This is a genomic window from Micromonospora sp. NPDC048894 (assembly GCF_040649765.1).
Classification (GTDB): Bacteria; Actinomycetota; Actinomycetes; order Mycobacteriales; family Micromonosporaceae; genus Micromonospora; species Micromonospora antibiotica.
Genome location: NZ_JBEZFY010000022.1, coordinates 1 through 57671, shown reverse-complemented (window position 1 = coordinate 57671; position 57671 = coordinate 1). Strand labels below are relative to the sequence as shown.

Here is a 57671-nt window from a genome sequence, read left to right as displayed (position 1 = left end):
CGGCCTGACGCAACTGCCGACGGGCCTCACGCAGATCCGTGGTGGCCCGCTTCAGGTACCCGAGAAGCTTCTCCTCGTTCTCCATCTACGTCTCCCGCCACTAGCCCCAGCCGGGCAGACCCGGGTCAATATCGACTCACGGGTCAGCGCGGCGGCAATTGTCGAAACAGAGAGCTTCTTCGGGGATTGTTGGTTGTTCGCGATGACCCTACGGCGGCCCGGCGCACCACTAACCCCCTACCGCCCCCAGAGCGCCCCCTAGCCCGCGACGCTCCGACCTCGACCGTGGGTCACCGTCGGCCGGGCCACCCGCGCGGCGGCTGGGGTTGCGGGCCGGGCGACTCCGACCGCGGGCATCGTGGCGGAACGACGGATGGCCCCCCAGCACACGCTGAGGGGCCATCCGTCGCGGGGCTACCGCCGGGGTGCGGTCAGAAGCGGGACCATTTCTGGCTACTCACGCCGAGGCAGTCCCACAGGTGCAGTTTGCCGCCGTTGTTGGGGTTCTGGTCGCGGACGTCGACGCACCGGTTGGCGCTGAGGTTGACCAGGTCCCCGGCGCCGTTGAGGGTGAACCGTTGGGCCGGGTTGCCGTTGCAGGTGACCAGGTTGACCTCAGTGCCGTTGGCGGTGCCGGCCCAGGCGGGGTCCATGCACTTGCCCATCGCGCGTACGGTGCCGTCGGTGGCGAAGGTCCAGGCCTGCGCGGCGGTGGTGTTGCAGTCCCAGATCTGGAGTTTCGCGCCGTCGACCGGGTTGGCGCTCGGGATGTCGACGCATCGGCCGCTCTGCGCGCCCCGCAGCCGGGTGGTGCCGGGCTGCGGGTTGCCGCCGCCGGGGACGTAGCTGGAGACCCGCACGTAGTCCACGAGCATCTGCTGGGGGAACTGGGTGGAGCCGTCGGGGTAGCCGGGCCAGTTGCCGCCCACCGCCACGTTGAGGATCATGAAGAACGGGTGGTCGTAGACCCAGCGGTTGCCGCCGAGCCGGGACGGGTCGACGCGGTGGTACTCGACGCCGTCGAGGTACCAGACGATGAGGTTCGGCTCCCAGTCCACCCGGTAGGTGTGGAAGGTGTCGGCGAGGGGCTGGCCGATGGTACGGCTGCCGGTGATGCCGCCTCCGCCGGAGTAGCCGGGGCCGTGCACGGTGCCGTAGACGGTGTTCGGCTCCCGGCCGATGTTCTCCATGATGTCGATCTCACCGGCGGCGGGCCAGCCGGCGCTGCCCATGTCGTTGCCGAGCATCCAGAACGCCGGCCAGATGCCCTGCCCGCGCGGGATCTTGATGCGGGCCTCGAACCGGCCGTACGCCTGGTTGAAGGTGGCGGCGGTGAGCAGCCGGGCCGAGGTGTACTCGCACCGGCCATAGTGGCACTGGTAGTTGGCCGGGTTCTCCTTGCGGGCGGTGATCACCAGGTTGCCCTGTCCGTCGTGGACGGCGTTGCTGGTGCTGTTGGTGTAGTACTGCCGCTCGTTGTTGCCCCAGCCACCGCCGCCGATGTCGAAGCGCCACCTGTTCTGGTCGACGGGGGTGCCGGCGGCGGCGTTGAACTCGTCCTGCCAGCTGATGCCGCCGATGGCGGCCGAGGCGGGCTCGGCCTGGGCCGGCAGGACGAGGGCGGCGGCAAGGGTGACCAGGGCGACCGCCGCGCGGGTGAGGGGTCGGGTTGCGAGCACGGAGGCTCCTCGGGGACGACATCGGGGGCGGGTGGGTTGCGCGCACCGGGGGAGAGCGCTCTCCACGAAGGATGTCGATATGCCGCGCTTCTGTCAAGAATGTTGCCAATTAACTCGGGTGACCACGGGCAGCTCAGGACACCTTCGTAACGAGAATTTCACTCTCAGTAATCAGCGTTTCCGCGCGGTGGGAACGTCGGGGGGCCGACCCGAAGGGGCCCTCAGCCGGGCGCGGATGACTTTCGACCGGGCCCGGGAAACTCCACCGGGGGCCGGATGCGGGCGGGACGCGGTGCGGACCGCCCGCCGACCGGCCCGGCCGATCAGTGATGCAGCCCGCGCCAGGAGGGGTTGCTGCCGCGCCAGGCGTCGGCGAGGATTACCGCCGCCGCCCGGCTCGGGCACTGCTGCACGCGGGAGCGACCCGACGCCCCGCCGATCTGCGCCTGGACCTCCCAGGCCTCCCCGTCGGTACGGATGTACACGTCCCGCCGCCCGCGCGGGCTCGGGTCACCGTTCCACCAGTGCTCCTCGACCATCATTTGCCGACCGTATAGCAAATCGGCCTCAGGACGTGAGTCACGAATTCGTCGAGATCCCTCACGGACCCGGCCCCGGTCACCCCTGCCGGGGAGTGAGCAGGTAGTCGTCGGCCTCCGCGCTCCAGGCCAACGCGACCTCGCCGGCGGTGGCGGCGGCCTTGCAGAACTGGAGGAAACTGCGGTAGCCGAGCTTCTTCTCACTGAACTCGGGGCGGGCCCGGCGGAGCTGGTTCTTGAGGCCGGAGAGCGCCACCGGGCCGCCGGACCCGGCCAGCTCCGCCACCACGCTGCGGAGCAACGCGAAGGCCACCTCCTGGTCGCCGTGCTCGGGCAGGGACACCTCGGGGTCGCCCTTGGCCGGCCCCTCCGCCAACTCGACGACGTTGTGCCCGGCGAGGTGACGCAGCAGCTCGCCGAAGGTGCGGAACCCGTAGTCGGACTCGCTGAAGGTCGGGTCCTTGCGCAGCAGGGTGCGCTTGAGCCGGGAGGCGGTCACCTCGCCGTCGGAACTGCCCTGGAGGCCGGCCACGGTCTGCGCGACCAGCACGGCGAGCGCGTCCGCGTCGCGGACCGGCTCCTCGGCGGCCGGCGGGCGTTCCGGCTCGGCCTGCTCCTGCTCCACCGTCTCGACCTGCTGCGGCTCCGCCGCACGGGCCGGCCGGCCCCGCCGGGCCCGGACGGGCAGGACGTCGACGCCCTCCAGCCGGTCGTAGTAGAGGAACTCGTCGCAGGCGGGCGGGAGCAGCGCCGAGGTGGACTTCTCCACCCCGACCCCGATGACCCGTTTGTTGAGTTCGCGAAGTTTGTGCACCAGCGGGGTGAAATCACTGTCCCCCGTGCAGATCACGAAGGTGGAGATGTAGCCGCGCTCGAAGGCCAGCTCCACCGCGTCGACCGCCATCTTGATGTCGGCGGCGTTCTTGCGGGACGCACCCATCCGCTGGGGGATCTCGATCAGCTCGACGTGCGAGCGGGTGAGCATCCGACGGTCCTCGTCGAAGTACGACCAGTCGGCGTACGCCCGCCGCACCACCACCCGACCCCGCTCCGCCAGGGCGTCGGCGATCGGGCGGAAGTCGAAGGCCCGCCCGCCATGGTGGTCCCGCGCGCCCAGCGCGAGGTTCTCGTAGTCGAGAAACAGCGCGATCCGATCCTCTTGATCCACGCCACCACCCTAATCCCGCCCCCTCCCCCCACCACGCCCGCCACGTCGCAGCACCCCGCCAACTCCCGGTGATCAAGAGGAAAACGTCACCCGACGAGCGGTTCCTGACGCATTCCTCTTGATCACCGGGACGCTCCGGGCGGGGCGGGGGGCTCCGGGCGGGGCGGAGGCCCCCCGGGGGGAGGGGGAGGGAGGGGGTTAGGGGGTTCGGTTTTCGGCTAGGGCCTTGATGCCGTCGAGGACGGACTCGATGTGGGAGCGGAGTTGGCCGAGGCGGGACTCGACGATCTGCTCCTCGTGCTCGGGGGCCTGGTCGATCACCAGGCTGAGGCCGGACCGGCCCGGACCGACCTGGGCGGTCTGCCGCAGCCGGGTGCCGGCGCCCTCCGGTTCCAGCTCGAAACGCCAAGTGGCCGCCGGGGACGACACGTCGGCCCGGCCGGCGCCGTCCGGGCCGGCGAACGCGCCGTCCACGTCCGTGACGACCCACCCGAAGACCCGCTCCTGGTCCAGCTCGGTGACGTACGACGCGGTCCGCCACTCACCGATGCGTGGATGGCTGTTGTAGCCGAGGAAGCTGGCCCCCTTGGCCAGGCCGTTGGTGTCGTCGAGCCACTCCACCCGCTGCAACTCCGGGCTCAGCCGGGCCGGCAGGTGGATGTCGGTCACCAGTTCCCAGACCCGGGACGGAATCGCCTCGACGTAGACCTCGTAGGTCACGCCCGGTCCATCGGCATAACGCAAAACGGCCACCTTCACGATCGAAGATCCGGCTCGCCGGATCACCCCACAGTCCGATCGACGATAATGCATGTGAGCAAGGGGTGGCAGGGGTGGCCGACGCTCAGGTGGTCACCGGCGGCAGCGGGCGGCCCCGCTCCGGTCGAGCGGGGCCGCCCCGGCGTCACCGGTCGACACCGGCTGCCGGCGGGGTGGCCATCTTGTGGTTCTGCCCCGGGACCCGGAAGTGGTGGAAGCTGACGGTGGCGCTGACCTCCAGCGCCTGCACCCAGTGCCACCAGCCCACCGGCACGAACAACAGCTGCCCCGGTTCCAGCACCACGTCGAGCACCGTCGCCTCGGCGAACCGGGGATGCCGGGTGAGGTCCGGGTCCGCCGCGTCGACCGCGCTGAACGTGCCGCCGCGCGGATAGACCAGGTGCCGCTCGTACGACGGGACCAGCCGGACGTGCTTGCGGCCGAGCACCTGGCCGAGCAGCACCGAACTGTTGTCCACGTGCAGCGGGGTCACCGTGCCGGCCGGCCCGAGCAGCAGGTGCCCGAGCCCGGACGGGTCCACGATCCCCTCCGGCGCCCGGATGTCGGCGGCGAGCGGGCGCAGCGCCCCGGACCAGTTCTCGTTGCGCGGCACCATGTAGTAGTCGTTGGTGCGCCGGCCGGAGCCGAGCAGCGCCAGGTAGTCGCGGAACGGCATGCTGGTGCGGTGCCGGTCGTACTGCCAGGCGTGGTCGGGGTTGGCCTCCCGCCCGGTCATCACCTCGACCACGGCGTCGCCGCAGGCCGCCGCCAGGCCGGAAAGCGTCCAGCCGAGGGCGGGCCAGTCGGCCATCAGGCCATCGAGCACGACCGGCCGGTTGCCGAAGTAGTAGCGGGAGAAGAACTCGGCGGGGTCGAGGTCCGCACGCCGTTCCAGGGTCCGACCGCCGTCGCTGTCGCGCAGCGTCCGGTACGTGTCGAGCACCGACTCCAGCCAGTCGTAGCGCAGCGCGAGCCGGCGGCACACCGCGAGGTACGGGTGGTCGGCCAGGTCCCGCAGCTCGGCGTCGATGGCTTCGGGGTCGGCGGACCCGGCGACGGCGGCGGCCCGCACCTGCGGCACCGACGCGCCCATGGCGAGGTTCTCGACGAGCCACTCCCGCCAGGCGGGGTCGAGTCGGGGCGGGACGAGCGTGGTCATGCCCCGGCCGCCGGGACGAGGGTGAGCCGGGGCGGGCGGACCGCCTCCTGGCAGGTCGGGTACGAGTTCTTCACGTGGGCGGGGATGTGGTCCGGCGGCGGGGTGAGCTGCAGTTCGCGGGCGTACTCCTGGCAGTTGACGTAGGAGTTCTTCACGTGGGCGGGGATGTGGTCCGGTGGCGGGGTGAGCCGCGCCTCGCGGGCGTACTCCTCGCAGTTGACGTAGGAACCCTTGACGTGGGCGGGGAAGTGGTCCGGAACGTTGGTCATGGGCCCAGTCAACGGGCCGCCACGTCCCGGCCACCAGGGACCGCCGTCCCGGTCGCCCGGGACGTTCCCGCAGGTCATGGGTAGACTCCGGCCGGAAACGATCATCGGAAGGGCCCATGACGAAAAGCTACGAGCTGCCGCTGCTGGTGTTGACCGCGGCGACCGGGGCGGTCGACGGCGTGAGCTATCTCGCGCTGGACCGGGTCTTCACCGGCAACATGACCGGCAACGTGCTCTTCATCGGTTTCGGGCTGGCCGGGGTGTCCGGCCTGCCGGTGCTCAACAACCTGGTGGCGCTGCTGGCGTTCATGCTCGGCGCGGTGCTCGCCGCCCGGTTGACCCGGCGCTCGTCGGGGCCGGCGGCGCTGCCCGCCGCCGGGCTGGCCATCCTGGTCGGCGGCAGTGTGCTGACCCTCGCCCTGGCCGGGCTCTGGCTCGCCACCGGCCCACCGACGCACGGGGTGATGCTGACCGTCACCGGGCTGCTCGCCCTGGTGCTCGGCGCGCAGGCCGCAGCGGTCAAGCACATCGGTATCCGGGACCTCTCCACGGTCGTGGTGACCATGACCATGGTGAACCTCTCCACCGACAGCCGGGCCGCCGGCGGTCCGGGTACGGCCTGGCTGCGCCGGTTCGGGGCGATCACCACGATGGGGCTGGGCGCGTTCGTCTCCGCGGTGCTGACGTTGCGGGTGAACGGGGCGGTGGCGCTGGTCGTGGCCGGGGCGTTGTTGACCGTCGGCACGGCGCTGATCGCGGTGATCCGCCGCCGCGAGGTGGCCGCGACGGCGACTGTCGACGCCTGACCCCCGCGACCTGCGGCGGGTGCCGCGCCACCACCGGCGCGGGCGGGGAGGACCAAAAACTTTTGTGGGGTTCCTACAACGGTCACCGCTCAGGGTTCGGTGATTACGACATGGCGCTACCGGCCGGCAGCCGGAAGGGTGATCGCTGTCGGGGGTCGATGCCTTGCGGCGCGTACTCGTGGATCTACCGGAGGAGTCGGTCGGGTGTTCAGCCGTGTCGCCATCGTCAACCGGGGTGAGGCCGCGATGCGCCTCATTCACGCGGTCCGAGAGCTGGCCGCGCAGACCGACACGCGGATCGAAACCGTGGCCCTCTATACCGACGTCGACCGTACCGCGACATTCGTCCGCGAGGCCGACGTCGCCTACGACCTCGGTCCCGCCTCCGCCCGGCCGTACCTCGACCTCAAGAAGCTGGAGCACGCCCTGGTCGAGACCGGGGCCGACGCCGCCTGGGTCGGGTGGGGTTTCGTCGCCGAGGACCCGGCCTTCGCGGAGCTGTGCGAGAAGATCGGGGTGACCTTCGTCGGGCCGAGCCCGGACGCGATGCGCAAGCTCGGCGACAAGATCGGCGCGAAGCTGATCGCCGAGGAGGTCGGCGTGCCGGTCGCGCCGTGGAGCCGGGGCGCGGTGGAGACCCTGGAGGCGGCGATCACCGCCGCCGCCGAGATCGGCTACCCGCTGATGCTCAAGGCGACCGCCGGTGGTGGCGGGCGGGGCATCCGCGTCGTCACCAGCGACGCCGAGCTGGCCGACGCCTACCAGCGCACCAGCCAGGAGGCGGCCCGCGCCTTCGGCAGCGGCATCGTGTTCCTGGAGCGCCTGGTCACCGGCGCCCGGCACGTCGAGGTCCAGGTGATCGCGGACGGTCAGGGCACCGCCTGGGCGCTCGGCGTACGCGACTGCTCGGTGCAGCGGCGCAACCAGAAGGTCATCGAGGAGTCCGCCTCCCCGGTGCTCAGCCCGGAGCAGGCCGTCGAGCTCAAGACGTCAGCCGAACGGCTGGCCGTCGCGGTCGGCTACCGGGGCGCGGCGACCGTCGAGTTCCTCTACCACCCGGGTGACCGGTTGTTCGCCTTCCTGGAGGTCAACACCCGGCTCCAGGTGGAGCACCCGATCACCGAGCTGACCACCGGTTTCGACCTGGTCAAGGCGCAGCTGCACGTCGCGGCGGGCGGCCGGCTCGACGGGGTGCCGCCGCTGGAGCGCGGGCACGCCATCGAGGCCCGGCTCAACGCCGAGGACCCGGACCGCGACTTCGCGCCCGCCCCCGGCCGGATCGCCCGGCTGGACCTGCCCGCCGGGCCCGGCATCCGGGTGGACACCGGGGTCAGCGAGGGCGACACCATCCCGGCCGACTTCGACTCGATGATCGCGAAGATCATCGCCTACGGGCGGGACCGCGACGAGGCGCTCGGCCGGCTGCGGCGGGCGATGGCCAACACCACCGTGATCATCGAGGGCGGCGCGACCAACAAGAGCTTCGTGCTCGACCTGCTCGACCAGCCCGAGGTGATCGACGCCAGCGCCGACACCGGCTGGATCGACCGGGTACGCGCCGAGGGCCGGCTCGTCTCGCACCGGCACTCCGCCGTCGCGCTCGCCGCCGCCGCGATCGAGGCGTACGAGGAGCAGGAACGCGCCGAGCAGCAGCGGCTGCTGTCGACGGCGTTCGGCGGGCGTCCCCAGGTTCAGCACGTCAGCGGCCGGCCGTTGGACCTCAAACTGCGCGGCGTGGGCTACCGGATGCGGGTGGCCCGGGTCGGCGCGCACCGGTTCCGGGTCGGTATCGAGGCCGGTGGCGACGTGCACACCGCCGACGTCGAGCTGGACCGGTTCGACCGGCACACCGGGCAGATCGCCGTCAACGGTGCCCGGTACCGGCTGCTCACCGGCACCCACGGCGCGATCCACCTGGTCGAGGTCGACGGCGTGACCCACCGGGTCGGCCGCGACGAGGGCGGCGTGGTCCGCTCCCCGATGCCGGCGCTGGTCGTCGCGACGCCGGTGGAGGTGGGTGCCGAGGTCGAGGCGGGCGCACCGGTGCTGGTGCTGGAGGCGATGAAGATGGAGACGGTGCTGCGGGCACCGTTCCGGGCCCGGCTCAGGGAGTGCGGCGTCTCCGTCGGCAGCCAGGTGGAGGCCGGCGCGGCGCTGCTGCGGCTGGAGCCCCTCGCCGACGACTCCGACGACACCCCGGACACCCCCACCGCCGCTCCCGTCGCCCTGGACCTTCCCGTCGCGCCCGACCAGGCCCCGGCGGTCGAGCGGTCCCGGCGCGGCCAGGAGGACCTCCGTGGTCTGCTGCTGGGTTTCGACGTGGACCCGCACGACGACGGCCGGGTGCTCGACGAGTACCTCGCCGCACGGCGGGCCGCCATCGAGGACGGCCACCGTCCGCTGGCCGAGGAGATCGACCTCGTCGACGTCTTCGCCGACCTCGCCGAGCTGACCCGCAACCGGCTGACCGGTGAGGACGTCAGCGGGGACAACCACGTCCCCAGCGCCCGCGAGTATTTCCACACCTACCTGCAGAGCCTCGACGTCGAGCGGGCCGGGCTGCCGGCGCCCTTCCAGGCCAAGCTGGCCAAGGCCCTCGGCCACTACGGCGTCACCGAGCTGGACCGCTCCCCCGCTCTCGAAGCCGCCGTGTTCCGCATCTTCCTGGCCCAGCAGCGGGCCTCCGCCGACGCCACGGTCGTCGCGACGCTGCTGCGCTCCTGGCTGCGCGAGCCCCCGCCGGACGCGGTGCTGCGTGAGCCCGCCGGTCTCGCGTTGGAGCGGCTGGTGGCGGCGACGCAGGTGCGTTTCCCGGTCGTCGCCGACCTGGCGCGCGGCGTGGTGTTCGCCTGGTTCGCCCAGCCGCTGCTGCTGCGCAACCGCGCCCGGCTGTACGCCTCGGTCCGCCGCCACCTGCGTCACCTGGACGCGCACCCGGACGCGGCGGACCGCGCCGAGCGGGTCGCGGAGATGGTCCGCAGCACCGAACCCCTGGTCCGGGTGCTCGGCCAGCGGCTCGTCCGGGACCACCTCGACAACGCGGTGATGCTGGAGGTGCTGACCCGGCGGTACTACGGCAACAAGGGTCTCGCCGACGTCCGCACCCGCCAGGTCGCCGACTGCACGTTCGTGGTGGCCGAGCGGGCCGACTCCAGCCTGCTCTCCGCCGCCGTACGCTTCGACGCGTTGGGCGACGCGCTGCGCGGGCTCGCCGAGCTGGCCGGGGACGGCTCCGCCGTCGACGCCGACATCTACCTCGGCTGGGAGAACCAGCCGGAGGACTTCGACGCGATGGCCGCCGCGCTGCTGGAGGTCGTCAACGCGCACCCGCTGCCGGCCCAGGTCCGTCGGCTCACCACCACCGTCGCCGGGCGTGGCGGCGCGGTGATGCACCACCACTTCACGTTCCGCCCGTCGAGCACGGGGATGAGCGAGGAGCGGCTGATCCGGGGCCTGCACCCGTACATCGCGCAGCGGATGCAGTTGGAGCGGCTGCGCAAGTTCGACCTGACCCGGCTGCCGTCGTCGGACGAGGAGGTCTACCTCTTCCAGGCCGTCGCCCGGGAGAACCCGTCCGACGAGCGGCTCGTCGCGTTCGCCCAGGTGCGTGACCTGACGGCGCTGCGCGAGCACGACGGTCGGCTGGTCGCCCTGCCCACGGCCGAGGACATCGTCGCCACCTGCCTGGACTCGATCCGTCGGGCGCAAACCCGCCGCCCGTCCAAGACCCGCTTCAACACCAACCGGATCGTCATCTACGTCTGGCCGCCGAGCGACCTGACCCGTGAGGAGATGGAGATGATCGCCGGGCGGGTCCGCCCGACGACCGTCGGCGCGGGGCTGGAGGAGATCCTGTTCATCGCGCGCCAGCGCGACCGCCGCACCGGTGAGCTGACCAAGATCGCGGTACGGATCTCGTTCGACGCCACCGGTGGGGCCGAGCTGAGCATGGGTGAGCCGCCGGCCGACCCGGTCGAGCCGCTCGACGACTACCGGCTGAAGGTGCTGCGGGCCAGCAGCCGCAACACGGTCTACCCGTACGAGTTGACCGGGATGCTCGGCCAGTTCGTCGAGCACGACCTCGACGACGAGCACGCGCTGGCGCCGGTGGACCGGCCCCGGGGGCGCAACACGGCGGCGATCGTCGCGGGGGTGGTCACCACGCCGACCCCGCGGCACCCGCAGGGCGTCACCCGGGTGGTGCTGCTGGGCGACCCGACCAAGTCGCTCGGCGCGCTCTCCGAGGCCGAGTGCCGGCGGGTGATCGCCGCCCTGGATCTGGCGGAGCGGCTCCAGGTGCCGCTGGAGTGGTACGCCCTGTCGGCCGGTGCCCGGATCTCGATGACGTCGGGCACCGAGAACATGGACTGGGTGGCGGCGGCGCTCAAGCGGATCGTCGAGTTCACCCAGGACGGCGGCGAGATCAACATCGTGGTCGCGGGGATCAACGTGGGCGCCCAGCCGTACTGGAACGCCGAGGCGACGATGCTCATGCACACCCGGGGCATCCTGGTGATGACGCCGGAGGCCGCGATGGTGCTCACCGGCAAGCAGTCGCTGGACTTCTCCGGTGGGGTCTCCGCCGAGGACAACTTCGGCATCGGCGGCTACGACCGGGTGATGGGCCCCAACGGGCAGGCGCAGTACTGGGCGCCCAACCTGACGGCGGCCCGGGACGTGCTGATGTCGTACTACGACCACACGTACGTCGCGCCCGGGGAGGACGCCCCGCGTCGGGCGACCACCGCCGACCCGGCCGACCGGGACGTCTCCGCCTTCCCGCACACCGTGGCGGGCAGCGACTTCACCACCGTCGGCGAGATCTTCTCCGCCACGGCGAACCCGGACCGCAAGAAGCCGTTCGACATCCGTACGGTGATGCGGGCGCTGTCCGACCAGGACCACCCGGTGCTGGAGCGGTGGGCGGGCATGGCCGACGCGGAGACCGCGGTGGTGCAGGACGTCCACCTCGGTGGCATCCCGGTCTGCCTGCTCGGCATCGAGTCGCGGTCGGTGCCCCGCCGGGGCTTCCCGCCCACCGACGGCCCGGACACCTACACCGCGGGCACCCTGTTCCCGCGCTCGTCCAAGAAGGCCGCGCGGGCGATCAACGCGGCCAGCGGCAACCGGCCGCTGGTGGTGCTGGCGAACCTGTCGGGCTTCGACGGCTCACCCGAGTCGATGCGCAAACTGCAACTGGAGTACGGGGCCGAGATCGGCCGGGCGATCGTCAACTTCCGCGGTCCGATCGTGTTCTGCGTGATCTCCCGCTATCACGGCGGGGCGTTCGTGGTCTTCTCCAAGGCGCTGAACCCGAACATGACGGTGCTGGCACTGGAGGGCTCGTTCGCCTCGGTGCTCGGCGGCGCCCCGGCGGCGGCGGTGGTGTTCTCCGGCGACGTCAACGCCCGTACCGCTGCCGACCTGCGGGTGCGCGACCTGGAGGCGCGGGTCGCGGCGGCCACCGGCACCGAGCGGGCGGCGCTGACCGCGGAACTCGACGAGACCCGCGCGGCGGTCCGCGCGGAGAAGCTCGGCGAGGTGGCGGCGGAGTTCGACCGGGTGCACAACATCCAGCGGGCGGTGGAGGTCGGCTCGGTCGACGCGGTGATCCGGGCCGCCGAACTGCGCCCCCGCATCATCGAGGCGATCGAGTCCCGACTGCGGTGACGCCGACCGGCGGGGTCCGGTGGGCCCCGCCGGTCGGCTGACCGGTCGGCCGAGCCGGCGGTGTGGCGGTCGCTGACCGACCCGCCCGGGTGACGTCGTCAGGTCCGGTATGGCGGTCGCTGGTCGATCCGGCGGGGTGACGTCGCCAGTCCGGGGTGGCGGTCGCTGGTCGACCCGGCGGTGGCGGTCGCCGGTCCGGGCGGGCCTACCGACGGGCCGCAGCTGCGGCCCGAACTGCCGGAGCCGACCGGCCTGGGAGTGGTTGTCGTGGACAGCGTTATGCCGCAGCGTCATATTCATGACGCTGCGGCATAACGCTGTCTGCGCATCCTGACGTCGGGACGGGACGGGGACGCCGCCGCAGTGAGGAGCGGCAGGCAGCAGAGCAGCCGGCCGCCGGGGACACCTGGCGGCGGAGGCAGCGCCCGGACCGGACGCCGGGCGCCGGCACCCAGACAGCCCGTCGGGACCGGTCGGAGCGCAGCCCGGCAGGACCGACCAGAGCGCAGCCGGCCGCCGAGCGACCGGTGCGCAGCCGTCAACGCGTGGCGGGTGCCCCGGCGTCGGCCAGCAGCCGCTGACGCATCAGGAACTTGCGGACCTTGCCCGTCGGGCCCATCACCACACCGTCGTCGGGCACGGTGACCACCCGCCGCAGCGTCCCGCCGACCACGGGGCCGAGCGCGGTGCGGACCTGGTCGGCGCGGTCGAGCGCCGGATCGGCGTCGTCGGCGAGCAGGAGCAGCACCTCGGTGACGATGCGGTCGTCGTCCTCCCGGACCGCGATGACAGTGCAGTCGCGCACGTCCGGGCAGTGCTTCAGGACGCGCTCCTCGGACAGCGCCGTGTAGAGCCAGTTGCCGTCGCCCAGGTCGACGGCGTCGCTGGCCCGGTCGACGTGGTGGTAGTTGCCCTCCGGGTCGCGGTACATCAGGTCACCGGTCAGGTAGTAGCCGTTGAGCCGGGTACGGAAGGTGTTGACCGAGTCGTTCCAGTACCCGATCGCCAGCGTCGGCGACTTGAGCCCGACGTGGCCCACCTCCCCCTCGGCGACCTCCTCGCCCGTCACCACGTCGAGCAGGGCGATCTGCGCGAACGGGTACGGCTTGCCGACGCAACGGTCGTAGCGGTCACTGCCGAGGCGGTGGCTGATCCGGAACGCGCCGTGGCCCATCTCGGTGGAGCCGAGCATGTCGACGAACTTCGAACCGGGCACGTCCACCATGCCCTGCCGGGTGTACGCCGGGTGGCTGCCGACGGCCACCAGCCGCCGGATGTGCGACTCGTGGGCGCAGTCGCCGGTGTTGAACCAGTTGCGCACCGAACTCAGGTCGCGGGCGGTCAGGTCGTGGCGGGCCAGCTCCGACCAGGTCACCGCGAAACCGAAGACGCCGGTCGGCCGCCAGCGTTCGATGGCGTCGAGGATCGTCTCGGCGCTGCGCGCGAACGGGCCACCCTGCGCCGACAGGTAGAGCAGCTGGTAGCCGTTGCAGAGCGCCTGGTTGACGGTGATGATGCCGGCGGTGTGCGCGGCCGGCAGGACGGACAGCTCCCGTACCTCACCGTAGGGGCGGGACTCGGTGAGCCGGACCGCCCGGATGGCGGCGAACAGCCCGTGGTGCGAGTGGACGATCGCGGCCGGCACCCGGGTGGTCCCCGACGAGTGGGTGATGGCGACCGGGTCCTCGGGGTGGTGGCGGTAGTGCGGCGGGGCCTGGTCGGGGTCGCCGGTGCCGGTCTCCGCGGCGTCGCCGAGGATCGGCACCCCGAGGTCGTGCTCACGCAGCGCGGCATGGTCGGCGTCGACGACGACCCCGACGCCGCGTAGCCGCCTGATGAACTCGGCCGCCAACTCGATCGGCATGTTGCCGTTCATCAGGGCCGGGATCGCACCGAGCCGGTTGAGGGCCAGGAAGTTGAGGAACACGTCGGGCGCGGACGTCACGTAGACCGCGACCGGGTCACGCCGGCCGATGCCGCGCCGCCGGAACCAGTCGGCGCGGGCGGCGACCCGCTCGGTCAGGGTGGCCAGCGACAGCGGCGTCCAGGCGGGGATCCCGTCCACGTCGACGTCGAAGGTCACCCGGGGCAGGTCCGGGTCGGCACCGTGTTCGGCCAGCCGGAGCAGGACGTTTCCGGCCCCCAGCTCCATGTCGGCCGCCAGGGTCGCCCGGAAGTTGTCGGCACCCAACGAGTTGTCTCCTCACCTGACACGCTCACGGTCACCGCACCTCGGCGCGACGGCCGATCTGGGACACGCTCAGGCTAGAGCGCGGACCACCGGCAGACAATGGCCAACATCAATTTCGGGTACGACCACGGCGGTGACCGCCCGTGCCGCCCGGCCGGTTTGCGGCGGCCTGTCAGGAGACCTCACGGTTGAACAGGTGCGACGACCAGACCAGGCTGACCGCCGCCAACCCGATCATGATGAGCGCACCCTGCCAGACCACGGGTTGGCCGATCTGACCGTTGAACAGCGCCCGCATGCCGTTGGTGGCCCAGGCGAACGGGTTCCAGACCGCGACCTGCTGGATCCACAGCGGGGCCAGCACCAGCGGGATGAGCACCCCGGCGAGCAGCGAGATCGGCTGGCCGACGGTGTTCACCAGCACACCGAGGCTGTTCTCGTTGCGCACCAGCAGCGCGATGTCGTACGAGATCGAGGTGCTCAGCAGCACCATCACCGACAGCAACGCGTAGGAGATGAGCAGGTTGCCCAGGTGCACCCGCAGCCCGAACGGCAACGCCACCAGCGTGATGATCACCGCCTGCACCACGTTCAGGCAGACGTGCATCAGGGCCCGGCCCAGCAGCAGCGCCGTGCGGCTGACCGGGGTCACCCGGCACCGGTCGATGATGCCGGCACGCAGGGCACTGAGCAGCCCGTAGCCGGCGAACAGCCCACCGAACAGGCCCATCGCCACGAACAGTCCGGGCACGTAGATGCGGTACGCGTCCGCGTACGAGGAGGCGCCCCGGTCGACCATCACCACCTTGAGGAACGGGGCGAACAGCACCAGATAGGTGATCGGCTGGGCCAGGCTGAACGCCACCATCACCGGGTTGCGCACCATCAGGCCGACCTCCTGCTGGAAGATCAGCCAGGTGTCGCGGACCAGTTTCACTGCGGCTCCTCTCGCACCGGTGGTCACTCCTCGAGCGAGCGGCCGGTCTTGGCCAGGAAGACGTCGTCGAGGCTGGGTCGGCGGGCCTCGATCGCCCCGGGCTCGATCCCCCGGCCCAGCAGGGTGCGCATGATCTGCGGGATGGCGGTGGCGGCACTGTCCACATAGAGCCGCAGGGTGCCGTCGACCACCTCGGACGAGTGCACGTAGGGCTGCTCGGTCAGCAGCTTCGTGGCGACCGGCAGGTCATTGTCGGTGACGTCGTCGACCACACCGGCCCGGTTGAGGTCGACCGCGACCACGTCCCCGGAGATCTCCCGCTTGAGATCCGACGGGGTGCCCTCGGCGACGATCAGGCCGCCGTCGATGATGGACACCCGGTCGCACAGGGTGTCGGCCTCGTCGAGGTAGTGCGTGGTGAGGAAGACGGTCATCCCCTCCGCCCGCAGCCGCCGGACCTCCTGCCACATCCGCACCCGGCTGGGCGGGTCCAGCCCGGCGGTCGGCTCGTCGAGGAAGATGACCTGCGGCGAGTGGATCACCCCGAGCGCCACGTCGAGCCGCCGCCGCTGCCCACCCGAGTAGGTCCTAATCCGGCGGTCGGCGAAGTCGCCGAGCTGGAACGCCCCGATCGCCGCCTCGGCCCGGCGCTGCGCCTCGGCCTTGCCGAAGCCGTACAGCCGGGCCTGGAGCACCAGGTCACGGCGGGCGGTCGAGTCGTCGTAGGTGCCACTGGCCTGGGCCACGAAGCCGATCTGCCGGCGGACCTGGGCGGGTGCCCGCAGCAGGTCGACCCCCGCGATCGTCGCCCGACCCCCGTCGGGGCGGATCAGGGTGGCCAGCATCCGCATGGTGGTGGACTTGCCCGCGCCGTTGGGGCCGAGAAAGCCGACGATCTCGCCGCGGGCCACCGCGAAGTCGACCCCGCGCACCGCCTCGACCGTGCCGGCGCTGCGGCCACGCCCGACCCGGTAGGACTTGCGCAGGCCGGTGGCCTCGATCATCGAGCCTCCTCGGGCGGGACGACGCCGGGCCACGGGAGTGTCGACCATGGACGGCGACACCCGTGCGGGTGCGTCAGGTCAGGCTAGTGTGGGCGTACCCGTAGGACAATGGTCGATGGGTCGACCGGCCAGGGCGGCGAGGTGCCGGGCGGCGGCCGTCGCGCCACCGGCCGCGGCGAACGACTCGCCGACCCGGCGGGCCTGCGCCCGGTAGCCCGGCCCGTCGAGGACGGCGGTGAGCGCGGCGGTGAGCTCCGCCGGGGTGGCCGACCCGAACGAGACCTCGATGCCGGCGCCCGCGTCGGTCACCTGCCGGGCGACCATCGGATGGTCGTGCCGGATCGGCGCGACGACCACCGGGACGCCGTGCGCCAGCGCCTCGGTCACCGTGCCCAGCCCACCGTGGGAGACCAGCGCGTCGAGGTGGGGCATCAGCTCCAGCACCGGCACCCGGGGGGCCACCAGCACGTGCGCGGGCGGGTCGGGCAGCAGGTCGGTCGAGGCGGTGAGCACCACCTGCACCCGGTCGGCGAGCGGTGCCGTGGCCGCCAGCATCCGCTGGAAGAACTCCCGGGCCAGGTGCTCGGCCATCGTCCCGACGGTGACCAGCACGTGCCGGCGGGACCGGTCCCAGGCGTCCCAGTCGAAGGCCGGCGCGTCGGGCCGGTGGCCCAGCGCCGGGCCGGTCAGCACGCACCGCGCCGGCAGCGGCGTCGCGCCCGTCAACGCCGTGCTGGTCAACCCGAGCACCAGGTACGGCGAGAAGCGCAGGTCGATCGTCTCGTCGACCGGCAGGTCGGTCATCGCCCAGACCCGGGTGAGCTGGCCGCGTACCCACTCGTCGAACTCGGGCAGGTCCGGCGGGGTGAGTTCCAGGGTGCCGACGCAGAAGGTGGCCCACGGCACCCCGTGCCGGTACGCGGCCAGCGCGCCGGCCAGCGCGTACTGGTCGACGACGACGACGTCCGGCCGGTGGTGTGCGACGGCCTGGTCGGCGGCGTCGCGGATGAACCGGTTGACCGGCAACACGTGCCCCTCCCAGAGGCTGCGCACCGAGGCCATGCCGGTCTCGCCGTCGAGGCGGAAGTACCGCTTGCCGGTCGGATAGAGGGTCGCGTCGGGGCCGATCAGCGGTCGCAGGTCGCTGCGGGGCCCGCACCAGGCCACCTCGTGCCCCGCCGCCTGGAGCGCCTGGCCGATGGCGAGCGGGGCGTTGAGATGGGACGCCACCGGCAGGACGACGAACAGGAAGCGGGCCACGTCGATATTGTGGCACGCGTTGACAGCGACGGACGCCGCTGATGGGATTCGACGCGTGGCGGTCGACGAGCAACGACACCGGGCGGCGTCGTCCACTGTGTCCGGTGACGGGCCGACCGTCGTGGTGGCCGGCCGACGCCGGGCGCCGGCCGCCGACCGGCCACGGTCGGCACCGTCGGCATGACGGCCCTCGACGCGGTCGCGGTCCACCTCCCCCAGCGCCGGGTCCCGATCGAGAGCCTGGCCGGCCCGCTGGAGCTGACCGACATGCAGGTCCGGTTGTTCCGCCGGTTCCACGGCCTGGACCAGGTGCGCCGCGACCCCGACCTGTCGCTGCACGACCTGCTGCTGCACGCCGCGACCGGGCTCACCGCCCTGCGCGGGCAGGAACACCGGGTCCGGTTCGTCCTGTACGGGCGGGCGTTTCCCGTCGTCACGCCGTACCCGGTCAACCCGCTGCACGACGTCTGCCGCGCGCTGGGGCTCGGCCACGCGGTCGCCTTCACCCTGACCCAGCAGTCGTGTGCCAGCGCGTTGCTCGCGATCGAGATGGCCGGCCGGCTGCTGGCCGCCGAACCACCCGGCCGGCACGGGCCGGGCGACGGTCCGTTGGCGCTGGTCCTCACCGGGGAGAAGGCGTTCACCCGGGACGCCCAGTTCATCCCGGAGACCTCGGTCTTCAGTGAGGGGGCGTCCGCGTGCCTGGTCAGCGCCGACGGGCCCCGGGACCGGCTGCTCGGCTACGCGTGCGCGCAGCGGGGCGAGTTCGACGTCGCCGGTGGCGCCTCCGGGGCCCAGTTCCAGCGCGAGTACCGGCCGGCGCTGGCGGAGGTGATCGGGCGTGCCCTGGCGGTGGCCGGGGTCACCCTGGACGACATCCGGCTGGTGCTGCCGCACAACGTCAACGTCGTGACGTGGCACCGGCTGTGCCGGCTGATCGGGCTCCCCCGCGACCGGGTGCTGCTGGACAACGTCCGGGACACCGGTCACGTCTTCTGCGCGGACGCGTTCGCCAACTACCTGACGGCGCGCGAGCGGGGGCTGCTGGACCCCGGTGACCGCTACCTGGTCGCCGCCGTCGGGGCCGGGGACGGCGCCACCTTCGCCGCCATGGTCTTCGCCCACTGACCGCGCCGCAGGAACCGGTCGGCGCGTGCCGCCCGGTGTGAAGCCGATCGGTGCGTGCCGACCGGTGTGAGGAAGGAGAACCGTGCCGGCAGCCCCGCCGACCGACCTGCACCTGATCCGGGCCGCCCGGCGGACCTTCCCCGGGCCGGCCGCGCTGCTGCACGACCCGGCCCACCGGGAGCAGTCCCGGCGCTACCTGACGGACCTGGCCTGCCAGGACGGGCGGGAGGTGCCGGCCGACCTGTTCGACACGGCGTCCGGGTCGCTGGGGCAGTCCTACGCGGAGATGGCCGAGGCGTTGATCCGGGCGCTCGTCACGCCGGACGAACCGGTGGACCTGCTCGTCCTGGCGTTCTCCCGACACGACATGCTGCCCGGCCGGGCCACCGCCACCTACCTGAGCCACGTCTGCCCGGGGACCCCGCTGTCGTTCGCCGTCTGCGACCAGGGCTCGGCGGCGGCCTTCAGCGCGCTGCGGCTCGCCCGGGCGTACGCGTCGTCGGGCGGGTGCCGACGGGTCCTGCTGATCGTCGTCGAACAGACCGTCGTGCCCTACGACACGTCCGCCCCCGCTCCGGCCCGGCACCAGGGGGTCGCCCTGCTCTACCGCACCAACGGGCCGGTCCCCGCACCGGGCCCGGTACCGCCCGCGGCTCCCGCCGCAGCGGAGGAGCCGGTGGCCGCCGGGGTACGAGGTGGACCCGGCACCACCGGCCCGGCGGGCTCCACCGGTGACGTCCTGGACGTCACGGCCCGGGTGGACGTCGTACGCCAGCACCCGGACGTGGCCGCCGACGAGGTCGCCGCGCTGGCCGGGTCCGAACTGGCCGCGCTGTCGGCCGGCCGCACCGACGGCCGGGTGGTGCTGAGCGCCGACCTCGCCACTGCCTGGCCGGCGCACCCCGTCGAGGGGGTGCACGTCACGCCGCCGGGGCAGCCGGTCACCGGCCTGTGGTGGACCCTGCTGGACCGGCTCGCCGACCCGGACCGGTCCCGGCCGGTGGTGGCCGCCGACTACGACCCCGACCTGCGCTACCTCTGCCTGGTCAGCTGGGACGACGCCGATCCGACCGGCGAGGGACGGCCCGACCGGTGACTACTCCGGCCCGACGGGCCGGCGGCGGCCCGGACGGTGGGCACGCCGCACCGGCCGGTCAGAGCCCGGCGGCCAGGGCGGTCCGGGCGAACGCGCACAGCCGGTCGTTCGCCTCGTCCGTGCCGACGGTGATCCGCACCCCCGCGCCGGGCAGGGCCATCACCAGGATGCCGGCCTCGCGGGCCCGTTCGGCGAACGGCACCGCCCGCTCCCCCAGCGGCAGCCAGACGAAGTTCGCCTCGCTGTCCGCCACGGTGAGGCCGAGTCCGCGCAGCTCGTCGATCAGCCGGGTACGCGACGCCGCCAGTTCGGCGCAGCGTCGGGTCAGTTCGGGGGTGACCGCCTCGTCGAGGCTCGCCACCGCCGCGGCCTGGGCCAGGCTGTTCGGGAAGAACACCGCGCCCACCATGCCGGCCAGCGGCGTCACCCTGGGTGGCACCACCGCGTAGCCGACGCGCAGCGCGGCCAGCCCGTACGCCTTGGAGAAGGTGCGCAGGACGCAGACGTTGTCGTGGGCGCGGTAGAGGTCCATCCCGTCGGGCACCTGCGGGTCGGTGACGAACTCCCGGTACGCCTCGTCGATGATCACCGGTACGTCGGCCGGGATCCGGGCCAGGAAGTCGTCGATCTCGTCGCGGTGCAGCACCGCCCCGGTCGGGTTGTTGGGGTTGCACAGCAGCACGCACCGGGTCTGGTCGGTCACGGCGGCGGCCATGGCGGGCAGGTCGTGGCGGTAGCCGTCCATCGGCACCGGCACGCCCCGGGCCCCGACGTTGCTGATGATCAGCGGGTAGCCCTCGAAGGACAGTGCCGGGTGGACCACCTCGGGGCGCGGCCCGAGCGCCTGGACGAGGTGTTGGCACAGCCCGGCCGAGCCGGGCCCGACGAGGATCGCCTCCGGTCCCACGCCCAACCGTGCGGCCAGGGTGCCCCGCAGTGCGGCGGCGGTGCGGTCCGGGTACCGCTGGAGGGCGGCGGCCCCGTCCTCGACGATCCGTCGGATGCTCGGCAGCGGCGGGTACGGCGTCTCGTTCATCGACAGGTCGGCCGGCGGCTGGGTGCCGACGGTGGTGGCAGTGGTCATCGTCGCTCACTTCGTTGCGGGGCCGGCGGGACGGGCGGGTGGGCGTGCCGGTCGGTGAGCAGCCCGAGCTGGTAGATCCGGTCGACCAGGGACAGCGGTCGGACGTTCGTGCCGGACAGGTTGCCGGCGGTGAGCCCGAGCAGCCGGGGGTTGGCCGCGGTGCGCCGCATCATCCGCGCCCCGAGCAGCCGGGGCAGCCCCGACACGCTGGTGATCATGCGGGCGGCGTTGTGGCTGACCGTGGCGATGTGGTCGAGCTGGGGTCGGCGGGCCGTGTCGTAGTTCCGCAGTGCCCGGTCCACCCCGGCGGCGTCCGGGCGGTCCCCGTCGGCGGTGAGGGTGGCGGCGAGGGTCTCGGCGTCGGCGAGTGAGCTGTTGACGCCCTGCGCCGCCATCGGGTGCACCGCGTGGGCGGCCTCGCCGACGAGGGCGAGGCCGGGCACGGTCAGCTGCGCCGCGCGCAGCCGGTAGACGGCGAGGAGCTGCCGCCGTTGCAGGCTGGCCCGCAACGCCGACCCCAGCGGCCGGATGGCGGGCACCCCGGCGAGCAGCCGGTCGCACCAGGCGGCCAGGTCGGCGGCGCTGTGGCCGCGGAACTCGCCCGGCGTCACCTGGACGTAGACCCGGCAGCGCCCGCCGGGCAGCGGGTAGACCAGGCACAGCCCCCGGTCGGTGCGGTAGGCCGACACCTCGTCGGCCACCTCCACCCCGGGCACGTCGAAGGCGACCAGGCCGTGCGGGTACTCCCGCCGCTCGACGTCGATGCCGACGGCCTTGCGCAGCGGTGAGGACATCCCGTCGGCGGCGACCACCAGCGCCGCCGGGATGTCCTGCTCGCCGTCGCCGCCGGTGACCCGGACCCCGGTGACCCGGCCGTCGGCGGCGCGCAGTGGGCCGGTGACCCGCTGCCCCCAGCGGAGCTCGACGGTGCCGGGCAGCCCGTCGGCGAGGACGCCGCGCAGGTCGCCGTAGTCGGCGCAGAGGATCTGCCGGTGGCTGCCCGGCAGGGTGCCGTAGTCGAGGGCGAGCAGTGCCCGGCCCTGCGGGTCGCGGATGGCCAGCTGGTCGACCGGACGCGCGCCGGTGGCCCGCAGGGCGTCGAGCACGCCCCAGCCGTCGAGGATGCGTACCGTCTCGGGTTGGAGGATCTCGCCCTTGGCGATCGACGCGGGGGTGCGTTGCCGGTCGAGCACGACCACCCGCAGCCCGCGGGCGCCGAGCGCGCGGGCTGCGGCCAGGCCGCCGGCCCCGGCCCCGACCACGACGACGTCGGCGCTCATCGGGCCACCGCGCCGGGTGTGACGCCCGCCCGCCCGGCGACGGTACGCCGGTATTCGCCGAGCGCCCGCAGCGCGACCGCCTGGGTGATCACGGCGTTGGGGTAGCGCAGGTGGTGGCGGATGTAGTTGCAGACCCGGGTGGCCGGCCAGCCGCCGTCGGGCCCGGCGGCGGCGAGCAGCCAGCCGACCCCCCGGTCGACCGCGTCGGCGTGCGCGGGGTCGCCGGTGGCCAGCAGCCCCTGGACGGCCCAGCCGGTCTCCTCGACCGACCCGGCGGTGCCGTCGCCCGGCCCCCACGACCCGTCCGGCAGTTGGGTGTCGCGCAGCCAGCCGGCCGCCCGGCGGACCACGTCGTGCCGGGCGTGGCCGACCCGGGACAGCGCCGTCACCACGACCGCCGTGCCGGAGGTGTGGTCGCGGTACCAGAGGTTCTCGTAGCTGCCGTCGGGGCGTCCGGCGGTCAGCAGCCAGGCCGCCCCGGCGGCGACCGCCGGGTGGTCGTCGGGGTGGCCGGAGTCGTGCAGGGCGAGGACGGCCTGGCTGGTGATGGCGGGGCAGGGCCCGTCGTTGGCGAGCTTGGTGTCGCGCACCCACAGGCTCCACGAGCCCCGGGTGTCCTGCCGGCCGATGAGCCAGGTCAGGCCGCTGCGCAGCACCGGGTCGGTGTCGGCGTCGGGGTAGCCGGCGAGCGCCGAGAGGATCTCGGCGGACTCCAGGGTCACCGGCCAGCCGCCCACGTTGGAGTAGCTCCATCCGCCCGGCGGCACGTCGAGCACCGTGAACGCGGTCGGTTTCTGGGTGGCGTGGAAGAAGTCCCGGGTCGGGGCCAACCGGGGGTCGGCGGCGTAGCCGGCGGCGGCCAGCCCGGTCACCGCGTAGCCGGAGCGGGTCAGGTCGAGGTTGGTCACCGCGTCCCAGGCGCCGTCGGGGCGGACCGCGCGACGCAGCCAGCCGACGACGGCCGTGGCGATGTCCGGGGCCTCGCCGGAGCGGGCCAGGCCGAGCAGCACCAGGGCGGCGGGCCACGGGTCCTCGCTCAGCGCGCCGGTCCGGCCTTCGTGGTCGTAGATCGCGCGCAGCAGCCGCAGGGCCGCCGGGCGGGCCCGGCGCAGGGTGGCCCGGCGCAGTCGGCCGGTGGGCAGCAGGTCGGCCTGCATCAGGGCCAGCCCGATGAACGGCGAGGTACGGAACGACAGCCGTTGCCGGCGGACCCGGTCGAACAGCACGATCTCCAACGGCAGCCGGCGCAGCGGGCCCGCCTCGACGGTCATCCCGGCCAGGGTGAGCAGTTGCCGGCAGAGCAGCGAGATGGCCGGGTCGGTGACCGTGTCGACACCCCCCATCGCGGCCAGCCGGGCGCGGCCGGCCGTGATCGCCTCGGCGCTGGCCTCCGGTGCGGTCAGGGCCAGGGCGGCGACCGCGACGGCGGTGGCGACGACCTCGCTGTCGGCCCCCACCACGCCGCCCCAACCGCCGTCGTCGTGCTGTTGCCGGCGCAGCCATGAGGTGCCGGCGTCGACCAGGTCGGCGCTGCCCACCGGGTCGGCGGCGTGCAGGGCGGCGACCGTACCCGCGGTGCCCAGCACCGAGGCCGGTGGGTCGTCGCCGAAGACCCCGTCGGGGCGCTGCCGGCGCAGCAGCGCCTCCGCGCCGTCGCTGATGGCCCGGTCGAGGGCCTCGGTGGGCACAACGGTCATGACACGTCCTCCATGGCGGCTCGGCGGGGGGTGGCCAGGGCCAGTGCCGGTCGGCCGGTGCCGAGTTCGTGCCGGGCACGCATCAGGTGCTGGGCCCACCAGGTCAACCCGACCATCGGCAGCACCAGCAGCAGTTGCAGGCCGATACCCAGCCGCAGCCCGACCAGGGCCGAGGCCAGCACCACCCGCTCGACGACCAGGACGGAGTGCGCCCGCAGCGCCACCACGACGGGCATGTCGGCGCGGTGCGCGACCAGTGGGGCGAGGGCGACGACCCCCAGCACCAGGACCACGATCAGCGTGGCCAGGTAGCCGGTCCGGCCGTCCGGCCCGGCCAGCAGCCCGGCGGTGAGCGCGGCGACGACGGTCACCGCGTAGAGGGCCAGCACGGTGCGTACCGCGAACGGCGAACCCCGGCGTACCGGCAGCGTGTGGTAGCCGCCGGCCCGGTCACCGTCGATGTCGCGCAACGCACCGACCAGGTTGGACATCGTGTCGTGCGACCAGAACGCGACCATCGCGGCGAGCAGCACCGGCACCGCCGACGGGGGGTCCGGGGAGAGTCCGACGGCCAGCGCCCCGTAGAGCAGCGCGATCGCGCCGAGTGCGCCCCGGACCAGGTTCCCGGCGACGCCGCGCGCCTTGCACCAGCGGCTGTAGGCGACGATGCCGAACGCGGCGAGCACGGCGGCCGAGGTGGTGCCCCAGCCGCCGAGCACCGCCAGCAGCGCGAGGACCGCGAAGCAGACCCCGCCGCACCACAGCGCCGTGCGGGCGGCCAGCCGGCCGGACGGGATCGGCCGGTGCGGCTTGCTGCCGGCGTCGAGGTCCCGGTCGAAGTAGTCGCCGAGGTAGTGGCCGCCCAGCCAACCGGCGGTCGGGGCGGCCCAGGCCGACACCAGCAGCCACGGGTGGTGCGGGCCGTCGGCCAGGGCCGCGCCGGCGAGCCCGACCAGCCCGACATACCACAGGGTGTACGGCCGCCAGGTTTCGATGTGGGCGCGCAGCGCGCGTACGGCACCGGCTGTGCTCACGCCGTCTCGCTCGTCATCCAGTGCGCGATGCCGGTGAGCACGTCGGCGCTGGCGGAGGGGGTGAGCGCGGTCAGCTCCGCCAGGGCCTGCTCGGCGTGCTCCGCCATCTGCCGCCGGGCCGCCTGCACCGCGTCGACCTCGTCGAGCAGGGCGGCGACCCACTCGACGTCCCCCGGGCCGGCGCCGCGCCGGTGCAGCACCGCCATCAGCTCGACCCGGGCGGTGTCGGTGGCCGCGTCGTAGGCGAGCAGCAGCGGCAGGGTCGGCCGGCCGTTGTTGAGGTCGCTGGTGGCCGGTTTGCCGGTCTGTTCGGGAGTGGCCACGTAGGACAGCAGGTCGTCGCGGATCTGGAAGGCGATGCCGAGGTGCTCGCCGTAGCGGGCCAGCCCGGCGGCGAGTTGCGGGTCGGCTCCGCCGAGCAGCGCGCCGACGTGGCAGACCGCGCGGAACAGCGCGCCGGTCTTGAGCCGGATCATCTCCGGGTACCACCGGGCGCCCGCGTCCAGGTCACCGACGAGCTGCGTCTCGAGCATCTGGCCCCGGCACAGGTCCCGGCCCGCCTCGGCCAGGGCCGCGACGGCGGCGGCGACGTGCCCCGGGGGTGCGGTCACCCCTGATTCCACAATGGACTGAAAGGCCGTGAAGATGAGGTGGTCACCCACCACGATGGCGCTGGGAATCCCGAAGGCCACCGGCACCGCCGGGCGACCCCGCCGCAGCGTGTCGGCGTCGATGATGTCGTCGTGCACGAGCGTCGCGACGTGCAGGTACTCCATCCCCAGCGCGGCCGGCAGCACCCGGGACGGCGACCCGCCCACCGCCTCGGCGGCGTGCAGCGTCATCATCGGACGCAGCAGCTTGCCCGCCGGCAACAGGGCGTACCGGGCGATCCCCACCAACTGGTCGGTCGTCTCGGGCCACCGACGCTCGAACTCCGCGTGCAGCAGCCGCCCGGATTCACTGCGGGCAAGGTCGTCGATGAAGGGCGGAAAACGCGTAAAGCCAGTAACCGTCATAGCGTGTCGACCCTTTCGCAAAGGCTCGGCCCAGCCGCCACGCGAGACGTTACCTGCCGGTCCCGCCCTGAACAACCATCGGAAAACCGCCCCGGCGATGGAGAAACACGAATGTCACGAACCAATTCACCATCAAATCGGTTGATGCCCAGAGAAATCCGCTGACCTGCTCACCGTGTGTCACACCGATAGCCGGAATCAGGTACGAAAGTCAGATCACCCGCCGCCGGATCAGGCGTCCGCCGCGAACTCCAACAGGGTCAGTCCGTCGGTGCCGCGATAGGTCCCGACCGGTGCCAGACCGGCCGCCGAGGCCAACGCCGTGTGGTCGGCCACGCCCCGCTCCCGGCCACCCACCAACACCAGCATCTGCAGGTCGTACGGGGACCGGTGCGGCACGTACGGGTCGGTCGGCAGCACCTCCACCACCAGTACCCGTCCGGTCTTGCCGGCCGCCTCGGCGCACCGGCGCAGGATCGCCGTGGCGTGCGTGTCGCTCCAGTCGGTCAACGCCCGGGACACCACGTAGACGTCGGCGCCGGCCGGCAACTCGGCGAAGAAGTCCCCGACCACCGTGTCGACCCGCCCGGTCAGCCCGTGCTCGGCGAACGTGCCCGCCGCCGTGGCCACCGGCTCGGCCCGGTCGACCAGGGTGCCCCGCAGGTGCGGGTGGGTCGTCAGCAGCTCCCGCAGCAGCCCGCCGGCACCCCCGGCGACGTCGACGACGTGACCCACCCGCTCCCACGGGTAGAGCGCCGCCACCTGGGGTGCGGTGAACCGCTGCTGACTGAGCATCAACGCGTCGAAGTAGGCCCGGTAGGACGGGTGGGCGTCCAGGTCGGCCCAGAAGTCCCGCCCGTGCACCGCCTGGTAGCCGGGCCCGCCGGTGCGGATCGCCGTCGGCAGCCCGGTGTAGGCGAGGTCCATCCGGGCCCCGAGACCGTCGAGATCCAGGTAGCCGCCGTGCCCGCCGCCGTCACGGTCGCAGAGCAGCTCACCGACGTCGGTCAGCGCGAACTCGTCGGGAGCCGGCTCGACGAAGACGCCCCGGTGGACCAGGTAGCGCAGCAACCGGCCCAGGGCGTCCGGGTCGGCGTCGCACCCGTCGGCCAGCTCGGTGAGGCGGGTCGTACCGGCCGCGATCCGCTCCGGGACCCGCAGCGTCACCGCCGTGCGGACCGCGAACGGGGTCGCCAGGTCGGTCAGCCGGCCCAGCCGGGCCGCCGCGTCGTCATCGGTCGGGGTCTCGATCGTCACCCGGACAGCCTCCTGTCGCGCCACGCGTCCACGATGGCCGTGGCCGTCGTCCGGCGGCCCGAATGTTCCCAAGGGCGGCGTGACGGCGTCAACATCGACGGTGGAGATCCCATTCACCGTCGTGGAACAATGCGCCGACGGGCCCGGGGCCCAGACCGGAGGAAGCACCGATGACCACTTCCCTCGTGCCGCAGGTACGGCTCGTCGCGGGCGCCCTGGGCGCCGAGGTCCACGGCATCGACCTGAACACCCTGACCGACGAGGGCTTCGCCCACCTGCACCGGCTGCTGCTGGCGCACCAGGTGGTCTTCGTCGCCGGGCAGACCGGGTTGACCCCGCAGGCGCACATCGCCTTCGGTCGGCGCTTCGGCGAGGTCGAGCTGCACCCGTACCTGCCCCGGCTCCAGGGGCATCCGGAGATCGTCCTCATCGACTCCGAGCACGGTGGGAAGGTCGACGTCTGGCACACCGACATGACCTTCCACCAGAGCCCACCGATCGCCTCCATCCTGCACCTGGTCGAGCTGCCCGAGACCGGCGGCGACACCATGTGGACCAACCAGTGCAAGGTGTACGAGGCGTTGTCCGCGCCCATGCGCGACCTGCTCGACGGGTTGACCGCCATCCACGTCATCCGGATCGGCACCGAGTTCACCAGTCGGGCCGAGCACCCGGTGGTCCGGGTGCACCCCGAGACCGGCCGCCGCTCGTTGTACGTCAACCGGCTGTTCACCTCGCACATCCCGCAGCTGAGCCGCAACGAGAGCGACGCGCTGCTGGAGTACCTGTTCGCGTTCTCCGAGGGCCCGCAGTTCACCTGCCGGTACCGCTGGCGCGTCGGCGACGTGGCGATCTGGGACAACCGGGTCACCCAGCACTATGCGATCAACGACTACGACGGCCTGCGGCGCGGTCAGCGGATCACGGTGCTCGGTGACCACCCGACCGGTGACGCGCCCCGGTGGGACCACTACGTCGCCGCACCCGGCCAGCGTTACTGGCCGGACCGGGTCAACGCGGTGGACAACTACTGACCGCCGGGCCACCCCGGCGGCTCACCAGGTGACCGGGAACGACGCGATGCCGCCGTTCATCCGGTCGTGCCGCCACGGGATCTGCTCGATCGGCACCGCCGGCGTCAGCCCCGGCAGCCGCCGCAGCAGCTCGCCGATCGACAGCTCCACCTGCATCCGGCCCAGCGCGGTGCCCAGGCAGAAGTGCGGCCCGAAGCCGAAGGTGAGGTGCGGCGCGGTCGGCACCCGGTCGATGTCGAAGACGTTGGGGTCGGGGAAGACCCGGGGATCGCGGTTGCCCGCCCACGGGATCGCCATCACGCAGTCCCCGGCGCGCATCGCCACCCCGCCGAGGGTCAGGTCCTCCTGCACCACCTGGACCCGGAACATGCTGCTCACCGACGTGTAGCGCAGGATCTCGTCGGTCGCCGAGGACAGCTTGCCCGGGTCGGCCCGCAGCTTCGCCAACTGCTCGGGGTGCTGGAACAGCGCGCGCAGCCCGGCGCTGGTGGAGTTGATCTCCAGCCCGCCGAGCAGCACCCCCATCGCCAGCTCCACCAGCTCGGCGTCGACCAGCTCGTGCGCGTCCCTGCCGAGCACCCAGGCCGAGAGCAGGTCGTCGCCGGGGCTCACCCGCTTGTCGGCCAACTGCCCGGCCAGGTAGTCCCGCAGCTGGGCCTGCGCGGTGGCGGCATCGGCCGAACCGTACGCGGTGACCGAGTTGAGGCCCTCGATCCACCCGTAGAACCGGGGCCGGTCGGCGACCGGGACCCCCAGCACGTCGCAGACCACGTACACGGGCAGCGGCGCCACCAGGGCCGCCACCAGGTCGGCGGGCCGGGGGCCGGCGAGCAGGTCGTCGAGCAGCGCGTCCACCAGCCGACGCACCCGGGGGCGGAAGGTGTCGATGCGGCGGGCGGTGAACGCCCGGCTGGCCACCCGGCGGACCACGGCGTGCGCCGGACCGTCCATGTTCAGCTCGCGCGGGCCGACGCCGTCGGGGGTCGCGGTCGCGCCCGGCGGAAGCCGGGAGAACCGGGGATCGGCCAGGACGGTGCAGCAGTCCTGGTAGCCGAGCACCAGCCAGGCCGGCCGACCGTCGGGCAGTCGCACCCGGCTGACCGGGTCGGACACCACCATGTCGAGCAGCTCGGCCGGCAGGTCACCGGTGAACGGCTCGAACGGATAGTCCCGCAGCTCGGAGACGACGGTCATGACGAGCTACCCACCTGTCGGTCGGCGGTCCACATCGGGCACCGGTAAGACTCGGCCATCGGTGCGTCGTCGTCAATATCCATTGGGTCGACCGACGATCTTCCGGGTACCGACATCCATCGCCTAGCATCTGTGCACCAGGACTGCCCGGTGACGCGCGCGGATGGGTCGGACTTGACTGCGGCTTTGCGGATTCTGATGTCGACGTGGGGCTGGCGGTCGCATTTCTACGGCCTCGTCCCGCTCGGCTGGGCCCTCCAGGCGGCCGGCCACGAGGTGCGGGTGGCCAGCCATCCCACGCTGGTGCCGGCGATCACCGCGGCCGGCCTGGCGGCGGTGCCGCTGGGTGCGGACCTCGACTTCGCCGAGGCGTTCGCGGGCCGGATCGGCGCGGTGGGCGCGCTGGACGGGGCCACCCGCACCGCCGAGCCGGTCGACGCGGTCGAGCCGGCGATCACCGCCGACGGCGGCGTGGTCCGGTTCGCCGACGCCCTCCTCGACGACCTGGTCACCTTCGGCCGGGACTGGCAGCCCGACCTGATGGTCTGGGAGCCGTTCAACCTCGCCGCCGCGGTGGCCGCCGCCGCGCTCGGCGTGCCCGGTGTGCAGCACCTGTGGGGGCCGGACTCCTCGGTCACCCTCCGGCTCGACCCGGAGGAGGTCCTCGGCCCGCTCGCCGGCCGGTTCGGGCTCGCCGCCACCGACGTGGACCTCACCGGCGGGCTGACCCTCGACCCGGTGCCACCACCGATGCAGGTGCCGATGACCCGCCCGGGACGACCGATCCGGTACGTGCCGTACAACGGCCCGGCCGTGTTGCCGTCCTGGCTGCACCGCCCGCCGCAGCGGCCCCGGGTCTGCGTCACGGCGGGCACCATGATGGCCGGTGCCGGGCTCAGCGACCGGCTGGGCCTCCCCCGGGTCATCCGCGCGGTCGCCGGGCTGGACGTCGAGGTCGTCGTGCTTGTCGAACGGGCCCAGCAGGCCGGGTTGGGCCCGTTGCCGGGCAACGTCCGGCTGGTCGACGGCCCGCTGGCGCTGCGGCTGGTGCTGCCGACCTGCGCCGCGCTGGTGCAGCAGGGCGGCGCGGGGACCACGATGACGGCGCTCAGCCTCGGGGTGCCGCAACTGATCCTGCCGCAGGTCAGCGACCAGCACTTCAACGGCGAGCGGTTGGCGCTCACCGGCGCCGGGACCTGGTTGGCGCCCGCGCGGGCCGACGACGACACGCTGCGCGACCTGGTCGGCCAGCTGATCGGCGACGGCCCCTGGCGCGACGCCGCGACGTCGATGCGCGAGCGGGTCCGCGCGATGCCCACCCCCGCCGAGGTGGTGCCGGCGCTGGTGGCCCTCGCCGCGCACCCCCGCAGCTGAGCCCACCGGCCTGTCGGACCACCCTAGGAGTCGTCGATGACGCAAGAGCCCATTCCGTACCCGCTCGCCCCGGCTCCCACCATCTACCACCCGTCACCGGACTACACCCGGCTGCGGGAGACCTGCCCGGTGGCGCCCGTCGCGCTGCCCGACGGGGCGTCGGCCTACCTGGCCACCCGGCACGCGGACGTCCGCCGGGTCTTCACCGACCAGCGGTTCAGCCGGGCCGCCGCGGCCGGGCCCGACCGTCCGACCCGGGAGCTGGGTTCGCTGGCCGAGGACTCGCTGATCGGGATGGACCCGCCCCGGCACACCAAAATGCGCCGGGCGGTGTCGCACGCGTTCACCGTCCGCCGGGTGGAGGCGCTGCGCCCGACGGTGGCCGCGCTGATCGACCGGATGATCGACGGGATGGTGGCGGCGGGACCACCGGCGGACCTGATCCCGCACCTGTCCGCGCCGCTGCCGATCTATGTGATCAGCAAACTGTTCGGCATCCCCGAGCAGGACCAGGACCGGGTACGCGAGTGGTCCGACGCGCTCGTCGGTGACTGGGACGCCGACCCGGCCGCCCCGCAGGCCGCCCTGGACGCGTTCGGCGAGATGATCGTCGAACGTCGCCGCGAGCCCGGCGACGACCTGATGAGCGCCCTGATCAACGCCTGGGACGAACACGACGACCTCACCGAACGGGAACTCGTCTCGGTGACCGCCGGCATCTTCGTCGGCGGCCACGAGACCACCACCAACCAGCTCAACCTGTTCCTGCTGGTGCTGGCCCGGCACCCCGAGCAGCTCGCCGGCCTGCGCGGTGACGACCCGGTCGCGGTGGCCCGCGCGGTGGAGGAGCTGTCCCGGTTCATCCAGCTCGGGGACAACGGGGTGCTGCTGCCCCGGGTGACCACCGAGGAGGTGGAACTCGGCGGGGTGTGCCTGCCGGCGGGCACCCCGGTGCTCCCGGCGATCGCGTCGGCCAACCGGGACGCCTCGGTGTTCGCCGGGGCCGACACCCTCGACCTGAGCCGGGTCGACAACCCGCACCTGGCGTTCGGGGCCGGCCCGCACCACTGCCTCGGCGCGGCGCTGGCCCGGATGGAGTTGCAGGAGGCCCTCGGCGCGCTGCTGCGCCGGCTGCCCGGCCTGCGGCTGGCCGTACCCGAGGAGGAGTTGCGCTTCAAGCCCGGCCTGGTGGTACGCAGCCTGGAGACGCTGCCGGTGACCTGGGACCGGGTCGACGGGTGACCGTCGACCCGGCGCTCAGCCGGTGATCCGGGTGGGGGCCGTCGGGTCGAACGCCGCCTCGACGGCCACCTCCTCCACCCCGCGCAGCAGCGCCTCGGCCTGGGTCTCGGTGAAACAGCCCAGGTCGAAGATGACCTGGAGGAAGATGGTCTCCGGCTGGTCCTCGACGGTGATGAACGCCTGTTCTGGCAGGTGGTCCAGGGTGCCGTCCCAGACCAGGAACGTCTCGGCTGCCTTCCGCCGGATCTGCTCGGGGGTCACCTCCTCGGTACGCGCGCCGTCGTCCGCCGCCTGCCGGGTCACCACCCGACGGTCGTTGATCCGGCAGGTGACCCGGGCCGGGTACCCGCGTTCGTCGTCGAGCCGGGCGCTGGCCTCGGCGAGCTGCACCGGGTCGTAGTAGGCGTACATCCCGGCGGCGACGGAGGCCTTGCGGGCCCGGGCCACCACCTCGTCCACGGTGGTGTCGGTGGCGTCCACGGTGAGCACGCCGTTCTGGCTCAGCGGGGCGATGGCCTCGGCGAACCCCGGCCGGAACCGGTTGCCGACGATGAGTTTGGCGGTCAGCGGGCTGACCCCGGTGGCCCGGCCGACCGCCACGGCGATCACCGCGAGCAGCACCCGGGAGGTGTCCGTCCTGGTCCGTCGGGCGATGGCCTGCACCGCCAGGTAGGCCGCGGGTGAGCTGAACCGGCCGTGCCAGAACCGCCGGCCGTGTCGCCCGGCCGGGTTGGTGACCGCACCGAAGGTCGACGGCGCGATGTCGCGCAGGTGCGACTCCCAGTGCCGGACCGCCCGGTCGCTGACCCGGCGCAGTGGCGGTGTGCGCTCCCGCCGGCCAAGATCGAGCAGCTGCACGGTACGCGGGTCGGGCGCCCGCCGGGCCGTCAGGTCGACCAGCCCGAGATCGGCCATCAGCAGGGCGGTCGCGGTGCCGTCGACCACCAGGTGGTCGAGGGTCAGCACCCGGTGCACCAGGGCACCCCGGTGCCGGACCACCGCCATCCGCACCGACCAGTCCCGGTAGAGGTCGTAGTGGGCCAGCAGCCGGGCGTGGCCCAGTTCGTAGGCGAACTTCGCCACGTCGGCCGGGTCGGCGTCGTCCGGGACGTCCAGCACGTCGAGGGCGACCTCCCCGGCGGCGGACACCACCTGGCAGGGTTCGCCGTGCTCGTCGGTGCCCAGCCGCATCCGCAGCGCCGGGTGCCGGCTCATCAGGTCGCCGAGTTGCGCCGCCACCTCCGCCACGGTGATCCCGGCCGGCACCGGGTGCGCGCCACTGACGTTGTGCGTCCACCCGGTCTCCCGCATGTCCTGCATGATCGCGAGCTGACCCCAGGTCAGCGGCGCGGTGCCCGCCCCCGGGCCGGCGAACGGGACGAGCACCTGCGCCTCGGCGGTCTGCGCGAACATCGGTCCATCAGAGCAACGCGAATCGGCACGTGTCAACGTCACAAATCGCCGCCGCCGCGGTGGCGTTAGGGTACGGCCATGCCCGACGCCGTCCGGATCTGGATCGTGTCGGCCCGGGTGTCCCCGGACGAGCTGGCCCGGTACCGGGCGCTGCTCGACGCCGACGAGCGGGCCCGCGCGGCGACGCTCGCCCAGGCGGCCACCCGGGACCGGTTCACCGTGGCGCACGGCGCGCTGCGCGTCCTGGTGGGCCGTGCGATGGACCTGCCACCCGAGCGGCTCAGCTGGCGGCGGGGCCGGCACGGCAAACCGACGCTGACCCACCCCCGGGGTGGCCCGCAGACGAGCCTGTCCTACTCCGACGAACTCGTCGCGATCGCCGTGGCCGGCGACCGGGCGGTCGGGGTGGACATCCAGCATCCGACGCCGGGGCTGGACCCGGTGGCGCTGGCCGACCGGTTCTTCGCCGCCGAGGAGGCGCGGCTGGTCCGCTCGGGGCCCGACGCCGCCGCCCGGGCCGACCGGTTCGCCCGGCTGTGGGCCCGTAAGGAGGCGGTGGTCAAGGCCGCCGGGGGTCGGCTCTGGCCCCAGCTGGCGCTGCCGGTGCACCGCGACGACGTGGTGCGCTGCGGCGACCCGGTGGGGGTGCACCGGGTCACCGACGTCGCCACCCCGGGCGGGTACCGGGTCGCGGTGGCGCTCGCCGGCGAGCCGCCGTTCGACGTCGCGACGTCGTACGGTCCGACCGGGTGGACGGATCGTCCCGCCGGCACCCCGGCTGAAGATCGTCGCACCCGTTGACACCCGACGATCACGTTTGCTCTGATGGCTCCATGGTGGAGCGTAGGGTCCCGTGACAGAGTCCGACACGGCCACTGCGCCGCAGCTGCGTGCGCAGGTCGTCGACAGCATGACCACGCTGCTGACCCGGATGCTCAGGCCGCCGGCCCCGGTCACCGAACGGACCCAGCTGATGGACGAGCTGGGCCTCAGCTCCTCCCTCGCGTTGGAGCTGCTGCTCGAGATCGAGGACGAGCTGGAGATCCAGATCGACGTGGAGGATCTGGACGAAGACCAGATGACCACGGTCGCCGACCTGGCCGACTACATCACCGCGCACTGCACCCCCCGCTGACGGCCCGCGACGGGGCCTGGCCGGCGTTTCGCGAAGGAGTCACATGCCGACCATGGACCAGCCCCGGCTGAGCGTGGTGATCCCCGCCCACAACAACGGCACGGCGCTCGACACGACGCTGACGTCCCTGACCCGGCAAACCCTGCCGCCACAGGAATTCGAGGTCATCGTCGGTGACGACGGTTCGGCCGAACCGCTCACCGCTCTCGTGGGGAGCTATGCCGACCGGCTGCGGATCGACTGCGTACGCAGCGAAGCCAACCGGGGCCGCAGTGCCAACCGCAACGCGGCGGCGGCCCGCGCCCACGCCGACACCCTGCTGTTCCTGGACGCCGACACGGTGGCCCACCCGACCCTGCTGGCCCGGCACCGGGCCCACCACGACGCCCTCGACGGCCGGCCCGGGGTGCTGCTGGGTCAGCGGTACGACCTCGACTGGGCCGGTGCGGACGCGCTGCGCCGGGGTGAGCCGATCGGGGCGGAGCTGCTCGACGCCGAGCGCGGCGACCCCCGGCTGGAGGACATCTCCCACCCGCAACGGATCCACGACTTCCCCAGCGCGCCCTGGGTGCTCGGGCTGACCCACAACGCGTCGGTGGACCGGGAGTCGTTCCTGCGGGTGGGCGGCTTCGACGAGACGATCGTCAAGTGGGGGTTCGAGGATCTGGAGTTCTTCTACCGGATCTTCCACCTGCACGGGGCCCGGCCCGACCTGTTCGAACTGGACGTCGAGGCGACGTCCTACCATCTGCCGCACTTCCGCAAGACGTCCAACGGGCTCGCCTCGATGGACAACATGAAGTACCTGCTGCGCAAGCACCTGCGCTACGACGTCGAGGTGCTGTATTCGATCAACACGTTCGGGCGGCACCTGGGCCGGATCCGGCTCTACGGCCAGGCCATCGACGCGTACCGGCGGGCGGGGTTGGGGCGGCCGGCGGTGCTGCCCGCCGCGCTGCGCGCGGAGCTGGCCACCGGCGCGGCCCTGGTCATCGGCAACGGGGTGTCCACCCTGGAGCTGGGCCCCGACTCGCAGACCTTCGACCACGACGCGCCGCCCGGCCCGACCAACGCGCACCTGCTCGGCACCGTGCTCCAGCAGTTCAAGGCCGGTGCGCTCGATCTGATCGTCAACGTCGACCTGTGGCGCTGTCTCCTCCCCGAGGACCTGCCGGCCTTCCTGACCCGGGGGCTGCTCAAGGCCGACCGGATCGAGCTGGTCGCCACCCACGCCGTCCCGGACCAGCGGGCGATGCTGCCGGTGCCCCTCGTGGCGGACCTCGACTACCTGACCGACATGCTGCACCAGCACTTCGACGTCACGGTCGGCGTACACGACACCGCGACGGTGCTCACGATCCGCTGAACCGCCCGGTGCGGCCGGCCGGTGCCCGCTCGGGCGGCCCCGGCCGGTCAGCCCCCGGCGGGGCCGAACACCAGGCTGACGTTGTGGCCGCCGAAGCCGAACGAGTTGGACATCACGGTGGTCACCGGGACGGCCCGGGGCTGCTTGCGGATGTGGTCGACCTCGTCGGCCGGGTCCGGGTCGTCGAGGTTGTGCGTCGGCGGCAGCAGACCGCGGCGCAGCGCCTCGATGCCGATGGCCGCCTCGACCACCCCGGAGACGCCGAGCAGGTGCCCGGTGACGCCCTTGGTGGAACTCACCGGCGGGGTGGCCGTGCCGTAGACGTCACGCAGGGCGGCGATCTCGGCCGTGTCACCGGCCTTGGTGCTGGTGCCGTGGGCGTTGAGGTAGCCGATCTCGTCGGCGTGCAGACCGGCGTCGCGCAGCGCCGCCCGCATGCAGTGCGCGGCCCCGGACCCGTCGGGGCGCGGGGTGGTGGGATGGTAGGCGTCGTTGTTCGCCCCCCACCCGAGCAGGTCGGCGTACCGGGGGACGCCGCGCGCCACGGCGTGCGCGGTGCGTTCCAGGACGAACACCCCGGCCCCCTCGCCGAGGACGAGACCGTTGCGGCGACGGTCGAACGGACGGCTCGCGGCCGTCGGGTCGGACCAGCCGTGGGCGAGCGCGCGGGCGTTGCCGAACGCGTCGACGAAGGCCGGGAAGAGCGGCGCCTCGCTGGACCCGCAGACCACCATGTCGGCCTCGTCGGCGCGCAGGATCCGCAGCGCCTCGCCGAGGGACTGGGCACCTGACGCGCACGCCGTGCCGATCGACGAGGTGTAGCCCCGGATGCCGAACCGGATGGCGATCCGTGCCGCGCCCATGTTCGGCAGCGTCCCGGGCAGCAGGTACGGGCTGACCCCGAACCGGCCCCGCTCGGCCCGCGCGAGCACCTGGCTCGCCAGGGTCGACAGGCCGCCGACGCCGGAGACGATGACGGCGACGCGGTACGGGTCGACGTCCCGGCCCACCTCGACACCGGCGTCGGCCAACGCGTCCTCGGCGGCCCGCAGGACCATCACGATCGAGCGGTCCACCACCCGGGACTCGGGGCCGGGCAGCACACTGGCCGGGTCGATGTCCGGGCTGAACGCCGCGACGTCGACGACCCCGTCGACCGGGTGCCCCCCGGGTGGTCGGCGTAGGCCGGAGCGGCCCTCGCAGACCGCGTCGAACACCTCGGCGGCGGTGTTGCCGACGGGGCTCACCAGCCCGATCCCGGTAACCGTCACACCCGCACGCACGCGCGTCCCTCCCGCCCGGTCCCGGCGACACCCCGGCCGCACCGACGACAACCGTGGGCCCGACCGCACCGGGCCCGGTCAGCCGACCGGTCGACGGGCGTCCGGGCGGGTGGCGCGGCGGGCACGGTCAGTGCGCCGAGGCGGGCTGGATGCGCCGGGACACCGCGCCGCAGAACTCGCCGACCGTCATCATCGCCAGGGCCTCGGCCTCGTCGTCGTCGAACGCCACCCCGAACCGGTCCTCCACCCGGACGGCCAGCTCGGCGAGGCCGAGCGAGTCCACGTCGAGGCCGGCCGGACCGAACACCGTGTCGTCGTCGGCGCCCTCGATGTCGTATTTCATCTCGGTCAGCGCGGCGAAGAGGAACGCGCGGATCTCGTCGGTCATGGCCGTTGTTTCCTTTCCGGAGGTCGGCGTCGGCGGGCCCGGCAGCCGGTGGGGCGCGGGAGGCGTGACAGGTGGCCGGGGACGCGGCCGGAGACCGGGTACGACGTCGGCGTGACCGTCGCCGTTCTGGTCACCGGAGCAGCCGCTCCGTGTGAATCGACCTTACTCAATCAAGACCGATTCGCAAGGTCCACCCGGACGGTGCCGGCGGACCGATCGGTGTCCGCAGCGACGAGCCGCACCGGGAGCCGGTCGTGACCCCGCAGCATGAGTTGCCGCCGTTCGCCGGGCTCCGCCGCGAGCGCCAGCGCCGGGAACCGGTCCAGCAGCCGGGGCAGGACGAGCCGCCCCTCCGCCCGGCCGAGCGCCGCGCCGACGCAGTAGTGCGGCCCGGCGCTGAAGGCCAGGTGCCGGTTGTCCGGGCGGGACGGGTCGAAGGAGTCCGGGTCGGGGAACCGTCGGGGGTCGCGGTTGGCCGCACCGGTCAGCACCAGCACCGACCGTCCACGGGGGACGGCGACTCCGGCGATGTCGGTGTCCTCGGCGGCGTAGCGCACGGCGAAGTGCACCGGTGGCTCGTACCGCAGGATCTCCTCCACGTAGGCCGGGGCGAGGCTGTGGTCGGCGCGCAACGCGGCCAACGCCGCCGGCCGCGCCAACAGCAGGGTCAGCCCGGTGCCGAAGAGGTTGGCCGTGGTCCGGAACCCCGCGTTGTACATGACGATCAGGTTGGCCAGCAGCTCGGCCTCCGACAGCTGGTCGGGGCGTCCGTCCCGGATCGCCGCCAGCGCCGAGACGAGGTCGTCGCGGGGCTCCGCCCGGCGTACGGCCAGCAGGTCGGTGAAGTAGGCGGTCAGTTCGTCGGCGGCGACGTTGGCGGCCCGGATCTCCCGGAACGAACGCGGTCCGATCTCCAGCACCGCGTCGAACGCCCGCACCCGCGCCGGGAACCACCCCCGGTCCCGCTCGGGCACCCCCAGTAGCTCGCCGACGACGGCACTGGGCAGGGGCAACGCGAACGCGGCCATGAAGTCCACCGGTCGGCCGTCCGCGCCCTCCCGGGCGAGCCCGTCGAGCAGCCGGTCGGCGATGCGCAGGATCGCCGGTTCCAACGCGGTGACCCGGCGGGCGGTCAGCGCCTGGCCGAACAACTGGCGTATCCGGGCGTGGTCGTCGGGCGGGGCGTTGAACATGCTGGCCTGCAGGGTCCGGATCACCGCGTGGTCCCGCCAGCGCAGGCCGGCCCGGTCCAGGTGGTCCGCGTCGAGCACCCGGAACACCGGATCACGCAGGACCCGGTGGGCGGCGTCGTACCCGTGGACCACCGCGGCGTACGGGGCCGTCGGGGCGAGCGCGACGGCCTCCCCCAGCTCGTGCAGCCGGGCGTAGTACGGGTACGGGTCGCGGCGTACCTCGTCGCCGAGCAGGTCGTCGAGGGATACCGGGAAACCCATGGCGCTCCTCGGACGACGGGCACGGGCGGAGGATGCGGTGACCATAGACGCATCGACGGCGACGTGTCCACGACCGGCACCCCCGACGACGGGTCCGCCAGCCGGCCGCCAACCCGGGTGGACCGGCGCAGCCCGGTCCTGCCCCACGGTGGGATCATCCGGCCGCCTGCCGTTGGTCAGGAATCGAGAAGCGGGCGGCGGCACCGGACCATAGCCTTTTCCCAGGTGGCCGGCAGGACGCCGCGCCTCGTCCACCCAGTGAGGGAGACAGCGTGTCCACGAAGAGTTCGACCGCCGCGTCCGGCGGCGGCACCGCCGGAGAGGCCGCCGGGGCCGGTGCCGGCGGGTTCAGCGCCGAGGAGCGCGCCGCGATGCAGGAACGCGCCGCCGAGTTGCGTGCCGAGGGGAAGAAGGGCGCCAAGAAGGCCGACGGGATGCAGGCGGTGCTGGACCGGATCGCCCAGATGGCCCCGGCGGACCGGGCGCTGGCCGAGCGGGTGCACCTGACGGTGGTCACGGCGGCTCCGCAGCTGTCCCCGAAGACCTGGTACGGGATGCCCGCGTACGCGAACGAGGACGGCAAGATCGTCGTCTTCTTCCAGGACGCCGGCAAGTTCAACTACCGGTACTCGACCCTGGGCTTCCAGGAGGCGGCGCACCTCGACGACGGTGACCTCTGGCCGGTGTCGTACGCGTTGCGTACCTGGAGCCCTACCGTGGAGAAGCGGGTCCGGGAACTGGTGACGGCAGCGGTCTCCTGACCGGCAGCGGCCGGTGTCCCGGCTGGCGGGCGGTGCTCCGGGGTGTCACCGCCGCTCAGGCGGGTACGCGGCAGGGATGATGCCGACCAGCAGAGCCCTGATCGCCGGTGCGGCCGGCGCGTCCGCCCTCAACGCCGTCACCTACCTCGACATGGTGGTCCGGGCCCGGCCGGCCAGCAGCACCGCCGAGGACAGCGCCGGCCGGTTGGCCGAACTGGCCCACGTCGACCTCGGTGACGCCCGGACCGCCACCAACCGGCGGTCCGGGCTCGGGCCGTTGCTCGGCTACGTCACCTCGGTGGCCGCCGCCGTCGGCTACGTGGCGGCCGGTGGTCGCCGGTTGCCGCTGGGCGTGTCCACCCTCGCGCTGACCGGCCTGGCGATGATCGGTTCCAACGGCCCGCTGACCCTGTTGCGGGTCACCGACCCGCGGACCTGGTCGGCCACCGACTGGGTAGCCGACCTGGTCCCGCACCTGGCGTACGGCGCGGTCACCGCCGTCACCCTCCGCGCGTTGCGCTGACCCCACGGCGGCAGCGCGGTGCCCGGGCGGGCGGCGGGCGGCGGCGTACCGGACGGCCCTGCGTGTTTTGCGGTGGGATGCCCGGGTAGGGGAAGAAGACCCGTTCCCCGCTCCGCACAAAGAGGTGCCACCCAGATGGAATCCCGCAAGCCGACCGAAGTCGTCAAGGACGTGGTGGACGCCGCAGCCGAGAAGGTGTCCCACCTGATCACCCCCGAGGTGCCCGGCGCACCGGGCACCGCCCCGCCGACCGTCGAGGAGCCCACCACCCCGCACGGTCCGCTGCCACCCAAGAAGGAACAGGGCGCACCGCAGACCCGTACCCCGACCGGCGCGGCCACCGGCGCACCGGCCGTCGCCAACGGCCAGCAGGGCGAGTTCCTCACCACCGCGCAGGGGGCCCGGCTGCGCGACACCGACCACTCACTCAAGGCCGGTCCGCGCGGGCCGACGCTGCTCCAGGACCACCACCTCCGCGAGAAGATCACCCATTTCGACCACGAACGCATCCCGGAGCGGGTGGTGCACGCCCGGGGCGCGGGCGCGCACGGCGTCTTCACCGGGTACGGCGCCGAAGAGGTCACCCGGGCCGGCTTCCTGCGCAAGGGTAAGGAAACGCCGGTGTTCGTCCGGTTCTCCACCGTCCTGGGGTCCCGGGGCTCGGCCGACACCGTCCGGGACACCCGGGGATTCGCCACCAAGTTCTACACCGACGAGGGCACCTTCGACCTGGTCGGCAACAACATGCCGGTCTTCTTCATCCAGGACGCGATCAAGTTCCCCGACATCATCCACGCCGGCAAGCCGCACCCGGACCGGGAGATCCCGCAGGCGCAGAGCGCCCACGACACCTTCTGGGACTTCGTCTCGCTGCACACCGAGGCGCAGCACCACACCCTGTGGAACATGTCCGACCGGGGCATCCCGCGCTCGTACCGGACCATGGAGGGCTTCGGGGTGCACACCTTCCGGCTGGTCGACGCCGCCGGGGCGACGGTGCTGGCGAAGTTCCACTGGAAGCCGAAGCTGGGCGTGCACTCGCTGGACTGGGAGGAGGCACAGCTGCTCAGCGGCATGGACCCCGACTTCCACCGGCGTGACCTCTACGACGCCATCGAGGCCGGCGCGTACCCGGAGTGGGAACTCGGCCTCCAGGTCTTCCCGGACACCCCGGAGGAGACCTTCGCCGGCATCGACCTGCTCGACCCCACCAAGATCGTGCCGGAGGAGCTGGCACCGGTGCAGCCGGTCGGGAAGCTGGTGCTCAACCGGACGCCGACGAACTTCTTCGCCGAGACCGAGCAGGTCGCCTTCCACCTCGGCCACCTGGTGCCGGGCATCGACGTCACCAACGACCCGCTGTTGCAGGGGCGGCTCTTCTCGTACGTCGACACCCAGCTCACCCGGCTGGGCGGGCCGAACTTCTCGCAGCTCCCGATCAACCGGCCGCACGCGCCGGTCAACGACATGCTCCGCGACGGGTTCCACCAGCAGGCCGTGCACGCCGGGGTCGCGCCGTACCGGCCGAACTCGCTCGACGGGGGCAACCCGTTCCCGGCCGGGGACGCCGAGAACGCGTTCGTCGACGTGCCGGTCACCGTGGCCGAGGCCCCGAAGGTCCGCGCCAACCCGGCCTCCTTCGACGACCACTTCAGCCAGGCCCGGCTGTTCTGGCTGAGCATGTCGCCGGTGGAGCGGGAGCACATCGTCCGGGCCTACACCTTCGAGTTGGGCAAGTGCTACCACCAGGCGATTCGGGAACGGCAGTTGCAGTGCCTGGCCAACATCGACCCGGTGCTCTGCGCGCAGGTGGCCACCGGCCTGGGCCTGCCGGCACCGGAGCCGACCGTGCCGCTGGCCGACGTCACGCCCAGCCCGGCGCTGTCCCAGCTCGGCCGCGTCTGGCCGGCCGACGGCCGGACGGTCGGCATCGTGGTCGACGCGGACGCCGACACCGACGACGTCGAGCAGGTACGCCGGGAGGTGTCCGCCGCCGGCATGGTGCCGCTGGTGATCGCCGCGCACGGCGGCACGGTGGGCGGCCTGACGGTGCAGCGGACCTTCGCCACCGGCCGCTCGGTCGAGCTGGACGCGCTGCTGCTGGCCGGGGCCCCCGCGCCGGCCCCCGACGCGCTGCCGGCCCGGGACGCCAAGGCGGGCGCGGCGGACGCCACCGTGGTCGACCCCCGGGTGCTGCTGCTGGTGCAGGAGTGCTGGCGGCACGCCAAGGTGATCGGCGCGTGGGGTGACGGCGTGCGGGTGCTGGAGCTGGCCGGGGTGGCCGGCGCGGCGGGCGTGGTGGCCGGTGATTCGCCGAGCGGCGTGCTCGCCGACGCGCAGCCCCTGCTGGCCGCGCACCGGGTGTGGGACCGGTTCCCCGCCTCGGTCTCCTGACGGGGGCTGTCGACGGGTGTCCGCCGTGGTGCACGGTGGACACCCGTCGCGGCCGGGCCGGTGGGCACCTTGCCGCCGGCCCGTACCGTCGGTGCGGTGGCCGAGAAGGACCTCTCCGACCGGGGTTTCGTCATCGCTATCGTCGGCGTCGGCGTGCTGCTCTGCTGTGGCACACCGGCCGCCGGCTTCTACCTGTCCCACAAGGACGCGAGGGAGGAGCCCGGCATCCGCGCCGCCGCCGACGCCTACCTGTCCGCAGTGGTCAGGCATGACGACAACGGCGCGTACGACATGTTGTGTGCGGCCGACCGACGCCGCGAGTCGCGGGCGGACTGGCTGGACCGTCCTGCGGCCGGGTACGGGGTGACCGGGTTCCGGATCACCGACGTGACGGTCAAGCGCCTGAGCGAGGGACCGACCCTGCGGTGGGTGACCGCCGAGGTCACCTATTCGGACCAGGCACCCCGGACGGTGGGGCTGAACGTCGAGCGGCAGGACGGCGACTGGAAGGTGTGCAGCCCGGACGTCCGGTGACCGACCCCCGGACGGCGAACGGCGGACGGCGGACGGCGGGCGGTGCGGCCCGGGCGAGGGCGGCGCAGGCCGGCCCCGGGTACGGCCGATGGGCGCGTATTGACGTCAGATGTCAGACGAATTACGTTGGCGAACGTCGATGTATTACGAATCGTGGCCTGCACCCCGGCAAGGAGCGTGCGCATGTTCAGACGACGAGTCGCCCTGCTGTCCCCCGTACTGCTGGCGGCGACCCTGGGCACGGCGGTGGTCACCGGCGCGGCGGTGCTCGGCAGCGCCCCGCCCGCGCAGGCGCTGGAGAACGGCCTGGCCCGCACCCCGCAGATGGGCTGGAACGACTGGAACTCGTTCGGCTGCAACGTCAACGAGACGCTCATCCGGCAGACCGCCGACACGCTGGTGACAAGCGGCATGGCGGCGGCCGGCTACGAGTACGTCAACATCGACGACTGCTGGTCGACCAGACAGCGCAACGCCAGCGGCGACCTGGTCGCCGACCCGGCGAAGTTCCCCAGCGGCATGAAGGCGCTCGCCGACTACGTCCACGGCAAGGGCCTCAAGCTGGGCATCTACTCCTCGGCCGGGACCACCACCTGCGCCGGCTACCCGGCGAGCATCAACTACGAGCAGCGCGACGCCAACCTCTGGGCGTCCTGGGGCGTCGACTACCTCAAGTACGACAACTGCGGCGACCACCTCGGTCGCAGCGGACAGCAGCGCTACACGGCGATGCGGGACGCGCTGGCGGCGACCGGCCGGCAGATCCTCTACAGCCTGTGCAACTGGGGCCAGGACAGCGTCTGGACCTGGGGCGCGTCGGTGGGCAACTCCTGGCGCAACACCGGCGACATCGGCGGCAACTGGAACTCCATCATGGGCATCCTCGACCAGCAGGTCGGCAAGGACTCGTACGCCCGTCCCGGCGCGTGGAACGACCCGGACATGCTGGAGGTCGGCAACGGCCCCACCGAGACCGAGTCGCGGGCCCACTTCAGCCTGTGGGCACTGCTGAACGCCCCACTGCTGGCCGGCAACGACCTGCGCACCATGTCGGCGGCCACCCGGACCATCCTGACCAACACCGACGTCATCGCGGTCAACCAGGACTGGGGCGGCCGGCAGGGCTACAAGATCAGTGACAGCGGTGACCTGGAGGTCTGGCGCAAGCCGATGTCCTCCGGCGGGGTGGCCACGGTGCTGCTCAACCGGGGCGGCGGCACGGCCACGGTCACCACCACGGCCAGCGCGCTCGGCCTCGGCAGCGCGTCGTCCTACGCGGTGCGGGACCTGTGGGCGCACAGCAGCTCGACGTCGACCGGCACGATCAGCGCCTCGGTGCCGGCGCACGGCGCGGCGATGTTCCTGGTCACCGGCGGCGGCACGCCCCCGCCCACCACCCCGCCGCCCACGACGCCACCCCCGACCACCCCGCCGCCGACCACTCCCCCACCGACGACGCCCCCGCCGGGCACGACGTCGGCCGTACGCAGCGTCTCCGCCGGCCGGTGCCTCGACGTCAACGGCGCGACGCAGACCAACGGCGCGACCGCCATCGTCTGGGACTGCCACGGCCAGACCAACCAGTCGTGGACCTCGACCGGCAGCCAGGAGCTGCGGGTCTACGGCACCAAGTGCCTGGACGTCAACAACGCCGGCACCGCCAACGGCACCTCGGTGATCATCTGGGACTGCAACGGCCAGTCGAACCAGAAGTGGCGTTTCAACGCCGACGGCACCGTCACGGCGGTCGGCTCGGGCCGGTGCCTGGACCTGGTGGGCAACGGCACGGCCAACGGCACCCGTACCCAGATCTGGGACTGCAACGGCGCGACCAGCCAGCGGTGGAGTCGCGGCTGAACCGTCCCACCCCGGCACCGGCCGCCGATGCGCCACCGGCACGCGGGACCGCACCGCGGGTGGTCGGCGCCCCGGTGCCACGCCGCACGGCGGGTGGTCGGCGCCCCGGTGCCACGCCGCACGGTGGGTGGTCGGCTCCGCCGGTCAGCGCTGCGCGGCGGTGAGGACCCGGCGCAGCGTGGCCGCGTACCCCCGGGGGTGGGTGGTGTTGCCGTTGTGGCCGCCGGGGAAGACCACCGGTGCGGTCCCGAGCAGCTCGGCCAGCCGGTCGGCGCACCGGCGGTCGAAGACCTCCGGTGCGGTGCGGGCACCGACGGCCGGGACGATCCGGGTGCCGCAGCCGGGCAGGTCGGCCGGGCGCAGGTCGTCGCCGACGATCGCGGTGAAGTCCCGGCGGATGAACGTGTCGAAGTTGGCGACCCGGCGCGGCGTGAACGGTTGCGGGGTGAGGTCGGGCTCGGCCTGCTGGCAGGTCGGGTCGATGCCGAGCACCCGGGCGATCTCGCGCATGGCCTCGGTCAGTCCACGGGCGGCGTAGAGGCGTTGGACGTCGAGCAGTTCGCGTTCGTGGCGGGTCCGCTCGCCGGTGGGCAGCAGCCGGGGCGAGACCGGTTCGTGGGCGACCAGCGTGTGCAGCCGGCCGGGATGGTGGACGGCCAGGCGGAGCCCGATCGAGGCACCGAGGCTGCACCCGAGCATCGCGGCCGGCTCGTCGGTGAGGGCGGCCAGCAGGCGGGCGGCGTCGTCCGCGTGGTCGGCCAGGGTCACCGGCCGGTCGGGGTCGGTGAGCGCGCTGCGGGACAGCCCGCGCCGGTCGTAGGTCACCACGGTGTACGCGTCGGCGAGCTGTGCGACCAGGTCGGCGGTCCGGCGGGCGTCACCCTCACCGCTCTGGCCGATCAGCAGGACCGGGCCGCTGCCCCGGACCTCGTGGTAGAGGCGGGCGCCGGCGACGGCGAGCGTACCGGTCCGGAGGGTGTCGGTTGCGGACATGTGCATCTCCATGCGCTTGACGGACGGGCGGGCCCCGCGCCGATAAAAGCATCGTATCAGATGCATCTCGAATGATGGATCGTTTCTGATGTACTCTGAACGGGTGAACGGCATCGAGTTGTTCCTCCTGGGGCGCACCCTCATGAAGATCGGCGAAGAGGCGATCCCCACCGAGGGGGTAGACCCCCACCCGGCGCTGCACCGCTCGGTGCTCATCGTGGCAAGCGACATCCGGGCCCATCCGGGCACCTCGGTCAGCGAGATCGCCGAGCGGACGGGCTTCCCGCAGAGCAAGGTGTCGGTCTGCGCCGCACGCCTGCGCAAGGCCGGTGCCATCGACGCGGTGGCCGACCCCCACGACCGGCGACGGCTGCTGCTGCACACCGCACAGCAGGTCTCCGACCGGGTCGTCCAGATCAGGGCCGCCTCGATCGACGGCGCGCTGGCCACGGCACTCGGCACCGACGACCCGCAGCGGATCGCCGAGATCACCGCCGCCCTGGAGACCCTCGCCCGCAGCCTCACCCCGCAGGCGCTCCTGCGGCTCCGCGGTGGCACCGAGGCGAGCGACGGATGAGCCCGACGGACGGGTGAACGACGGCACGACGGCACGACGCAGGATCCGCGTTAGGTCCGCAGGGCAGGCTCGGCGTCGGGGTGTCACCTTCCCGGGCACCCCGAGATCGTCGAGGAGAGCAGATGTCGGTCGACACCCTTCGTCTCATCGTGTCCAGCCCCGACCAGCCGGGGATCATCGCCGCCGTGGCCAGGTTCCTGCACCTGCGGGGAGCCAGCATCGTGGAGCTGGACCAGTACACCAGCGAACCCAGCGGCGGTCAGTTCTACCTGCGTACCGAGTTCACCATCGCACCCGAGCGACGGGCGGGCCTGAGCGACCAGTTCGCCACCGCCATCGCCGAGCCGTTCGGCATGCGGTGGCGGTTCAGCGACGCCCGACAGGTCAAACGGATCGCGATCCTGGCCTCGCGGGCCGACCACTGCCTGGTCGACCTGCTCTGGCGGTGGCGGCGCGGAGAGCTGGCCGCGGACGTCACCCTGGTCGCCTCGAACCACCCCGTCCTGCGCGACACCGTCACCGGATTCGGCGTGCCCTTCCACGAGGTCCCGGTCCGGCCCGGCGCCCGGGACGCCGCCGAGGGTGCCCTCGCCGACCTGCTGGCCGGGCAGTGCGACCTGATCGTGCTGGCCCGCTACATGCAGATCCTCAGCGGCGGGTTCCTGGAGAAGGTCGGCGTCCCCGTGATCAACATCCACCACTCGTTCCTACCAGCGTTCCCCGGCGCCGGCCCGTACGAGCGGGCCCGGCAGCGCGGCGTGAAGCTCATCGGCGCCACCGCGCACTACGTCACCGCCGCGCTGGACGAAGGGCCGATCATCGAGCAGGACGTGATCCGCACCTCGCACCGGGACACCACCGCCACCCTGGTCCGGCTCGGCGCGGACGTGGAACGGACCGTCCTGGCCAGAGCCGTCGAGTGGCACTGCGCCGACCGGCTGCTCCAGTACGACAACCGGGTGCTGGTCTTCTGAACCCCGCCCGACCCGAAACGACGTGTCCCCGGCCGCGACTGCGGACCAGGGACACGTCGTCTCGGGTGTCAGCCGTGCTACGTCCGGCTTGCCTCGGTCGGGGCCACCGCAGCCGCAGCGGCCGGCGCCGGTGCGGGCACCGCGGTGCCCGGCGGGGTCGGGGCCGGGGGCCGCCGCCGGACGAACGTGGTGAGCACCGCCGCGACCACGACGATGGCGATCGGGAAGAGGAAGTTGGTCTTCAACATGGACAGGAAGGCATGGTCGTACACGTTGGTGAAGACCGTCGCGATCTGGGCCCGGAGCTGGTCCGGCAGGTCGCCCGGCAGGTGACCGAAGATGCCACCGGGACCACCGGCCCCGGCCTGCACCCCGGCGTCGACGAACCGGTCACGCACGTCCGCCGGCAACTGCCCGGCCTGCGCGGTCGCCTCCTCCCGGACCGTGGTGGCGAGCCGGCTCTGGATCAGCGCGCCGACGATCGCCAGACCGAGCACCGAACCGAGCTGCCGCACCGTGTTGTTCAGCCCGGACGCCGCTCCGGCCAGCCGCGGGTTGACCCCGCGCATCGCCTCGGTCGCCATCGGCGCCAGCAACGACCCGGTGCCGGCGCCGGCGACGAGCAGACCGGGCAGGAAGGTGTACCACTTGCTGTCCAACTGGGCCAGGCTGACCAGGATGACCATGCCGATGGCGTACATGGTCAGACCGAAGAGCAGGACGAACTTGCCGCCGATACGGTCCGACAGCCGACCCGCGAACGGGGACACGATGATCGCGACCAGCGGCGAGGGTGCCAGCGTCAGGCCGGCGTGCAACGCGTCCATCCCCAGGACCTGCTGGAGGTAGAGGTTCATCGGCAGGACCAGTCCGAGCATCGCCATCGAGACGACGGCCGCGTTGATGCTCATGATCGTGTAGTTGCGGTCCCGGAACAACGCGAACGGCACCAGCGGTTCGTCGTCCTGCTTGGTGCGCTGGTGGGCGATGAAGACGCCGATCAACACCACCCCGACCGCGAGCAACGCCCAGATCTTCGCGCTCCAGTCGTAACGCTCCCCCTCGTTGAGGGCGAACACCACGCAGAACAGCGCCGCGGTGGCGATCAGCACGCCGACCACGTCGAAGCGGTGCTTGCGGTCCGGCTTCATGTTGGGGATGAGCAGTGGGGTCAGCACCAGCACGGCGATGCCCAACGGCACGTTGACGAAGAAGATCGACCGCCAGCCGAAGGTCGACACCAGCAGACCGCCGAGGGTCGGACCGGAAATGGTGGCGACACCGGCGACCGCACCCCAGACGCCCATGGCCGTGCCCCGCCGCTGCGGCGGGAAGATACCGATGATCATCGCGAGGGTCTGCGGCACCATCATCGCCGCGCCGATGCCCTGCACGGCCCGCGCCCCGATGAGCTGGCCGGGGTTCTGTGCCGCACCGCAGAAGACGCTCGCCAGGGTGAAGAGCGCCGTACCGGTGAGGAACAGCAGCCGTGGTCCCTTCAGGTCACCGAGCCGCCCGGTCGTGATCAACAGGACGGCGAGGACCAGCGAGTACGCGCTGATCACCCAGAGCACCTGGTTGAACGAGGCGCCCAGGTCGGACATCACGTCCGGGATGGCGATGTTGACGATCGTGAGATCCAACAGGGTCATGAAGAAACCGATCGACAGTGTCGCCAGCACCGCCCACGGGTTTCCGCGCAGCCTATTCAAGATATTTCCCTTCCATGCCTCATGATGCGGTTACCGGTGCCGACCACACGGTCGCGTGCCGGTCAGGGGAGCCGATCCGGATGCGGACCGCTGAGCTCCCGGTCCAATGTGTGAAACAGGTCGTCGTCGTCGATCGTGTCGAGTTCGTCGGCGCCCCCGGCGGCTTCGTCGCCGCCCTGCCGGCCCTGCCAGTTCCACAGCAGATTCCTCAGTCGCTCACCGATGTCGTCCTCCTCCCCGTCGGGGATGTCGCGGGTGGCCAGCAGAGCGTCCAGCCGGTCCAGCACGGCCAGCACCGCTCCGGCGGGTTCACCGGTCTCCGGCACCAGACGGGTGCCGATCTGCTCCGACAGCGCCACCGCGGTCGGAAAATCGAAGACGAGCGTGGTCGGCAGCCGCAGTCCCGTGACGGTGTTCAGCCGGTTGCGCAGCTCCACCGCCGTGAGCGAGTCGAAACCCATGTCGCGCAGGCTGCGCTCGTCGTCCACGACCTCCGCGTCGGTGTAACCCAGGACGCCGCGGATCTCCGTGCGGACCAGGTCCAGCAGCCGCTCGCCACGCTGCTGGGTCGACAGGGCGGCCAGGCTGTCGGTGAGACTGCCCGGGTCGTTCCCGGGGGCGGAGCTCACGGCCGCCGCCCGGCGGGCCGGCACGGGCACCACGGGAGCCAGTGCGGTGAGGACGTCCGGCAGCCCACCGGCCCCGGCCGCCGCGCGTAGTGCCGCCGGCGCGAACGCCGCAGCCACCACGACCGGCGGGAGGTACGGGTCGACCCCGGCGAGCGCCTCGTCGAGCAGGCCCAGCGCATCGGCCGCGGCCATCGGGGAGATGCCGATGCGGGCCAGCCGGGCCCGGTCCGCCGCGCCCAGCTCGCCGGCCATACCGCCGGTGCCCCACAGCCCCCAGCCGACGGCCAGGCCGGGAAGTCCCTCGGCGCGACGCTGCCCGGCCAGCGCCTCCAGGAAACCGTTGGCCGCCGCGTAGTTGGCCTGACCGGCGGTCCCGACGGTGGCGGCCACCGACGAGAACAGCACGAAAGCCGAGAGGCGTCGACCCCGGGTGAGTTCGTGCAGGTTCCACGCGCCCCGGGCCTTGGGGCGCAGCACGGCGGCACAGCGTTGCGCGGTCAGCCCGGTGAGCACCCCGTCGTCGAGCACACCGGCGGCGTGGAAGACCGCACCCGGCTGGTACGCGTCGAGCACCTCGGCCAACCGGTCCCGGTCGGCGACGTCGCAGGCGACGACGGTGGCGGTGGCACCGGCGGCGGTCAGGTCGGCGAGCAGTTCCGCCGCGCCGGGCGCCTGCGGGCCGCGCCGGGCGGTCAACACCAGCCGACGGACACCCTGTGCGACGAGGTGCCGGGCGAGCACGGCCCCCACCGCGCCGGTCGCACCCGTGATCAGCACGGGGCCGTCGGCGTCGAGCCGGTCACCCGTCGTGGCCGTCGGGTCCGGCCGGTCCCCGGCGGTCCGGGCCGAGGCGGGAAGCGGGGAGAGCCGGGGAGCGAGGGCGACGCCGTCACGCAGGGCCAGCCGGGGATCCCGGGCGGCCAGCGCCATCGGCAGTGCGGTGATCGAGGCCGGCGTGCCGTCCACGTCGACCACCGTGATCCGGCCCGGGTGCTCGCTCTGCGCGCTACCGAGCATCGCCCACACCGCGGCCATCGCCGGATCGGGCGTCTCACCCGGGCGCGCGGCGACCGCCAGTTCGGTGAGCACCACCAGACCGACGTCCGCGAGCAGGTCGTCGGCCAGCCACTGCTGCAACAACTCCAGCGTGTCGGCGACGGCCCGTTCGGCGGCCAACGGCGGTGCGAGCGCGGCCATCGCCCGGCTCGTGGCGATCGAGGAGACCGCGTCGACCACGATCACCGACGGCGGCGGGGCCCCGTTCGTCACCGCCTCGTGGACGGCCGTCATGTCGACGAAGAGGGCGGCCGGGCCGAGCAGCTCCGCCGCCGAGTCGGCCAGGACGCGACCGTCGTCGAGCACCGCCCACCGGGGGTGCGGGCTCGGGTCGACGGCCGGCAGCGCCACGGGGTGCCAGTCGAGACGGTAGAGGCCACCAGTCGGCCCGCTGTCCGGCTGGTACGGCCGCAGGGCCAACTCGTCGATGTCGGCGATCGGCGCACCGGCGGGGTCGACCAACGACACGGAGACGGTGCCGGCCCCGGAGCCCGGCGCGAGCCGTACCCGGGCGGTGGTCGCGCCGCCGGCGTGCAGGGCGAAACCGGCGACGGTGAACGGCAGGTGCAGCCGGTCGGTCGGTGGGACGCCGAACGCGACGGCGCGCAGTGCCGCATCGAGCAGCGCCGGGTGCAGGCCGAAACCGGCGGCGTCGGACGACACCTCGTCGGGCAGGGCCACCTCGGCGTAGTGGACGTCACCGGCCCGCCACAGCGCCCGTACGCCCGCGAAGGCCGGGCCGACCGCCAGGCCGGCGGCCACCAGGTCGGCGTGCAGGGCGTCCGGGTCCACCGGCGACGCCCCGTGCGGCGGCCACGGCGCGTCGCCCTCGGGCCACCCGGCGGGCGTGGCCGCCTCGGTGCCGAGCACTCCGTCGGCGTTGAGCCGCCACGGCGTGGAGCGGTCCTGCGGCTGGGTGTGCACGGTGAAGGCCCGACGCCCCGACCCGTCGGCCGGCCGGACGGTGACCTGGAGCCGGACGGCCTCCTGCGCCGGCAGCACGATCGGCGTCCGGAAGGTGAGCTCGTCGACCCGCCCGCACCCGACCTGGTCGCCAGCCCGGACGGCCAGGTCGGCGATCGCCGCGCCGGGCAGCGTGACCACCCCGCCGACCGCGTGGTCGGCCAGCCACGGCTGGTCGGCCACCGAGAGTCGACCGGTGAGCAGCTCACCCGCCCCGTCGGCCAACTCGACCACGGCACCGAGCAGGGGGTGACCCGCGGTGTCCTGGCCGGCGGCGCGGGTGTCCCCGACCGGGGCCGGGGCGTCGAGCCAGTGCCGCGTGGCCTGGAACGGGTAGGTGGGCAACGCGACCAGCCGGCCGGCCGGATTGCGCGCGGCCAGCACCGCCACCGGGTCGGGGTGTTCGACGTTGGCCAGTACCGTCGCCACGGCCGCCGCGAAGGTGTCCTGCTCCGGCTGGGTGGTCCGCAACGCGGCCACGGTCACCGGTGCCGGCTCCGCACCGCCGATGCTGCCCTGCACCATCGCGGCGAGCACCGGGTCCGGTCCCAGCTCGACGAAGATCCGGACCCCGTCGGCGTGCAGGGTGCGGACCCCGTCGTGGAACCGGACCGTGCCGCGCAGGTGACGGGCCCAGTAGTCGGGTGAGGTCAGTTCCTCGGTGGTGGCCGTGCGACCGGTGACGTTGGAGACGATCGGGATCTCGGGTTCGTGGAAGGTCAACTCGCCGGCGAGGCGGACGAACTCCGCCAGCACACCGTCCATGTGTGCGGAGTGGAAGGCGTGGCTGACGCGCAGCTGCCGGGTGCCGAGGCCGTCGGCCCGGCACCGCTCGGCGACCCGCTGCGCCGCGTCGGCGTCGCCGGAGACGACCACCGACTCCGGGCCGTTGATCCCGGCGATGCTCAACCGGTGCGCGTCCGGCCCGAGCAGGGCGGTCACGGTGGCCTCGTCGGCCCGGATCGAGATCATCGCGCCGCCCTCGGGGGCCGACTCCATCAGCCGGCCGCGGGCCGCCACCAGCCGGCACGCGTCGGGCAGGGTGAGCACCCCGGCCACGTGCGCGGCGACGACCTCACCGATCGAGTGGCCGATCAGCCGGTCCGCGACGATGCCGGCCCGCTCGACCAGCCGGTAGAGCGCCGTCTGCACGGCGAACAGGGCCGCCTGGGTGTAGCGGGTCCGGTCCAGCAGCGCGGCGTCGGCCGAGTCGGGGGCGGCGAAGACCACTGCGCGCAGGGGACGGTCCAGGTAGGGGTCGAGGTGGGCGCAGACCGCGTCGAAGGCCGCTGCGAAGACGGGTTCGGTGGCGTACAACTCGGCGCCCATGCCGGGACGCTGGCTGCCCTGCCCGGTGAACATCAGGGCCAACCCGCCGGGTGTGCCGCGCCCGGTGACGACGCCGCCGGCCACGCCGCCGTCGGCGAGCGCGGACAGGCCGGCGAGCAGGCCGTCGTGGTCCCGGCAGACCAGCACCGCGCGGTGCGCGAACACCGCCCGCCGACCCAGGGTGTACGCCGTGTCCGCGACCAGCGCCCGCTGCCCGTCGGAGCCGGGCGGCAGGTCGGCCAGGGCGGCGGCGAACCGGCGGGCCTGACCGCGCAGTGCCTCGGCGGTACGCGCCGAGAGGGGAACGAGGACCGGGAGGGCCGCCGCCCCGGCACCGCCATCGTCCGTGCCCGGCGCTACCCCGGCCGGTTCCTTCCCCGCGTCGGCGGACGGGCTGTCCGGGACGTCGTCGCCGGGGCGTCCGGCCGGCGCGGGAGCTTCGACGATGACGTGGGCGTTGGTGCCGCTGATGCCGAACGACGAGATGCCCGCCCGGCGGGGACGGTCGGCCACCGCGACCCAGTCCCGGGCCTCGTCGAGCAGGCGGACCGCGCCGGCCGACCAGTCCACGTGCGGCGTCGGCTCCTGCACGTGCAGGGTGCGCGGGAGGGTGCCGTGGCGCATCGCGAGCACCATCTTGATCACACCACCCACCCCGGCGGCGGCCTGCGCGTGGCCGATGTTGGACTTGAGCGAGCCGAGCCACAGCGGCGTCTGCGGGGAGCGTCCGACGCCGTACGTCGCGATGAGGGCCTCGGCTTCGATCGGGTCGCCGAGCCGGGTGCCGGTGCCGTGGGCCTCCACCGCGTCGACGTCGACGCCGGTGAGCCCGGCCGAGGCGAGCGCCTGCCGGATCACCGCACGCTGGGCCGCCCCGTTCGGCGCGGTCATCCCGTTGCTGGCCCCGTCCTGGTTGACGGCGGAGCCGCTCAACACGGCGAGCACCTCGTGCCCGTTGCGTTCGGCGTCGGAGAGCCGTTCGAGCAGCAGCAGACCGACCCCCTCGGCCCATCCGGTGCCCGTCGCCGACGACGAGAAGGCCCGGCACCGGCCGTCGGTGGAGAGCGCGCCCTGCCTGCTGAACTCGATGAACGTCTTGGGGGTGGCCATCACGGTGACACCACCGGCGAGGGCCATCGTGCACTCGCCCCGACGCAGGGCCTGCGCCGCCAGGTGCACCGACACCAGCGACGAGGAGCAGGCCGTGTCGACGGTGACGGCCGGCCCCTCCAACCCGAAGGTGTACGCGATGCGTCCCGAGGCGACACTGCCGGCACTGCCGTTGTAGAGGTAGCCCTCGGAGGACTCGGGCGCGGTGGCGAGCCGGGCCCCGTAGTCGCCGTACATCACCCCGACGAACACGCCGGTACGGCTGCCGCGCAGGGTGGCCGACGGCAGGCCGGCCCGTTCGAACGTCTCCCAGGCGGTCTGGAGCAGCAGCCGTTGCTGGGGGTCCATCGCGGCGGCCTCGCGGGGGTTGATGCCGAAGAAGTCGGCGTCGAACCGGTCGGCGTCGTAGAGGAAACCACCCTGGTCGGCGTGGCTGGTGCCGGGCCCGTCCGAGCCGGAGTCGAGCAGACCGGACATGTCCCAGCCCCGGTTGCGGGGGAACCCGCCCACCGCGTCCACACCGTCGGCGACGAGCCGCCACAGCTGTTCCGGGGACTCGACACCACCCGGGTAGCGGCAGCCCATCGCCACGATCGCGATGGGTTCGTCGGCCGGCCCGACCGTCGGGGCGACCGGCGTCGGGGCGGGACCGGTGCCGCCGGAGACCCGCTGGTCGAGGTGTTCGGCGAGCGCGGCCGGGGTGGGGTGGTCGAAGACCAGGGTGACCGGCAGGGTGATCCCGGTGGCGGCCCCGATCCGGTTGCGCAGCTCGACCGCGCTGAGCGAGTCGAAGCCGAAGTCCTTGAAGGTGCGGTCGGCCTCCATCGTCCCGGCCGGGTCGTGTCCGAGGACGGTGAGCACCGCGCCGCGCAGGAGCTCGGTGACCGCCTCCCGACGCCGGGCCGCAGGGAGCGCCGCCATCCGCCGCTCCCAGGACTGACCGGCGTCGACACCGGCGGTCGCCCGCACCCGGCGTGGGGCGACCCGGACCAGGTCCCCGAACAGGGCGGGCAGCAGCCCGGCGGTCGCCTTCGCGCGGAGCGCGGCCTCGTCCAGCCGGGCGGCGACCACGGTCGCCGGCAACGGGTCCGGGCCGGTCGGGTGGCCCGCCCGGACCGCCTCGAACAGCGCCAGGCCCGCCGCCTCGTCCAACGCGCCGATCCCGTCGCGGCCCAGCCGGTTCAGGTCGGTCCGGCTCAGGTGGGCGGTCATGCCGGAGGCCGTGGCCCACAGGCCCCAGGCGATGCTGGTGGCCGGCAGGCCGTGGGCGCGTCGGTGAGCGGCCAGGCCGTCCAGGAAGCCGTTCGCCGCCGTGTAGTTGGCCTGACCGGCGTTGCCCAGGGTCGCGGTCACCGACGAGAAGAGCACGAACTCGGCCAGGTCGAGGTCGCGGGTCAACTCGTGCAGGTGCCACGCCGCGGTCTTCGGCCGCAGGACGGCGTCGAGCTGCTCGGGGCGCAGGGAGGTGAGCAGTCCGTCGTCCAGCACCCCGGCGGCGTGCACCACGGCGGTGAGCGGGTACGCGGCGGGGATCGCGTCGAGCAGCCGGGCGAGCTGCGTCCGGTCGGTCACGTCACAGGCCGCCACCTCCACCCGGGCGTCGAGGTCGCCCAGCGCGGCGGTCAACTCGGCCATCCCGGGTGCGGCGGCACCGCGCCGGGCGACGAGCAGCAGCCGCTGGGTGGGATATCGGGTGGCCAGGTGACGGGCGAAGACCCCACCGAGCACCCCGGAGGCACCGGTGATCAGGACGGTGCCGTCGTTGCGCGTCCCGGCGGTGGCCCGCGAGGCGTCGCCGGGTGGGGCGAGCCGGGTGAGCCGGGCCCGGTGCTCGACGCCGCAGCGGATGGCGAGCTGTGGCTCGGTGCCGAACCCGGCGACGGTGACGGCGGCCCGGGAGCGCTCGTCGTCGTCCAGGTCGATCAGCACGATCCGGTCCGGGTGCTCGATCTGGGCGGTACGCAGCAACCCCCACACGGCGGCGGCAGCCGGGTCGACGTCCTCGTCGGGCCCGACCGCGACCCCGCCCCGGGTCACCACGACCAGCTTCGACGGGTGGGCCCCGCCCGGGGACCCGTCGGTGCCGGCCCCGGTCAGCCAGTGGGTGACCTCGGCGTGGACCTCGTGCACGAGCAACCGGGCGGCCTCGGCGGCGTCGCCGTCGGTGGTGGTGCCGACCCCCCGGTCGGTCAGGTCCAGCACCTGCCGGTCGGGTGCATCCGCCGGGTCCGCCGCAGCGGGCTCCCGGTCACCGGAGGGTGACCAGGTGATGGCGTACAGGCCGCCGTCGGTGGCGGGTCCCCGCAGGCCGCCGGGGATGGGCCGCATCACGAGCGTGTCCACGGTGGCCAGCGCCGCGCCGGTCGGGTCGGTGACGACCAGGTGCAGGACACCGGGTGCGGTCCGGGTGAGCTGGACCCGGGCCGTGGTCGCCGCCGTGCGGTGCAAGGCGACGCCGGACCAGGCGAAGGGCAGCTCCACCGGCGCGGCGGGTGCCTCCGGGTCGGTCAGGCCGGCGTGCAGGGCCGCGTCGAGCAGCGCCGGGTGGATGGCGAAGGCGGTCACCTCGGCGTGCTGCTCGGCGGCGAGCGCCACCTCCGCGAAGACCTGGTTTCCGCGCCGCCAGGCGGCCTGTACGCCCTGGAAGGCCGGGCCGTAGTGGTAGCCCCGGGTAGCCAGGTCGGAGTAGAGCTCGACGCAGTCGAGGGGTTCCGCGTCGGCCGGCGGCCAGGTGTCGGCCAGGCCCTCGGCCGGTGCCCGGTCGTCACTGTCGGAGAGGACACCGGCGGCGCACGTCGTCCAGTCCGTCTCGCCGGAGCCGCTCCGGGCGAAGATGGACACCGGCCGGCGACCGGCGTCGTCAGCGGCGTCGACCACGGCGCGCAGTTGCACGGAACCGGTGGTCAGGACGAGCGGCTGGTGCAGGGTCAACTCGTCGACGTGGCCACAGCCGACCTCGTCACCGGCGCGCAGTGCCATGTCGAGAAAGGCCGTACCGGGCAGGACGACCGTGTCGCCGACCGCGTGGTCACGCAGCCACGGCTGGTCGGTCAGGGACACCCTGCCGGTCAGCACCACCCCGCCGGAGCCGGGCAGCTCCACCGCGGCACCGAGCAGGGCGTGGCCGGTGGCGGTCGTGTCGTCGCCGGTGTTGCGGGGTGCCTCCAACCAGTACCGCTCCCCCTGGAACGCATACGTCGGCACATCCACCAACCGACCCGCACCCACCACCCGACGCCAATCAACCCCCACCCCCGCAACAAACGCCTCACCCAACGACAACAACACCCGACCCACACCACCCTCACCCCGACGCAACGTCGGCACCACCACACCACCCGAA

General features: G+C 73.2%; 42 protein-coding genes (1 of these 42 running past the window's edge). 17 read left to right on the top strand and 25 right to left on the bottom strand.

Annotated elements, in window-relative coordinates; genetic code table 11:
• From AB0C22_RS30245 to AB0C22_RS30215, 7 genes are all read right to left on the bottom strand, one after another.
• A protein-coding gene (locus tag AB0C22_RS30245; RefSeq protein ID WP_357538332.1) for an SDR family NAD(P)-dependent oxidoreductase crosses the window boundary here: on the bottom strand, positions 1–85 show its 5' portion. Its footprint begins 5366 nt before the window's first position; only the first 85 of its 5451 coding nucleotides appear in the window; its start codon is at positions 83–85; its stop codon lies beyond the left edge, outside the window.
• 346 nt (positions 86–431) lie between these two features.
• Positions 432–1679, bottom strand: a complete 1248-nt coding sequence (locus AB0C22_RS30240) for a glycoside hydrolase family 16 protein (protein ID WP_307799570.1) — start codon at positions 1677–1679, stop codon at positions 432–434.
• 323 nt (positions 1680–2002) lie between these two features.
• Positions 2003–2221, bottom strand: a complete 219-nt coding sequence (locus tag AB0C22_RS30235; RefSeq protein WP_091251726.1) for a hypothetical protein — start codon at positions 2219–2221, stop codon at positions 2003–2005.
• 76 nt (positions 2222–2297) lie between these two features.
• On the bottom strand, positions 2298–3386 hold the full coding sequence (locus AB0C22_RS30230; RefSeq protein WP_219469109.1) for an NYN domain-containing protein: 1089 nt from the start codon (positions 3384–3386) through the stop codon (positions 2298–2300).
• 198 nt (positions 3387–3584) lie between these two features.
• Positions 3585–4106: an SRPBCC family protein gene (locus tag AB0C22_RS30225; RefSeq protein WP_219469105.1), complete on the bottom strand. Its 522-nt coding sequence runs from the start codon at positions 4104–4106 to the stop codon at positions 3585–3587.
• 184 nt (positions 4107–4290) lie between these two features.
• Positions 4291–5304 (bottom strand): cupin-like domain-containing protein, encoded by a 1014-nt coding sequence (locus AB0C22_RS30220; RefSeq protein WP_357538330.1) that lies wholly within the window; start codon positions 5302–5304, stop codon positions 4291–4293.
• Positions 5301–5573, bottom strand: coding sequence for a hypothetical protein (locus tag AB0C22_RS30215; protein WP_219469098.1), 273 nt, complete (start codon positions 5571–5573; stop codon positions 5301–5303). The genes AB0C22_RS30220 and AB0C22_RS30215 overlap by 4 nt, the downstream gene beginning before the upstream one ends.
• 116 nt (positions 5574–5689) lie before the next feature.
• Here AB0C22_RS30215 and AB0C22_RS30210 point away from each other — a divergent pair, with 116 nt between their 5' ends.
• Both AB0C22_RS30210 and AB0C22_RS30205 read left to right on the top strand, forming a co-directional pair.
• Complete coding sequence (locus AB0C22_RS30210) at positions 5690–6379, top strand: YoaK family protein (protein ID WP_219469095.1); 690 nt, start codon at positions 5690–5692, stop codon at positions 6377–6379.
• A gap of 204 nt (positions 6380–6583) precedes the next feature.
• Entirely contained in the window at positions 6584–12049 is a 5466-nt protein-coding gene (locus AB0C22_RS30205; RefSeq protein WP_357538327.1) for a carboxyl transferase domain-containing protein, read from the top strand.
• 538 nt (positions 12050–12587) lie between these two features.
• Here the strand turns inward: AB0C22_RS30205 and AB0C22_RS30200 are convergent.
• The 4 genes from AB0C22_RS30200 to AB0C22_RS30185 form a co-directional block, all read right to left on the bottom strand.
• Entirely contained in the window at positions 12588–14201 is a 1614-nt protein-coding gene (locus AB0C22_RS30200; RefSeq protein WP_219470832.1) for a class I adenylate-forming enzyme family protein, read from the bottom strand.
• Between the two features lie 211 nt (positions 14202–14412).
• A complete protein-coding gene (locus AB0C22_RS30195; protein ID WP_208569117.1) occupies positions 14413–15177 on the bottom strand; it encodes an ABC transporter permease in 765 nt (254 codons plus the stop codon).
• Positions 15178–15200: 23 nt separating this feature from the next.
• A complete protein-coding gene (locus AB0C22_RS30190; RefSeq protein WP_208569116.1) occupies positions 15201–16181 on the bottom strand; it encodes an ATP-binding cassette domain-containing protein in 981 nt (326 codons plus the stop codon).
• A gap of 78 nt (positions 16182–16259) precedes the next feature.
• Positions 16260–17441, bottom strand: coding sequence for a glycosyltransferase (locus tag AB0C22_RS30185; protein WP_357538325.1), 1182 nt, complete (start codon positions 17439–17441; stop codon positions 16260–16262).
• Between the two features lie 180 nt (positions 17442–17621).
• Here AB0C22_RS30185 and AB0C22_RS30180 point away from each other — a divergent pair, with 180 nt between their 5' ends.
• Positions 17622–18569 carry a 3-oxoacyl-[acyl-carrier-protein] synthase III C-terminal domain-containing protein gene (locus tag AB0C22_RS30180; RefSeq protein WP_208569114.1) on the top strand — a complete coding sequence of 316 codons (948 nt, stop codon included), beginning with the start codon at positions 17622–17624 and terminating at the stop codon, positions 18567–18569.
• An 82-nt stretch (positions 18570–18651) separates the two neighbouring features.
• Entirely contained in the window at positions 18652–19665 is a 1014-nt protein-coding gene (locus AB0C22_RS30175; RefSeq protein WP_357538323.1) for a 2-hydroxy-acid oxidase, read from the top strand.
• A gap of 58 nt (positions 19666–19723) precedes the next feature.
• Here the strand turns inward: AB0C22_RS30175 and AB0C22_RS30170 are convergent, their stop codons facing one another.
• The 6 genes from AB0C22_RS30170 to AB0C22_RS30145 all read right to left on the bottom strand — a co-directional run bounded on the left by AB0C22_RS30170 (position 19724) and on the right by AB0C22_RS30145 (position 27033).
• The gene (locus AB0C22_RS30170; protein ID WP_255597946.1) at positions 19724–20749 is read right to left on the bottom strand and encodes a histidinol-phosphate transaminase; all 1026 of its coding nucleotides are present in this window, start codon (positions 20747–20749) and stop codon (positions 19724–19726) included.
• Positions 20746–22029: an NAD(P)/FAD-dependent oxidoreductase gene (locus AB0C22_RS30165; protein ID WP_357538320.1), complete on the bottom strand. Its 1284-nt coding sequence runs from the start codon at positions 22027–22029 to the stop codon at positions 20746–20748. Before AB0C22_RS30165 ends, AB0C22_RS30170 begins: the two co-directional genes overlap by 4 nt.
• On the bottom strand, positions 22026–23726 hold the full coding sequence (locus AB0C22_RS30160; RefSeq protein WP_357538318.1) for a prenyltransferase/squalene oxidase repeat-containing protein: 1701 nt from the start codon (positions 23724–23726) through the stop codon (positions 22026–22028). The genes AB0C22_RS30165 and AB0C22_RS30160 overlap by 4 nt, the downstream gene beginning before the upstream one ends.
• Positions 23723–24760, bottom strand: a complete 1038-nt coding sequence (locus AB0C22_RS30155; RefSeq protein WP_219469082.1) for a UbiA family prenyltransferase — start codon at positions 24758–24760, stop codon at positions 23723–23725. Before AB0C22_RS30155 ends, AB0C22_RS30160 begins: the two co-directional genes overlap by 4 nt.
• Positions 24757–25776: a polyprenyl synthetase family protein gene (locus tag AB0C22_RS30150; protein WP_208569110.1), complete on the bottom strand. Its 1020-nt coding sequence runs from the start codon at positions 25774–25776 to the stop codon at positions 24757–24759. The genes AB0C22_RS30155 and AB0C22_RS30150 overlap by 4 nt, the downstream gene beginning before the upstream one ends.
• Before the next feature lie 231 nt (positions 25777–26007).
• The gene (locus AB0C22_RS30145) at positions 26008–27033 is read right to left on the bottom strand and encodes a methyltransferase (RefSeq protein WP_219469079.1); all 1026 of its coding nucleotides are present in this window, start codon (positions 27031–27033) and stop codon (positions 26008–26010) included.
• Between the two features lie 170 nt (positions 27034–27203).
• Between AB0C22_RS30145 and AB0C22_RS30140 the strand changes: the two genes are divergently transcribed.
• On the top strand, positions 27204–28067 hold the full coding sequence (locus AB0C22_RS30140; protein ID WP_219469074.1) for a TauD/TfdA family dioxygenase: 864 nt from the start codon (positions 27204–27206) through the stop codon (positions 28065–28067).
• A 21-nt stretch (positions 28068–28088) separates the two neighbouring features.
• Here the strand turns inward: AB0C22_RS30140 and AB0C22_RS30135 are convergent, their stop codons facing one another.
• Positions 28089–29261: a cytochrome P450 gene (locus AB0C22_RS30135; protein ID WP_208569107.1), complete on the bottom strand. Its 1173-nt coding sequence runs from the start codon at positions 29259–29261 to the stop codon at positions 28089–28091.
• Between the two features lie 198 nt (positions 29262–29459).
• Between AB0C22_RS30135 and AB0C22_RS30130 the strand changes: the two genes are divergently transcribed.
• A complete protein-coding gene (locus AB0C22_RS30130) occupies positions 29460–30635 on the top strand; it encodes a nucleotide disphospho-sugar-binding domain-containing protein (RefSeq protein ID WP_357538315.1) in 1176 nt (391 codons plus the stop codon).
• Positions 30636–30671: 36 nt separating this feature from the next.
• Positions 30672–31877 carry a cytochrome P450 gene (locus tag AB0C22_RS30125; RefSeq protein WP_357538313.1) on the top strand — a complete coding sequence of 402 codons (1206 nt, stop codon included), beginning with the start codon at positions 30672–30674 and terminating at the stop codon, positions 31875–31877.
• Positions 31878–31892: 15 nt separating this feature from the next.
• Here the strand turns inward: AB0C22_RS30125 and AB0C22_RS30120 are convergent, their stop codons facing one another.
• Complete coding sequence (locus AB0C22_RS30120; RefSeq protein WP_357538311.1) at positions 31893–33290, bottom strand: condensation domain-containing protein; 1398 nt, start codon at positions 33288–33290, stop codon at positions 31893–31895.
• A gap of 78 nt (positions 33291–33368) precedes the next feature.
• On the opposite strand from AB0C22_RS30120, the gene AB0C22_RS30115 reads away from it, so the two are divergent.
• Genes AB0C22_RS30115 through AB0C22_RS30105 form a run of 3 tightly spaced genes read left to right on the top strand, consistent with a single transcriptional unit; the run spans position 33369 to position 35791 of the window.
• Positions 33369–34091 carry a 4'-phosphopantetheinyl transferase superfamily protein gene (locus tag AB0C22_RS30115; RefSeq protein ID WP_357538309.1) on the top strand — a complete coding sequence of 241 codons (723 nt, stop codon included), beginning with the start codon at positions 33369–33371 and terminating at the stop codon, positions 34089–34091.
• Positions 34092–34143: 52 nt separating this feature from the next.
• Positions 34144–34425, top strand: a complete 282-nt coding sequence (locus AB0C22_RS30110; RefSeq protein WP_307799566.1) for a phosphopantetheine-binding protein — start codon at positions 34144–34146, stop codon at positions 34423–34425.
• A 43-nt stretch (positions 34426–34468) separates the two neighbouring features.
• A complete protein-coding gene (locus tag AB0C22_RS30105; RefSeq protein ID WP_357538307.1) occupies positions 34469–35791 on the top strand; it encodes a glycosyltransferase in 1323 nt (440 codons plus the stop codon).
• Positions 35792–35838: 47 nt separating this feature from the next.
• Here AB0C22_RS30105 and AB0C22_RS30100 read toward each other — a convergent pair whose 3' ends face one another.
• From AB0C22_RS30100 to AB0C22_RS30090, 3 genes are all read right to left on the bottom strand, one after another.
• Positions 35839–37062, bottom strand: a complete 1224-nt coding sequence (locus AB0C22_RS30100) for a beta-ketoacyl-[acyl-carrier-protein] synthase family protein (protein WP_357538306.1) — start codon at positions 37060–37062, stop codon at positions 35839–35841.
• Between the two features lie 139 nt (positions 37063–37201).
• Positions 37202–37462, bottom strand: coding sequence for an acyl carrier protein (locus AB0C22_RS30095; RefSeq protein WP_208569101.1), 261 nt, complete (start codon positions 37460–37462; stop codon positions 37202–37204).
• 170 nt (positions 37463–37632) lie between these two features.
• Positions 37633–38916, bottom strand: coding sequence for a cytochrome P450 (locus AB0C22_RS30090; RefSeq protein ID WP_219469059.1), 1284 nt, complete (start codon positions 38914–38916; stop codon positions 37633–37635).
• A 272-nt stretch (positions 38917–39188) separates the two neighbouring features.
• Here AB0C22_RS30090 and AB0C22_RS30085 point away from each other — a divergent pair, with 272 nt between their 5' ends.
• From AB0C22_RS30085 to AB0C22_RS30065, 5 genes are all read left to right on the top strand, one after another.
• Complete coding sequence (locus tag AB0C22_RS30085; protein ID WP_357538303.1) at positions 39189–39677, top strand: hypothetical protein; 489 nt, start codon at positions 39189–39191, stop codon at positions 39675–39677.
• Between the two features lie 79 nt (positions 39678–39756).
• Positions 39757–40200 (top strand): hypothetical protein, encoded by a 444-nt coding sequence (locus tag AB0C22_RS30080; protein WP_208569099.1) that lies wholly within the window; start codon positions 39757–39759, stop codon positions 40198–40200.
• A gap of 135 nt (positions 40201–40335) precedes the next feature.
• Positions 40336–42594, top strand: a complete 2259-nt coding sequence (locus AB0C22_RS30075) for a catalase (RefSeq protein ID WP_219469055.1) — start codon at positions 40336–40338, stop codon at positions 42592–42594.
• A gap of 96 nt (positions 42595–42690) precedes the next feature.
• Positions 42691–43128 carry a hypothetical protein gene (locus AB0C22_RS30070; RefSeq protein WP_219469051.1) on the top strand — a complete coding sequence of 146 codons (438 nt, stop codon included), beginning with the start codon at positions 42691–42693 and terminating at the stop codon, positions 43126–43128.
• Positions 43129–43311: 183 nt separating this feature from the next.
• Positions 43312–44985, top strand: coding sequence for a lectin (locus AB0C22_RS30065; protein WP_357538301.1), 1674 nt, complete (start codon positions 43312–43314; stop codon positions 44983–44985).
• A 144-nt stretch (positions 44986–45129) separates the two neighbouring features.
• On the opposite strand, the gene AB0C22_RS30060 is transcribed toward AB0C22_RS30065, so the two are convergent.
• On the bottom strand, positions 45130–45978 hold the full coding sequence (locus AB0C22_RS30060; RefSeq protein WP_219469047.1) for an alpha/beta hydrolase: 849 nt from the start codon (positions 45976–45978) through the stop codon (positions 45130–45132).
• Positions 45979–46066: 88 nt separating this feature from the next.
• On the opposite strand from AB0C22_RS30060, the gene AB0C22_RS30055 reads away from it, so the two are divergent.
• Positions 46067–46555: a helix-turn-helix domain-containing protein gene (locus tag AB0C22_RS30055; protein WP_208569094.1), complete on the top strand. Its 489-nt coding sequence runs from the start codon at positions 46067–46069 to the stop codon at positions 46553–46555.
• Between the two features lie 122 nt (positions 46556–46677).
• A complete protein-coding gene (gene purU / locus AB0C22_RS30050; RefSeq protein WP_219469045.1) occupies positions 46678–47529 on the top strand; it encodes a formyltetrahydrofolate deformylase in 852 nt (283 codons plus the stop codon).
• Positions 47530–47606: 77 nt separating this feature from the next.
• Here purU and AB0C22_RS30045 read toward each other — a convergent pair whose 3' ends face one another.
• Together AB0C22_RS30045 and AB0C22_RS30040 are read right to left on the bottom strand one after the other, a co-directional pair.
• Positions 47607–49241 carry a DHA2 family efflux MFS transporter permease subunit gene (locus AB0C22_RS30045; RefSeq protein ID WP_219469041.1) on the bottom strand — a complete coding sequence of 545 codons (1635 nt, stop codon included), beginning with the start codon at positions 49239–49241 and terminating at the stop codon, positions 47607–47609.
• Between the two features lie 62 nt (positions 49242–49303).
• Positions 49304–57655 (bottom strand): type I polyketide synthase, encoded by an 8352-nt coding sequence (locus tag AB0C22_RS30040; RefSeq protein ID WP_357538297.1) that lies wholly within the window; start codon positions 57653–57655, stop codon positions 49304–49306.
• Between the last annotated feature and the right edge of the window lie 16 nt (positions 57656–57671).

Coding starts and splice junctions, on each gene's coding strand:
- AB0C22_RS30180 (WP_208569114.1), top strand. CDS start 17,622: ATGACGGCCCTCGACGCGGTCGCGGTCCACCTCCCCCAGCGCCGGGTC.
- AB0C22_RS30120 (WP_357538311.1), bottom strand. CDS start 33,290: ATGTTCGCGCAGACCGCCGAGGCGCAGGTGCTCGTCCCGTTCGCCGGC.
- AB0C22_RS30165 (WP_357538320.1), bottom strand. CDS start 22,029: ATGAGCGCCGACGTCGTCGTGGTCGGGGCCGGGGCCGGCGGCCTGGCC.
- AB0C22_RS30135 (WP_208569107.1), bottom strand. CDS start 29,261: ATGACCGTCGTCTCCGAGCTGCGGGACTATCCGTTCGAGCCGTTCACC.
- AB0C22_RS30215 (WP_219469098.1), bottom strand. CDS start 5,573: ATGACCAACGTTCCGGACCACTTCCCCGCCCACGTCAAGGGTTCCTAC.
- AB0C22_RS30190 (WP_208569116.1), bottom strand. CDS start 16,181: ATGATCGAGGCCACCGGCCTGCGCAAGTCCTACCGGGTCGGGCGTGGC.
- AB0C22_RS30105 (WP_357538307.1), top strand. CDS start 34,469: ATGCCGACCATGGACCAGCCCCGGCTGAGCGTGGTGATCCCCGCCCAC.
- AB0C22_RS30160 (WP_357538318.1), bottom strand. CDS start 23,726: ATGACCGTTGTGCCCACCGAGGCCCTCGACCGGGCCATCAGCGACGGC.
- AB0C22_RS30065 (WP_357538301.1), top strand. CDS start 43,312: ATGTTCAGACGACGAGTCGCCCTGCTGTCCCCCGTACTGCTGGCGGCG.
- AB0C22_RS30125 (WP_357538313.1), top strand. CDS start 30,672: ATGACGCAAGAGCCCATTCCGTACCCGCTCGCCCCGGCTCCCACCATC.
- AB0C22_RS30150 (WP_208569110.1), bottom strand. CDS start 25,776: ATGACGGTTACTGGCTTTACGCGTTTTCCGCCCTTCATCGACGACCTT.
- AB0C22_RS30235 (WP_091251726.1), bottom strand. CDS start 2,221: ATGATGGTCGAGGAGCACTGGTGGAACGGTGACCCGAGCCCGCGCGGG.
- AB0C22_RS30115 (WP_357538309.1), top strand. CDS start 33,369: ATGCCCGACGCCGTCCGGATCTGGATCGTGTCGGCCCGGGTGTCCCCG.
- AB0C22_RS30080 (WP_208569099.1), top strand. CDS start 39,757: ATGCCGACCAGCAGAGCCCTGATCGCCGGTGCGGCCGGCGCGTCCGCC.
- AB0C22_RS30170 (WP_255597946.1), bottom strand. CDS start 20,749: ATGACCACTGCCACCACCGTCGGCACCCAGCCGCCGGCCGACCTGTCG.
- AB0C22_RS30130 (WP_357538315.1), top strand. CDS start 29,460: ATGTCGACGTGGGGCTGGCGGTCGCATTTCTACGGCCTCGTCCCGCTC.
- AB0C22_RS30060 (WP_219469047.1), bottom strand. CDS start 45,978: ATGTCCGCAACCGACACCCTCCGGACCGGTACGCTCGCCGTCGCCGGC.
- AB0C22_RS30210 (WP_219469095.1), top strand. CDS start 5,690: ATGACGAAAAGCTACGAGCTGCCGCTGCTGGTGTTGACCGCGGCGACC.
- AB0C22_RS30200 (WP_219470832.1), bottom strand. CDS start 14,201: ATGGAGCTGGGGGCCGGAAACGTCCTGCTCCGGCTGGCCGAACACGGT.
- AB0C22_RS30095 (WP_208569101.1), bottom strand. CDS start 37,462: ATGACCGACGAGATCCGCGCGTTCCTCTTCGCCGCGCTGACCGAGATG.
- AB0C22_RS30055 (WP_208569094.1), top strand. CDS start 46,067: ATGTACTCTGAACGGGTGAACGGCATCGAGTTGTTCCTCCTGGGGCGC.
- AB0C22_RS30090 (WP_219469059.1), bottom strand. CDS start 38,916: ATGGGTTTCCCGGTATCCCTCGACGACCTGCTCGGCGACGAGGTACGC.
- AB0C22_RS30220 (WP_357538330.1), bottom strand. CDS start 5,304: ATGACCACGCTCGTCCCGCCCCGACTCGACCCCGCCTGGCGGGAGTGG.
- AB0C22_RS30140 (WP_219469074.1), top strand. CDS start 27,204: ATGACCACTTCCCTCGTGCCGCAGGTACGGCTCGTCGCGGGCGCCCTG.
- AB0C22_RS30075 (WP_219469055.1), top strand. CDS start 40,336: ATGGAATCCCGCAAGCCGACCGAAGTCGTCAAGGACGTGGTGGACGCC.
- purU (WP_219469045.1), top strand. CDS start 46,678: ATGTCGGTCGACACCCTTCGTCTCATCGTGTCCAGCCCCGACCAGCCG.